This window comes from Endozoicomonas sp. PH6C (assembly GCF_059322965.1).
In genome coordinates this window covers 2,198,701-2,256,371 of the sequence record NZ_CP185342.1, presented here as the reverse complement: position 1 = coordinate 2,256,371, position 57,671 = coordinate 2,198,701, and the positions used below count along the sequence as shown (strand labels likewise).

Here is a 57,671-nt window from a genome sequence, read left to right as displayed (position 1 = left end):
TGTCATAGATCAATTCCCCCAGAGAATTTGAATGCCCCAGACAATGTAACTGAATACTGCTACAAAACAGATCAGCTGGAAGGGGAAACGAATCAGAACAGACTTGTTCCCAAGTGCACGAGCATTCAGGTAGTCAGTGGCAATGGTCCACATACCCACCCAGGCGTGGGCAGCAATGGAAAGAATGGCGAGCAAGGTAAATACCTTCATCCAGGTCTGCTCGAACAGTCCGTTCCATTGCTGAAAATCCAGACCAGGATTTATAAGAACATAGCCGCCTAAAAACAACGTGTAAGCAGCCAGAATGATGGCAGACAACCTCTGCAGCATCCAGTCGTAGAGTCCACTTCGGGACAAGTTGGTAATATTTGTTACCACAACCACACCCCCGCGAGCACAATCAGTACAGCTGATAAAACAACGGTGACGATCGCACCAGCCTTACCTGACTCCTTACCTTCACCAATACCGATATCCATTAACAAATGCTTGACACCGGCAACAAAGTGGTAGATCAGCCCGGAAAGCAACACCCAGACAATAAATTTGACCAGGCCACCCGACATGAGCGCTTTCAGTTCGGCAAAGGACTGCTCTGAAGACAGCGACAGATCCAGTGCATAGAGCAGGAAACCCACCCCAACAAACAGCAATATTCCCGAAATCCTGTGCAGGATCGAGGTATACGCTGGCAGAGGTAGTTTAATTGTGGTTATGTCTAGATTGACAGGTCTTTTGCTATTCACGTTTTTTGTCCCAACGCCCGAGGCGTGCACAGCTGAATCAGCAACAATATCCAGAGACTACGACCCACTCGGGTTCATACCCTCTTTTTATCAGGCTTGCCTGAACAGGCTACCCTGAATGCAGGTTAAGAAGCCGCGTTAATTCATGTTAACGTTCTTTTCTCACCCCCCTCATGAAGTCCTCCACGACTTCGGCTGAGGAGTATAAACAGTTCGGTTTTCAATTACAATTGATTAACACTCTAGGCAAATTTACTATAGACCTCTGAACTTATTGCGCAGACTTTTTCACAGATACACAGGTTTGACAAACAAATTTCTGGCCCTATAGTGGTCGAACCGTAAAGGGCCCCAACCAAAAAAACTTATTCTGTACGCATAATAATTATGGGTCCGAGAAGACGATAACGACAGAATAAACGGCAAGACAGGAGCCTATGATGGCTGAAAAGAAAGCAACCCTCTCGATTGACGGCAAACAACTGGAACTTCCTGTACATACGGGGTCCCTGGGCCCAGATGTTGTTGATGTTCGCAGCCTGACTGCCAATGGTCTGTTCACATACGACCCTGGTTTTGTATCTACCGCTTCCTGCGAGTCAAAGATCACTTACATAGATGGTGAGAAGGGTGTGCTACTGCACCGTGGCTACCCGATTGAGCAGCTTGCTGAGCACTCTGACTACCTGGAAACCTGCTACCTGCTGATTTATGGCGAACTTCCTAACAGCAAAGAGAAGAAGCATTTTGAAGACACCATCATGCGTCATACCATGATACATGAACAAATGGTGGATCTATTCTCCGGTTTCCGTCGTGACGCTCACCCCATGGCCGTGATGTGCGGTGTAGTAGGTGCTCTCTCTGCCTTCTATCACGATTCACTGGACATCACCAACGAACGTCACCGTGAAATCTGCGCCTATCGCCTGATTTCCAAAATGCCTACGCTGGCAGCCATGACCTACAAATACTCCATCGGCCAGCCATTCGTTTACCCGCGCAATGACCTGGGTTACGGCGGCAATTTCCTGCACATGATGTTTGCTACTCCCTGTGAAGAGTACGAGGTTAATCCTGTACTGGCACGCGCCATGGACCGCATCTTCCTGCTGCATGCTGATCACGAACAGAACGCATCAACTTCGACTGTTCGTCTGGCAGGCTCCAGTGGTGCCAACCCATTCGCCTGTATTGCTGCTGGTATCGCAGCTCTCTGGGGACCGGCTCACGGTGGTGCCAACGAAGCAGTGCTGGTGATGCTGAACCAAATTGGTGATGAGAAACACATCGATGAATTCATTGATCGCGCCAAGGACAAGAATGATCCCTTCCGCCTGATGGGCTTTGGCCATCGAGTCTACAAAAACTTTGACCCACGTGCCAAGGTTATGAAGCAGACCTGTGACGAAGTTCTGAGTGAACTGGGCCTGGAAGACGATCCACTGTTCAAGATCGCCAAGCGCCTGGAAAAGATAGCCCTGGAAGACGAATACTTCGTCGAGAAAAAGTTGTACCCGAACGTAGACTTTTACTCCGGCATTATCCTGAAAGCCCTGGGCATTCCAACAGAGATGTTCACAGTAATCTTCGCAACCGGTCGTACTCCGGGCTGGATCGCTCACTGGCATGAAATGATCAGTGGTGAATACCGCATTGGTCGTCCGCGTCAGCTATACACCGGCGAGACTTCCAGAGACTTTATCCCGGTTTCCGATCGCTAATCACTGCTATACCCGTTACCTGCTGAAAGCCGAAGTCTTATTGGCTTTCAGCCCTCCCTTCTGCCTCAGACTTTTTTGCCCACTTTCATCATCTTCGCGACGTGACCAGCATTTTCTCGAAAGCGGCCAAAAACAACGCCTCGAGCTGATTGCTTACAACACCGACAGAACAACCTTTCAGACTTCCGGGGGTCAAAACATTCTTCACAGCTATCAGCCTCGTCTATTTTTAACCGATATTATTAACGAGTAGCTCAGGGAAGAGCATCCCGGCAAGAACGGCTAATACGATAGAGCGAATACGATAGAAACAATGACTGAACTTTTTCTGACCCCGGAGCCCTGGATAGCTCTGGCAACACTGACCCTTCTGGAGATTATTCTGGGCATCGACAACATCATTTTTATTACGATCGTTGTCGACAAAATGCCTGCACACCAACGCAACAGCGCCCGCAGACTCGGGCTGTTACTGGCCATGTTCACAAGGATCGCCCTGCTGCTCTCCATTACCTGGATCATGAGTCTCACTGCCCCTCTATTCCATCTGTTCAATCATGCCCTATCCGGCCGCGACCTGATTCTTCTCGGAGGCGGGCTCTTCCTGCTGATTAAAGCCACTCACGAGATTCACGATTCTATTGAGCCCGGCGAAGATGAAGGATCTCACCTTAAACCACGAGGGTATGTTATAACCCTGATCCAGATTGCTCTCATCGATATTGTTTTCTCCCTGGATTCAGTCATTACAGCAGTGGGACTGGCAGAACACCTCTGGGTCATGATCACCGCCATTGTTATTTCGGTAGGCATCATGATGTTTGCTGCAGCCCCTATCGGAGAGTTTGTCAGCAATCATCCTACCTTCAAAATGCTGGCGCTCTCCTTTTTGATTCTGGTGGGAGTCTCCCTTATGGGAGAAGGTCTCGACTTTCATATTCCAAAAGGCTACATCTACTTTGCCATGGCCTTTTCTATGGCCGTCGAGATGCTCAACACCCGTTTGCGATCGAGACAGTCTGCGACAAACAAGTAGCATTGGAGTATTCTCAAACAATTGAGCAACACCCTCTTATCACCGGAGCTGTTATGTCCTGTCCGATTCTGTTTGATATGGGTGGCGTGATTGCCGACTCCTGGCAACCCTTCTTCTCTTTCTGGTCAGAAGTTCTGATCAAACTGGACGCAGAAGACCTGGCCACAGAAGAGCAAGTTCTCGCCCTTTTTGAAGGCAATTTTTTTAAAAAGCTAAGCCAGCAAGTCGCCGGAGACAAAGTGCAACACGCTCTTATGAATCATGCACGACTTGCCCACCTGGAGTTCATGAAAAACTGCCGCTCTATTCCTGATGTCAATGAGAGCTTGCAGCACCTTGGCCAACACTTCCCTCTGTACCTGATCACCTCCAATTTTACCCAAGCTGCAGAGCATTTCCTGAATAATCAGAATATCCGGTGTTTCAGGGGAATAATGGGTATGGAACAGAGCTTTATCAAAACGGACAAAATCCGAACAGTGATGAAACAGCACCCGGATCAGCCCTGTTATTTCGTTAGCGACACCTCAGGAGACCTGCATGAAGCTCGAGAAGCTGGCGCTGTTCCCGTTGCAGTCAGCTGGGGGTGGCATAACCGTAAAACTCTTGAAGACGCGAAGCCCGCTTTCATACTTGACAATCCGTCTGAGCTGCTAGACTTCAGCTTTCACATTTAAAGCCCGGACAGACCCCTATGAGGCTCAACTGTTTCAGATATGGCTTCCCTGGCCACTTCTCACGGAATTTATTCGGGATTAAAAGCAGCCAGTCTCCGGGACCCTTGTGCCTGTTGGCCTGCCCCGGAGATTCTTCTACCCAGACACCTCAAAGGGCATCAATGACTAAAACGGGTGATATTAATGAATAGCGTGAAAGCAGAATTCATTAAGCTCAGATCCCATCTACTGACAGGCACCAGCCACATGATTCCCTTCGTGGTAGCTGGCGGAGTGCTCCTATCGGTGTCTGTTATGTTTCATGGCAAGGGAGCCCCGCCCGAATCCGGTTTTCTCAAAGATGTGTGGGAGATGGGAGTCGCTGGTTTTACCCTCTTCATCCCGGTTCTGGGAGGCTACATAGCCTGGTCTATTGCCAACCGCCCCGGCCTGGCACCTGGCATGATCGGAGCATGGCTGGCAGCTCAGTTTGGATGCGGTTTTCTGGGGGCTATGATTGTCGGGCTTATCGCGGGCTATATCGTCAATGCCCTCAAGAGAATCCCCTTCTCATCGAACATGCAACCTGTTGCTACCATCTTTGTCTACCCTCTGGCAGGTACTTTTCTGACCTCCGCTCTGGTGATTTGGGTGATTGGACAACCCATCGCCAATATGATGAGTCACCTTAACGATTGGTTGCATAGTCTTCAGGGATTATCGAAGGTTTCACTGGGGGTCATTCTTGGAGGAATGACCGCTTTTGACATGGGCGGCCCAATCAATAAAGTCGCTACCCTGTTTGCTCAGACTCAGGTAAAGAACCACCCCTACCTTATGGGCGGTGTCGGCGTCGCCATATGCACCCCGCCACTGGGTATGTGGCTAGCCACTCTGCTGTCACCCGGCAAATACACTGCTGAAGAGCGAGAGGCTGGCAAGGCCGCTCTGGCCATGGGTATGATAGGTATATCAGAAGGGGCAATCCCCTTCGCTGTTGCTGACCCGATACGGGTCATACCCGCCATTGTTCTGGGAGGTATTACAGGCAATGTTATAGGTTTCATGGCCGAAGTTATCAACTACGCTCCCTGGGGAGGCTGGATCGTTCTACCGGTTGTCGACGGTCGCTCCTGGTACATTCTGGCCACTATCGCAGGCGCACTGGTAACAGCTCTGGCTGTCAACCTGTTAAAACCTGTAAAACCAGAACTTTAAGAACCTGTCGACGATAATTACCTTTACCCTGAATTAAAAATGCCTGAAGGTTAGATCAACATATGAAGAACTCGCATCCATTGGTTGAAGTCACGCCGCAAAGTCACGACCTTGTTCTCGAGATAGTCTACGCCACCGAGAACAACTTCACCGGTAAGCAGGTTTATAAAAAACCTCTCTGCCTGATGCACGAAGAAGCCGCCAACAAATTGCAAAACGTCATTGAAGTTCTTCAACCCATGGGGCTCAAATTAAAAATATGGGATGCCTTTCGCCCCCTGGAAGCCCAGCAAGAACTCTTTAACTGTGTACCAGACCCTGAATATGTATCGCACCCGAAAACCGGTTTGCGAACCCACTGCAGAGGAATAGCTATCGATCTCACGCTGGTTGATCGGTTTGGGCGGACACTGGAAATGGGTACCGAGTTTGACGACTTTCGTCCTCTGGCTCACCATGGCAATGACCAGATTTCCGAGCTCGCACAGAAAAACCGGTTAATACTGGCAGGTGCCATGAATGTCGCTGGATTCGACTCTTTACAAAACGAATGGTGGCATTATCAATTGCCTGATGCCGACCTGTATCCGATATTAGAAGAAAGTGAAATCGGCTCAGGTATTATTTAGTTCAGCTAAGGGTTCTACTTCACACTGTTCACGCTGAGCTTGTCGAAGTGCGGGTCGCTCTTCGACGAAAACTCAGAATGAATGAAGTGTGTGTCTATGCCAGTGCTGCCGCACTGGTGATCAATTTGCGAATCTCAGGAATACAGGAGCCACAGTTTGTTCCGGCTTTCAGAGACAGGCCCACCTGAGCAGGATCACTGAAGCCTTCCTCTTCAATTGCACGACAAATGGTTTTCTCCCCCACACCAAAACAGGCACACACTACTTTGCCGGTATCTTCTCCCTGAGGTGGCATACCTGCCAGTAAACGCCAGCGCTCCGAAAAAGGAATATCCTCTTTTTCAAAGGCAGCCTGTAGCCATGCACGATCACAGTCTGACAATGACTCGCCGACAACAAGAAGAGCCTGTAGCTGGCCGAGAGCAAACCAGGCGCTACGGGCGCTGCCTGTCTTCGGATCGGTGTAATCAATTCTTTCCCTCTCAGGGCCGATAGATTCCAGCATGGAAGAATCAATGCCCTGACCTGCCAGCTCATATCGGAATCCCTGCTGGAATTTCACCTCTGTCGCATAATCAAATGGCTCAAAATCCTGTTTTTTGCGACTCAGTAACACAGCCTGTTGTTTCAGAGATACAGCCTCAATCCTTGCAGGGGTGTGTTTACAGCCCGGTTGTTTTGACCAGGGGTCTACCGCAGGCTTCACCAGCACACCACAATGCCCGGTCTTGCTGTTCTGACGTGTCCAGTGCATGGGCATAAAAACATTACCCTTACCTACTGTAGATGTCACAACCACTCTGATCAAAATGGAATCAAAGGCTGTGGACAATCGGCACAATGCCTGATCAACCAGCCCATATTTTTGAGCATCTGCAGGATGAACTTCCAGGAAAGGCTCATCAATATGCTGACTCAACCTGGGAGAGAGTGCGGTGCGTGTCATAGTGTGCCAATGATCACGAACCCTGCCGGTATTCAGCAACAGCGGGTAATCAGCATTGGGCTGATGGTAGGAGACCTCAAACTTCGTCGAAACAATAGTTGCACGACCTGTTTCAGTGAAGAAACCACCCTCAGCAAACAATCTTGTATGTGGATGAGACGTCTGCCCTGAAACCAGTGGCCACTGAAATGGCTCAAGCGCTTCGTATTCTGCATCTGAGATAGCTGCCAGAGCACCAATATTAAAATCTCTTCTACGACCCTCAGAATTATTTTCAAAAGCAGAAAGAGCCGCATGCTCGCGGAAAATATCAGCAGCCCTCTGATAATCAAAGGCGTCACCAAAACCCATTTTCTCTGCCACTTTTGAAATAATCCACCAGTCAGGTTTAGAGTCTCCGGAAAGATCAAAAAGGGCCCTTTGTCTGGAAATTCTTCGCTCCGAGTTTGTGACCGTACCATCCTTTTCACTCCAGCCGGCCGCTGGCAGACGAATATGGGCAAACTCAGAGGTGTCTGTTTTCCCAATACAATCAGACACGACAACCGTCGGACACTTTTTCAGCGCACTGATAACCTTATTGGCATCAGGCATACTGACTACAGGATTGGTGCCCATAATCCAGACAAACTTAATGTCGCCCTTATCCATGGCATTAAACAAATCGACAGCTGTTTTACCCGGCACAGTGGCAATATTCGGTGCCTTCCAAAACCGTCTGACCCGATCTACATCGTCTGTGTTTGAAAAATCCATGTGGGCAGCCAGCTGATTGGCCAGACCTCCAACCTCTCGCCCTCCCATTGCGTTAGGCTGACCTGTAAGCGACAAGGGTCCAGATCCCGGCTTACCAATACGACCCGTAATCAGGTGACAGTTGATAATGGCATTGACTTTATCGGTGCCAGCAACCGACTGGTTCACACCCTGAGACCAGGCCGTGACGACTTTATCGGTCTCGGCAAACCACTCACAAAATTGCTTGAGCGCAGGTTTTTCAATCCCGCAAAGTTCAGCGACCTCTGAAAAGCTTCCTATTTTTCTGGCGGCTTTCAGAGCCTCATTAAAACCTTGGGTGTGCTGATCAATGTACGACTGATCCAGCTTATTGTGCTTATCGAGATAACTGAATAACTTATTAAAGAGAGCGGTGTCCGTGCCTGATTTCAGCGGAAGATGCAGGTCTGCAATATCACAGGTGTCAGTGGCACGGGGGTCAATAACAACCACCTTCATGTCCGGACGCTGCTCTTTTGCAGCTCTTATTCTCTGGAATAATACCGGGTGACACCAGGCCGTATTGGCTCCGACCAGAACAATCATATCGGCCAATTCAAGATCTTCGTAGCTGCCGGGAACTGTATCGGAACCCAGTGATCTCTTCTGACCTGCTACCGTAGAAGCCATGCAGAGGCGTGAGTTGGTGTCCATATTGCTGGAACCAATAAAACCCTTCATTAGTTTGTTGGCCACATAGTAATCTTCTGTCAGTAATTGACCAGAGCCGTATAAAGCCACCGCTTCAGGGCCGTACTCTTCTATTGTGGCTTTCAGTCGCTCAGCGACTTCATCCAGAGCAGAATCCCAGCTGACTCTCTGTTCACCTATAAAAGGCGTTAGCAGTCTATTTTCCAGAGAAACCGTTTCCCCAAGAGCGCTGCCTTTTGAACAAAGGCGCCCGAAATTAGCGGGGTGATCTTTGCGGCCTTCTATATCTACAAGATGCAAATCTTTATTGGTGACCGTCGCCTTGATACCACAGCCAACACCGCAATAGGCACACGTCGTATGGATGACTTGTTGCTGGTTATTGCAGATATCGATGCTGCCAGACATAGACATACTTCCTTTATTAATAGTTTCCTAGGAATTCAGATAACGTTTGCCGAAAACAAGTCGGTCGCGAATATCTGAAATATCCTGCCCTGTTTCCATCAATTCCTGATACCAGAGACCATCGGAAGCATCTCCAAAGAGCAAAGCCCCCATCAACTTGTTATCACGGATCACCAGTTTTCGGTAGATGCCAACCCCTGCAGCATCAATGATGATCTCTTCATCACTCTCTTGCGCAACAAACTGTCCACTGGAAAACAGATCAATACCGTCAACTTTCAGGCTGGTAGGAATCGGAACCGGCTCAAACCGCTCTCCCGAGGTACCCAACAGGCGATGCACGGCCACTTGAGCGTGCCCATAAACCGGCGCCACAAGACCAAACAGGTCACTATTCAACTGAACACACTCACCAATTGCCGTTACTGAAGGGTCAGAAGTTTGCATTCTGTCATTCACCAGAATACCTCTGTCACACGCCAGCCCGGTTTCCCTGATCAGTTCTATATTGGGCCGAACCCCTGCTGTGACGACCACCAGTGAAGCCTGCAAGCACTCGCCATCTTTCAGCTGCACGCCAGTCACTTTGCCATTTTCGCCCGTGTAGGAATCGAGCATGGCACTGCAACGAAACTCAATGCCCTTTTCTTCCAGTGCTCCTTGCAAAAGCTTACCGGCCTTTTCATCCAGTTGTCGGGCCATGGGAATGGACATGGTATCCACCACGGTGACTTTCATGCCCCGTCTGGCAAGACCACTGGCACATTCAAGCCCCAGAAGTCCGCCACCAATCACCACAGCCTTTGCCTCAGGACCGGATGAAGCGGTCAGCATCTGCTCAACATCATCGAGATTCCTGAAAGCCATAACGCCTTCCAGATCGGCCCCGGGTACGGGAATACGATTGGGTAGAGATCCCGTCGCCAGGACCAGATGATCGTAATCAAAACATTGACCACCCTCTGTCTCGACTCGCTTCAACTCAAGATTGAGATCACTGACCCGATAGTCACAGCCCGATAACAGATTGATATCCTGATCCTGATACCAGGACTCAGGCTGCAGCTGAATCCCCTGGAGATCGACGCTGCCTGCCAACAGCTTGGATAACTGGATTCGGTTGTAGCCCGGACAGGATTCTTCAGATAGGACGGTGACCTGATATTGATGACCGCTCTGCTCAACCAGCTTTTCCAGAAAACGGACTGAGCCCATGCCATTTCCCACCACCAGCAGCTTCCGCTGCAATGGCGGTTGACGACTAACGTCAGCCGCCTTGAATACCGCTGTCATATCAGGCTGCCTCAATGGAAACCGATACCAGTGAGACCTGAACCCTCTGGTCCACCACTTCTACGGGATAAGCATTCAGCGCCACGCTCTCATCTTCCAGACACTGACCCGTAGTCAAATCAAAGTGCTGCTTGTAAATGGGCGATGCCACTACCAGACGCCCTTCCAGATCACCTACCAGACCACGAGAGATAACATTGGCCTGACTGAATGGATCATAGTTATCCAATGCATAGACTTGGTCGTCTACTTTAAACAACGCAACCTGCACACCATCCACCAGAGCACAAACACCCAGGTTAGGAATAAGATCACTTTCACTGCAAACGGTTGTCCAACCTTTATTGGCTGTACTGGCTGTGAGCACTTGAGTCATGATTAAAGTCTCCTGTTTTTCAGCGCTATAGGCACTTCGTTTACAGCTGTTTAAGGGCAATTTTTTCGTCACGGGTAGCCGGACGAATCTGATCTCGCTCGTTCACAAACACCACATTAGTGTCGCTTTCATCACTGTTAATAAAGTGATTGAAACGTTTGAGTTTCTCAGGATCTGAGAGGGTGGTTTTCCATTCACATTGATAGGTACCCACCAGGTAGGTCATCTCATCTTCAAGCTCCTGACAGATACCCAGGCTGTCCTCAATAATCACTTCGCGCAGGTAATCGAGACCACCCTCCAGATTTTCCATCCAGACAGAAGTACGCTGCAGACGATCTGCAGTGCGAATGTAGAACATCAGGAAACGATCGATGTATTTGACCAGCGTTTCATCATCCAGCTCGGTGGCAAACAGGTCGGCATGACGAGGCTTCATGCCACCATTACCGCAGAGGTAGAGGTTCCAGCCTTTTTCCGTGGCAATAACACCCACATCTTTACTCTGGGCTTCAGCACATTCACGGGTACATCCGGACACAGCCATTTTGATTTTGTGAGGAGAACGTACGCCCCTGTAACGATTTTCAACTGCAATCGCCATACTGACACTGTCCAGCACCCCATAACGACACCAGGTACTGCCGACGCAGGATTTCACGGTACGCAGTGATTTACCGTAGGCATGACCGGTTTCAAAACCGGCATCGACAAGACGTTTCCAGATCTCTGGCAACTGTTCCACACGGGCACCAAAAAGATCGATACGCTGGCCACCGGTGATTTTTGTGTAGAGGTTAAAGTCCCGTCCTACTTCACCAATGGTGATCAGTTTATCGGGCGTAATTTCACCGCCCGGAACCCTTGGCACAATGGAATAAGTGCCGTCTTTCTGCATGTTTCCAAGAAAATAATCGTTGGTATCCTGCAGTTGAGCATGCTGATCTTTCAACACATATTCGTTCCAGCAGGAAGCCAGAACAGAGCCAATGGTAGGCTTACAGATATCGCAGCCACGCCCCTTGCCATGCTTTGCCAGAACTTCGTCGAAAGACTTTAATTCACCGACACGAACCAGGTGATAGAGTTCCTGCCTGGAGTGTGGAAAGTGCTCACAGATATCTTTTTTGACCTCAACACCCAACTCCGTCAGCTCATGATCCAGAACCTGTTTGACCAGAGCCGTACAGCCACCACAGCCGGTTCCGGCACTGGTTTCGGCTTTCAGTGACCCCATATCCATGCAGCCACCGGCTACCGCGTTGACCAGATCACCTTTACTGACGTCATAGCAGGAACAGATTTGAGCCGTTTCTGGCAGAGCAGCCACGCCCAAACCTGTCGCTGCAGAACCATCGGTCTGAGGCAGAATGAGTTCAGCAGGATTTTCCGGGGGACGCATGTCATTCAGCATCATCTGCAACAGGCTGCCGTACTCTTCAGCATCGCCTATCAATACAGCTCCCAGAACCTTTTTCTTATTTCTGGAAACCACCAGTTTTTTATAAACTTCTTTCTCTTCATCAATCAGCTGGTAGCTCAGGGAACCTTCGGTATTGCCATGGGCATCACCAATACTGGCAACATCAACACCCATCAGTTTCAGCTTGGTGCTCATATCGGCACCAGTAAACTGATTACCGTCCTTACCCGTCAACTGATCTACAACCACCTGCCCCATCTGGTAGCCCGGTGCCACCAGACCAAAGATACGGCCACTCCAGAGTGCACACTCACCAATGGCAAATATACGTTCATCAGATGTACGGCAGTCGTTATCTATAACGATACCGCCTCGCTGACCCAACTCCAGTCCGGAAGCTTTCGCCAGCTCATCTCTTGGGCGAATACCGGCTGAAAACAGTACGATATCGGTATTCAGTTGTTCGCCGTCAGCGAACTGCATCTGGTGAACAGCGCCTTCACCATCAACAATCTGTCGGGTATTTTTGGAGGTATGAATCGTGACCCCCAGACCCTCGATCTTGCGTCTGAGCATGGCACCACCGCTATCATCCACCTGAACAGCCATCAGACGGGGAGCAAATTCGACCACGTGGGTTTCAAGCCCAAGATCTTTCAGAGCTTTTGCTGCTTCAAGCCCCAACAGACCGCCACCCACAACGGCACCGATCTTACTGTTACGGGCAGCTTCTTTAATCGCTTCCAGATCTTCGATGGTACGATAGACAAAACAGTTTTTACGGTCATGCCCGGGTACGGGAGGAACAAATGGATAGGAACCTGTCGCCAGTACCAGCTGATCGTACTTTTGAGTCATGCCACTGGCTGTCACTACTTCACAGGACTCACGATTTATTGATGTGATAGCTTCATTTAGAACAAGATTAATGCCTTCCTGCTCATAAAAGCCTTCAGAAACCATAGACAGGTCATCCGCTGAGCGGCCTGTGAAAAATTCACTGAGATGAACCCGGTCATAGGCAGGACGGATCTCTTCTCCAAATACCACCACATCGAAGCGTTTCAGACCGCCAGCATCTACCAGTTTCTCCAGAAAGCGGTGACCTACCATGCCGTTACCGACAACCACCAGGGTTTCTTTTCCGATCATCCCAGACATCCTCTTTAGTATCTAGCATTGGGCCGGTGCAACTGCATCCTTTAGAGCCAGCCTCTTTTCTAATTCTTCTGCCTATGCAACTGCCGTGCCCACTTTCAAAACACGATAAAAACAGGAAATTCTTTCCTGAAACTTTAGCTGCTCGCACAAAAATAATGCACGCAAAAATAATCAAACAGCTGAAGAGCACCATTTTGGTGAGAAGAATAAAAATTCTCAGAAACTTCCCGCACTCAAATAAAGAACTTTCTTGCATAGAAGAGAAAATTCATTAAATACGCATAAAAATGCAAGTCAAATCGGTGCATTTATCATATTGGCCTGATGTTTGCTTTTGCTTGGGGAATTTCTTAAACAAGGAGGATGTATGAGCAACCCCGATTCATTTAACCTGTTTTCTTTTAGCGGGAAGACCAAGATTCTGCACCTTAGCTGGATTGCTTTCTTTATTAGCTTTGTGGTCTGGTTTAACCATGCGCCTCTGGCCCTGGCTATTTCCGAGTCTCTGGGCCTGACTCGTGAAGAACTGAAAACCCTGCTGATTCTGAACGTAGCCCTCACTATTCCGGCTCGAGTCATCATCGGTATGCTCACTGATGTTTACGGTCCCAGAAAAGTCTATTCCGGACTCCTGGCCATCTGCAGTATTCCTTGTTTTATGTATGCCATGGCAGATGACTTTACCCAGGCCGCCATAGCCCGCTTTATGCTGGGTACTATTGGTGCAGGCTTTGTGGTCGGCATTCGTCTGGTATCTGAGTGGTTCCCCGCTCGCCAATTGGGTACCGCAGAAGGTATTTACGGTGGCTGGGGCAACTTTGGCTCTGCTGCTGCTGCCATGTCTCTGCCCACCATTGCACTGCTCTTTGGTGGAGAAGATGGCTGGCGTTACGCCATTGGCCTGACCGGATTAATCTCCTTGCTGTTCAGTGTCGTCTTCTACATAAACGTCACAGATACCCCTAAAGGTGCTACCTACTTCCGCCCCAAGAACATTGGCGCCATGGAAGTCACCAGCAAAGGCGACTTTGCCTTGCTGCTGATCATGAAGATTCCCATGTATGCGGCATTAGCTCTGCTGACCTGGAAGCTTTCACCTAAGGGTGTTGCCATGCTGAGTGCCGGGATTTCAACGGCTATTTATGTCGGTCTGACTGCTATCTACCTGTTTGATGTCTGGAAAGTCTGGCAGGTCAACAAGCACATTTTCTCCGAGCCTGTGCCAGCTATTCACCAGTATCAGTTCAAGCAGGTGGCCGTTCTGAACGTTCTTTACTTCGCTACCTTCGGTTCTGAACTGGCCGTGGTGTCCATGCTACCTCTGTTTTTTGCAGATACCTTTGAACTGGATCCGGTCATGGCGGGTCTGGTCGCTTCCGCTTATGCCTTCATGAACCTGATGTCCCGTCCGGGCGGAGGATTACTCAGTGACAAGTTTGGCCGCAAGATCACTCTGCTGGTTCTCACTGCAGGCCTGGCCGGTGGTTACTACATGATGAGTATCATTGATTCCAGCTGGCCACTGGTTCTTGCTGTTGTTGCTGCCATGGCCTGCTCCTTCTTTGTGCAGGCCGGTGAAGGTGCGGTATTTGCGGCTGTACCCCTGATCAAGCGTCGACTCACAGGTCAAATTGCCGGTATGACAGGAGCCTATGGTAACGTGGGCGCTGTCTTCTACCTGACAGTATTGTCTCTGGTGGACTACTCCACCTTCTTCATGGTTATCGCAGGCACTGCAGTGTTGGGTTTCTTTACCCTCTTCCTGATGGAAGAACCCAAGGGTCAGATGGCCGAAGTGATGCCTGACGGCAGTGTCACCATGATTGATGTGACCTGATCATTCTGTTTCAGTGGTCCACAATGGGCCACTGAAAACAAAACACAGCCACCGGATACTCTTCAGCCTGATCCTCTATTTCACAACCAACACGGCAGCGATACCTGCCAGCACATAGAGCCCCCCTGTAGAACGCTCAAATAACGACATACTTTTTTTTGTACTCAGCATAGGTTTCACAGATTTCGACATTAGCCCATAGAGAAGCTTGCAAACCAAATCCACTACAACCCAAGTCATTACAATGATCAATATTTGTTGCACAAGATCCTGATCTCTATTAATAAACTGAGGCAAGAAAGCCATAAAGAAAATAATATCTTTTGGATTACTGGCTCCCAATAGAAAAGCTTTTTTAAACAGATTACTGAAGCCGGGAAACTGCAAAGAACAATCATTGAGACGTTTACTGGTAGTGTCAGCCATCGACTTCCTGATAGTATCAACCCCCAGATAAACCAGATAAAGAGCTCCCATCAGTTTCAGTATCAGAAACATGTTTTCCGAAGCCGTAAGAATGGCCCCAAGACCAGTGGCCGAAATAATCAGGTAAAGTGATGAAGCCAGCGTACCACCCAAAAATGCCGGATAGGACCTGATAACCCCATAGTTAATAGAATTGGACACCATGTACAGAGATAGAGGACCAGGAATGAGTATGACTACAAAGATTGAAACAACATACAGAAACCAAACTTCAATACTCATTATTCACTCCAAAAGCAGCGACTGTACCCTATAGCACTCCCTATAGCACTACCAGTTGCTATTTTTACCTCTCCTATAAAACACTTCCTTAAGATACATGGCCCACACACATGCCTGCAAAAAACCGCTTTGATTCCGAATCCTCCTGACAGAGCAGGAGGCCATAGCGTCGATCCCTGGACGCCCCCGCCGCTTTGGTTTGAGTAGTTGCGCAATAAACGACATTGTTCGCAAATAAAAAATCAGGAAATTCAATCACTGTCCCTCCTCCCCCCTACCTCTTTCATCAGTTCTTGATAGATCGAATCATTGAACAGAGGATATGAATCAAGCTATTGAGCTATACCGGAGAATTGTTTGCAAATTTCATGAGGAACTTGAAGGAGTTCCGTACTAAACTGCATGTTGCGCTTTTTTCCCATTCTGAGCCTTTTGATCACGTCAGTGAAAGGGCAAGTATCGCCCCCCCTCTGGAGACCGTGTGGGTCAATCCTTCAGGTGTTATCATGCCAAATCACGAAGTACCCAAATTAATTCATGTTAGTATTGTCAGCCCTATTGAAGGTTTGGAGCTTGCTTTTCTAAAAATATGGGCCGAGGTTAACCCGGATTATAAAATCAATGTCTGGGCCCCCGAACGTTTGATATACCAAAAAATTCTATATCCGCTGCTGTTTTCCGAGATAAGCAATAACGCTATCGAAAAAGATGACCCCGGTGATATTGCTCGGCTGAAAGACAGCATCTGGCGAAAAATTGATAGCTTTATGGGAGAAAGCAGTGAAATAGAAGAATTAAATATAATGGAATCTGATCTTCCAGACAGTGTAAAGAAGGAATTTGTCATCCAATGGAATAAAATCAACAATTCTTTAGATAAAATTAAAAATTCAATCAGCAACGCTATTGTTCATAAAAAACTGGAAAACCTAAATCAAGGATATAAAAATTTTATCAGATACAGTTTAGGCCTTACTAACAGTTTAATAATCGAAAGATTTATCGGGCTAAGTCAAAAATTCGTACTAGGAGGGGTATATATTGATAAAGGACTACTTCCGGAAATGGACAGTCACCCCTTTCTAAAAAGAAGCAGTTCCCTTGATCCTATATCGGGGACGGCAGTGACTTCTGAGAAGGAAAAGCAGCTCGAAAGTGCCAAGCTACATGCTGTTTTTAAAAAAATGTTTTCAGATGGAACTATTTCAGATCCCAGCCCTTATTTTGAGAGATACGGTACAACCCTGTCGAAAGAAGAAATCACTCGAATCCAAGGTATCGTAGCAGAAAGCAGTATTAGTGATTTATTCCATAGTCTGCCGAAATATGACTTAAAGGAGTATAGCCGTAATAAATTATTCTTCAGTAAGGAAGTAAATTTTGAATATGATACTCCCACTATAGCTCTTGATGATTCAATCCAGCCGTTGATGGTGGCCTCTCGCCAAGGACACCCAACAATCAAACTACTACTTGATGAAATCTGCTTACTTCATGAGACTGTAGAAAATTTAAAAAAATCACCACTAAGAAAAAAAGAAATCACATTAAAGATAAGGGAGGCTATCCATAAATTCTATATGGAAAGAAAAGTTATCATCTCTGATAATGACATCGATAAAATTGCAACCATATCAACTGATCTTCGGCATGATATCGACAAGTTTAACTGCATCATTACTGCAAAATTAGGTTATGATGCTTTTGAAAGATTAATAAATCTTGAAAAGCCAAAAGATATCAAAATCATTCCAATTAACTACTTCATAGCAAACAATCTCTTCTACAACAGAATTTTTAGAAACCTTGGTTTTAACTCGTCACCAACAAGAGGTCAGCAATCATATGAAAGATTAATAATCGTTCATTATTCAGATAAAAACATGGAAGGCATAAGCGATTCTTTAATACATTGCTTTAAACTTTATAATAAGTACCGCACTGAAAAAAACAGCGTCTTATACAATGCTGTTGATTCAAATCAAATAGAAACAATAACACTTCAAAAAGTGTCAGGAGTAACGCTCAAAAATATTGGCGAAGACACTAAAGTCATCATGACTGGAAGCCTTCATTTCTATAATAGCGACTTGAATGTATATGATACTTTCTATTACAAGCGCTTAATGTTAAAGCTATCAGCGGTTTTGGGAACGTTGATCCCAAAAAATACCAGAGTACAAACCATAAAATTCTTTTTTGATAACTCTGCACAAGGCATTGAAGATTCTGAGGGTGTACTAAATACCAGCCAGAAAAATTATATTGTACCTGAAGTTTTAAGGAACTTGGCCAAACAAGGTATCTATGCAAACTCAGCTGTTGCGATTCGAGGATTCTTGTCAGCAGGTGATCCTCACGGGCCGTCAACCTCGAAAAATGCCCCCTATCCAGATCTCAACCGCATTGTTTTTACCCTGGACCGTAGCGGCGCCGTGACATACCGAGCCAAGTTCGGGTTGGCCTCCTTTGACCTCGAAAATGAGTTTATCGAAAAGACAAGCAAAGAGGATCCGAACGATGACAAACTCACAAAAGAATTTACCGAAGCTCTACTCAAAGGAGAGTTTGCTGATGCCAAACTCAACGATGATTTGGTCAAAGCCGTAATCGAAGACAGGTCTACCTTTGCCGGACTCGAAGATGAGTTGTCTAAAGCCGTAGGCGAAGATGAGCCTGGGGATCGAAGAAAAAATGCTGAAAATTACACATTACACTTTGAGTTCAAAACCGCGATCTTTCATGGATTAAAGGAACACCCACGGACTGAAAAAGCCACCTTCGCCACTTTGGTTGCAGGAGAAACTATTCGTTTGGCAGACACACTTAGCCTTGCACTGAGTTCTCACACATACACTCAGTGGCTTGAGCGCTACGCACTGCGTTTCAGCGCGCCTGATCAGATAGATCAGCTTGAGCAGGCAATGGCCAATTTCCATAGCAACGAAGAAAAGACCAGAGCCTTCGAAACCCTCAAACATCGGATACGGGTCAAGGCATTCGATATCTACACTCTCGATCCTAAATCGATACTGGGTGCCGCCAAACTCAACAAGGAATACAAAAATGATTTCGCCAACATCAAGCTTCTCACAGGTCAGCTACAGATGCCTTGTGACAGACGTCGAAGAGCAGCCGGTGCCGACAGCTGCGATGCTCAACGCAAAAACCTGAAGTATGCCCTCCGGTTACTTTCCGGCTTCAAAACCCAACTCCATCTTGATGGCAAAAAAGATATCGCCTTGCTCAGAACCACCAACGAAGGTGAGCGCTGGCTGCAAAATTTTTTCACCCGGTTTCGTCGCCTCGAAGCCAAGGACGCATTAGCTGACACCCGGGGCATGCACTCGGTCATTGCCCTGAACGAAGATTCGTTTACCCGTGCTCAACAGCAGATAAAAGACGGGACCTTGAGTGGCCAACCCCTGTTGCTGAAAACCACCCCCTCTGGCAGTTATGCGCTGCTCACACCCGATGGCCGGGTTCAGTCGGCCATCGCCGGGGGAGACGGCAACCGCGTCACCGTTCTCGGTCGGCCAGCCAGAATGATTGCCCATGCTTTGACGACACTGGTCGACTTTACCCCGGACCGCTACATCGCCACCCTGACCGTCAGCGATCTTGCCAGCAGCAACCAGTCCCGCGGAATCACAGCCCTGAACGCCCTGAAAACCTTTATGACCCGCTCGCCCACCCATGGCAAACCCCTGGTGGGCAAGCTGATTGTCGAACCCAGAAGTGGCAGCCCCCAGGTTTTCAAACGACTGGTGAAAGATATCCAGCATCTGATGCCGAAGGACCGCCCGGCGATTGAAAGCCTTGTGCTGCGCTCACCCGGCACCGGACAACCGGAGTACCGCCTGCTTCCTGGCGAAAAGACTGTGCTGAGGTCGCCCCGGCCATCGGATTCAAATCCCCCGCTCCGCTATTTGCCGCCCAGCCACCTTTCGGTTCCGGTGCCGCTCCGGACTAAAGACAGCCTCTCAGGTGTGGCCTCTGAACGAGCCGAATTCAGGCAGCGGCTGCTGGAGTTTGACACCGCCCTGGGGGACATTAAAGCCCGGCACTCACTCGCCGACAGCATGGTTCCCCAACTGGATACCCTCCGTCGGGATGGCCGTGGCTGGCGCATGGACTTTATGGAACCCGATACCCTGACCCGTAAGAACATCCGCTTTACCTCCGGTGCCTTTGATCGCTTCCGGAGCTTTCTCCAGGGGACGGGTCGTCAGGGATTCCGGGTCAAAGGAAAAAAATCTTCCACCAACGGACTGGAAAAGCTCAGGTCTTTTATAGGCCTTTACGACCTGATAGCAGGGCTTTCCCCTGTGGGACACCATTACAAAAATCCCCCGTCTCAGAATATGACGGACACCCAACAGCAGATTTATACCGGGCGCCAGACGCTTTTTTATACGGCTGTGGCATTGCAAGGGATTGAGATCATCAATCTCGGGCGACAGGGGATCAAGACAATCATCCCGGCCATCCGGTCGTCATTGCCCCCCGGTCAGAAACCACCAAAGCTACCCGATATTCCCGGGTCGGGCAAGTTGCCCGGCGGTCTGAAAAAAGTCGGCAGGCTGGGTAAAAAAGTCGGTCGTTTTGTGCCCATACTGGGTCTCGCCGTGCCGGGAGCCAGTCTCACCCTGACCCTCATTGAGTACGAGAACGAAGAGGACCCGGAAGTCAAGAAACTCATGGAATCCATGGTGACCTTTGAGTGGGTGGATACCTATGTCTCCGTCATTTCAGAGTTCCTCGGGCCAGTCGGGGCATTTATTGACGGGATCATGCACTACGTCAGGGGTATTTTTCAGGAGAACTATAAAAGGAAGTTAGAAAAGCTGGCCTACAAAAAGTTGCAGGATGCCTCGGGTGAGGCTGCCAAAATCTTTGACCTGATCCACGCCCAGCTGGACCCCAAAAGCTTCCTGGCCAACAAGCAGACCCTCAATGCCTTGATGAGCGGGGATGGCAAAAGTCTCCTGACCCTGAACATCCGGTCTATCAACCTGGTGAACCAGACCCTGACCTACGGTGGCGTCTATTCATTCAAGCCCACCTTAATCGCCGGGAAAAAAGACAACTGGAAACAGAAAAACTGTGAGAAGATACCCTATGTACCTAAGGCTCCTTTACGGCACTGCGCCAGCGACATCAACCGGATCGAATACTCCCCTGACACCTTTAACCTGATCGACGATGCCCTGGCGACATTGTGCCGGACGGAGTCGCGTTTAACCGGGTATCAATGCTCAGACGGGGTATTCCGCAACCTGGGGCAGATGAGCGATAAAAAGGTCATTTTCATGCCTTCTGTACCCCCGTGGGAGGTCAAGCTCCTCTACTCTCCCTTTGACCAGCGCGATCCAGGGAGTGCGCCAGACAACAGTTCCCCCGGTGCGAAACTTCTGGATGCTGTCAGCGACAGCAAGCTGAAACGGTTATACCAGAAAAAAGTGAAAGACACCCGGTATACCGAGTGCGACGGGCTTGGCTCATGTGATGACATCAGCTACGACTATAAATACCTTGGCCAGATGTTCACCCATACCGACAGTTTGAAATACCGTCAGTCAACCAGCAGACTGTATCTCGATAACAAGGATCACGTCGTCCTCTTTCGCGAGGTCTCATCGACATTCTCCCGACTTCTGAAGTATGACGTGTATAGTCCTGAAGGGGCCAACAAAACCTACGCCCTGATATCCAACGGTAAACACACTATCCACCTTCACCCCCAGGGGCAGACGGCCTCTACCTGGGTGTTGAACTACGACGGCAAGCTCCCCTATGCCTGCATTACTGAGCGGGATGACCAGGTACAAAACTGTCGGTCCTGGGTGAGCCTGTCCTATGAAGATAACCGGGACTTCAAGCTGGGTGAGACCCTTTTCCGATTTCCTGAACCAAGACCACACTCCTGGTATGAACAGGCTTCCTCGTATAAAGTAGTGGCCCGGGATCCCAACGCACAGTTTGAGTGGCGGCTGCTGGATCAAAAAGTGATTCAACGCTTGTACGACAATAGCGGACTGAATGACGGGCCATCAAGGGCGTCGAAACTGAACAGAATCATGAGCCGTTACAATGCGGCCAGCCGGTTCCTGCCGCTGGAGCTGAAAGACTGCGACTTCTCACCTCAGATCCGTGCACGCTGTATGGCCGGAGCGCCGGAGCAGTGGCTCACAATCTGGCTGGCGCCCGAAAAACCGAACCCATGGGCGATGAACAGTGCCTTTGACCCGCCACCTATGGGACCCGATCGGCCCTCGCGGGTCGAGCAGAACCCGGCCTGGCTGCAACACAAGCAGGACTGTGACCGACAGGCCAATGAGTATCTCAGTAAACCTTACCGCTGCTTCCCTGACAGGCTGGGATTGGCGGAAGCGAACCGGAATCAATTAGACCGTATCCGACTCTGGTACGACACCCTTAACCGTCAGGTAATCCGGCTCATTGCTGCCAGTGCCGAGCTGCAACCGGTCCAGCTGCAACCGGTCCAGGGAAACCCGGCTACCGGCTACTATTTTTTTGACTCCGCCAACGGCCAGGTGTTATTTCAGAATAAAGAGGCACTGACCCGGGAAATCAGGCACTTCGATGAGTTGAGTGCCCGCTCGTTTGGCCGCCATGTCTCAAAGATAGTACCGAACAAAGATGAGTCACAATTGCTGGTATTTGATGCCCCCTATTATTACCTGTTGACGGCCAGCCCGTCCGGTCAGCTGGCTCACCAGGTGATTGCGGCAGAAACCCTGGATGGCCAGCTCAGTGTACCCCCTACCCCACCTGCAGTGGCATCTGACACAACGACATCCGACCATGGGCTGATTCCCTTGCAGGATGTCGATAGCTACGACAGGCGTCATCTTCTTAGGACCGGTTTTTATGACGACGCCACCCGAACCTATATTACCTTCCTGAGCAGCCTGCTGGATGGCGACATGCCAAACAATAGAAACGACGGAAGCCGTTTACGGACGATCAATGAGCGTGTCCGGAGGGCACTGCGTGAAGAGCACCTGCCGGTCCACAAGGTGGTGGTTCGGGGCCAGACTGTTTACTACATTTTGTTCAGTCGGCACTCCGGCAAACTGTATTACTTCAGCACCGACGTGAATCGCCCCGGTGGCATCCAGCGGCTGAACTCCGGTTTCCATTTGATCCGCCCTGCAGGCGAGAAGCAAGCGCTGGAAAAGGCAAAAGTAAAGGCAAAGATAGCCAGCGTCGGCGTCTTCAGGCATGTGCAGGCGCACTCCGGCAGCCTCCTGGCCGATACCAACGGTGGCTACCGGCTGTGGATACCGGACAAGGCCTGGGATAACACCCGGGTGGTCAGCGAAAACCTGTCGGTGGAGTCAGGACCTTTTAAGAACTGGCAGGTGGAAGCCACCGGGCAGATCGTCGCCAAGTCGAACGATACCCTGAGTGTGCACCAGTTCACCCCCCAGTCTGGCCTGATGGTGGACAGCCTGAACCTGGGCAAGGTAGTCAACCTGATCTTCGCCAAACTGACCATAGAACACCCCGGTACAACCTGGACCACCGCCAGTGCCCGTTTTTTCATCCGTGAGCTCAAGAGTTTGCTGCGAGACCGGCTGAAAGGGGCCCGGGAGGGGTTCTCGGCCAAGGTGGGGCTGGTGCCGCTGAGACCCATCACCGCAATCATCGACCACCCCCTGTTCAGCGCGATCAGGCAACTGGACGTCTGGTACTACCTGGACAGCGACACCCTGCTGGCAGCCAACACCCGTGACCAGTTTGAAGTCATGGTGAACGACGACGGCCAACTGCTCGCCCTGTCGGACACTCGCAAAGAGGAGGCTTTCGAGTTTTTCCGACAGCCTGATCAGGGCGCCAAAGGCCATCCCTTTTGTGGTGAGGCCGCCGCCGCTTCGCTGACCGGGGTGCCCAGTGAGTTCGATGACCAAATCTCCGTTCCCTGCCGTTACATGGCTAAGCGTATCGACTTGAGGGGTAGCCACCACTGGGAACAGGGTGCCCGGGCGTGGCGCATCCAGACACCGACGGCCCAATACCTGGCTAACCGGGAGCATCTGGCCCTGGTGGCGCTGGACCTCAGCCTGATGGGACCCAGAAACACCACCGGCGGCCTGGTCTACTGGACCCGGCAAGATTTTAACCAGGCCATGGGATCTCTGCCAGCGGGCATACGCCAGAAGGCTGACACCGAACTGATCGCCCTCACGCTGCGCCCTGGCTATTCCCCAACCCAGGTAGCCTGGATGGATTACCAGGGCCAGAGTTCCCGTAAACAAAGACTGTTGTTCGGTTTGCCTGGCAAGGAGCACGGCGTTCAGCAAGTGATTGGCAGCGTCCGGAAGTTCTCGCTCCCTCCGTCAACGAGCACGGTCGTTTATAACCGGAACAACCAGACGCTGTACCGGGTCACCCAAAAGGGTTACCAATCACTGGGGACCTTTGGCAGGGTCGCCGTGATGGCCGAGGGTCTGCTGCTGTCAGGAACCCCCAGAGCCGACAAGATCAAACTGGAAGCGTTGCGGCTGGACACTTACTACCAAGAGCATCGGGTGGCCTTTGTCCGGAACGGTACCCGACAGCGGTTCGGGATCATGGTGGAGGGCCAGGGTGGGTCCGACGTGATTAAACTGGATGAGACAGACTTGTCATTTTTTACCCGAATCCTCATCCATCCCGGCCTGGCTGAAGAAAGCATCACCAAGCACGACAGGGCACAAACCCGCATTGAACTGAATGTATCGGCCTTCCTCTTCCTTGTCTGGCGCCGGGGTCAGAACCTGGTGCTGTCCAACCGGTTTACCACCGGCGATGCCGAGATCGAGATTCAGCAGGTCTGGGCCAGACAGCACGACCAGTTCCTGCAACCCACAACGCTGGTGTTCAATGACCTTGAGCTGTCATTATCCGACCTGGCAGCACGGGTGACGGACTCAGGTCAGGGGGTCGTCCTGCCACTCACGGTGAGCAGCCTCGTCAGGAAGGAACGCCTCCGATTCATCAACGCCACAGCCAGCAACCCCCTGTACATCCAGCAGGACCAACCCGTAAAAATCGTCACCTACCAGGCGATGGACGGGATTAAACTGACACTGGAACCCCTGAACGCCACATACGTCAGACGTCAGGTGTTTATTACCGGCACAGGACAGTGGGGCTGGGAGCCGGGCAGTGTTCAGGTGAGCGGGCCGAAACCCGACAGCGGTTACCAGTCATGGCCGTTTCTACCCTCCGTAATCAGCTCGTCCGCCATCGGTAACAGGACAGCGAGACTCTGGGGCAATAGCCGCAGTAATATTCTGTACCTTGGCGCCGACGCCCGACAGTGGTCACTCCGTGGATGGGGCGGTCATGACCTGCTGCTGCTGGGAACCTCAGGCAACATCGCAGCACGGCCAGAAGTGCTGGCAAACCGGGGCGACCAGTGTGACAACCGGAGGCTGGATACGCCCGGCAACACCAGCCTGTGGCAGGCCATCCTGGACTGGACCCGCCCGCTGGTCGGCGGTGTTGGCAATGACGTCTATGACCTGCGGGCGTGCAGGCCAGCCCGCACAATCGACAGCCGTGGCAAGCATTATGTTCTACTGTCGTCCGGGTCTAAGGCGGATTTACGACGTTTGTCGGGTGATAACAGCACCGCACTGTTCTTTACCGACCTGACCCCGGAACAGGTGGCGTTCAGCCAGTGTAACCCGCAGGCGCAGAGCAACCTCACCCACAACAACCACTCCCTGCCATTGGATAGCCAAACCTTCAGGATCATCAATACCCGCAACAACCAGACACTGGCACTGGTGAAACCGGACGTGCTGGCCAGCCTGCACTTTAAAGGTGGACAAGTCAGCCTGAACCCTATGGCTATGATCAACAGAAATGACAGTACGTCAGCCATGGACGACAGTGACGGGAGAGAGAATGAAGCCGTGACCTTTCTGAACAAAATCATTCGCAGAGGGCAACGGCTGGTGAATTACCTGTGCAGCCTGGCCGGAGGTGAGAAAAACAACATTGGGTCGGAGAGTAAGCGGCCAGTAGGAACAAGCCTGAATAATACGGCACTGTACCAGCACTACCAGCGACTGGTTCAGGACCTCAGTGCCCTGACTGGCAATCACAGTGTCGAGAGCCCGTCGTTTATTCCGTCAGCAAATCGGGGAACAATACAAAGCCTGACGACTCCGCTAAATTTGACGACGATGGGTCAGGGCTGAACAACATTAAAAATTCCCTATCATTAAAATTTAATACGACACTTTTATTTTATATAACTGAAAAGAAGGTCACCATCTCAATTACGAACTACACTGCACGGTGCAATCTTTGAACATTTAAAGTCCTCTGAGCACGCCAGTGAAAAGACAAGTATCACCCCCCTCTGAAAACCATGCAGTTCAATCTACCAGGAGTTATCATGCCATCTATAACCAAAAAGGTACATGTTGCTATTGTCGATGCTACTGAAGGTTGGGAGCGTATTTGGCTGTCAATATGGGCCTGGGCGAACCCGAACCATGACATCTATGTATGGGCTCCCAAAGCCTTGATATACAAAAGAATTTTATATTCGTTGCTGTATTCTGAGAGAATGCAACAAACGATTGAAACAGATTACCCCGCTGATATTGCGCGGTTGAGGCGTAGTATCTGGCAAAAAATCGATACTTTTATGGGTGAAAACGATGACATAGAAAAATTGGATATAATGAAAGCCGATTTTTCAGACAGTGTAAAGAGGTCGTTTGCCACCCAATGGAATAAAACCATCAATGAGTTAAATCAAATTCAAAATTCCATTAGCAGGGCTTATGTTAGAGGAGATACTTCTGCTTTTGAACGACAACACAGTGAATATATTAAGTACACCTTAAGCCTTAAAAAACCTGTGATAACCGCAAGAGCTATAGGGTTTTCTCATTTATTCTCTGATGGAGGGGTGTATTTTGATGAAGGACTGCTACCAGCACTGAGGCTTGCGCCCTTTGAACAAATGGGCATTTCGCACGCGCCTGTGTCGGAAGGGGGATTGGACAGTAGTGAGAGAGAGCAGCTAGAAAGAGCCAAGATACATGCTATTGTGCAACATATGTTCAAATGTGGAATCATTCCTGATCCTGACCGTTATTTCAACACAGACGATATAAACCTGCCACAAGAACAATTAAATCGAATTAGAGCTGTCGTAGAAATAACCAATATTAGCGATCTATTTCATAGACTGAGTAATCGTCAAAATATGAAGTGGGCTAGTAATTCTAAAATATTTTTCGGTAGAGTTATACCTCCTAAAGACGAGATTAGAGCTGGACACCTCGATGATTCAGTCAAACCAATGATGGTGGAAGCTTTCCCAAATAACCCACTGATCAAAAAAGTAATCCAGGAAGCCACATTTTTCCATAGTGTTTTAGAAAAATTTAAAAATAATAATGAAATAAGCAAAGAAAGACGCGTAACGGAGATAAACAAGACTTTAAATGAATTCTTTAAATATGAAGATCCTGCCGACAACGAAAAAATCAATGAAATTGCAATCATGTTAGCGGAGCTTTCATATAATAACGGGGATCTTGACCACCGGATTCTCGCCAAACTAGGTTATGACGCTTTTGAAAGAATAGAAAGCACCGATTACGGAGAAGAACCTTTAATCTCCCGAATTAAGAGCTTCTCAGAGCAAAACCCCTTCTATAGCATGAGCTCTGATTCTGACCTGCCAGATCCGGCGCACAGGCGACCATACGGCAAGTTCATAATGATTAATATGCCCCCGACTGAGGACGATGGAAAGTCGGCAATGCAGAGTTATGCAAAATATTATAGGTATCGCACTCCAGCAGGCAAGAACGTCTTGTATGACTTTTTTTATTCTGTTAAAAGGCAAAGACTAGGAATTAGAACAATTTTAGGAACACCATTCAAAAATATCGGCGAAGACACTAAAGTCTTCATTACTGGAAGTCTTGATTTCCCTGATATCGAATCGGATAACTTTTATTCTATTCACTCCCAATCCTTAGTGCAAAGGCTATCAACAATCTTAAGCACAGTGATCCCCGAGAATACCACCGTACAAAACATAGCATTCTCTTTTGATAACTCTGCACAAGGCATTCCAGATTCTGAGGGTGTATTGGATGCTGACCAGAAAGATTATATTGTACCTGAAGTTCTGAGAAAATTGGCCAAAAAAGGTATCCGTGCAAATTCTGCTGTTGCAGTTCGGGGATACTTATCCGCAGGCGTTCCACGGCAAACCACCGGTGATGATCCTAACAGGCCGTCAACCTCAAGAGATGCGCCCGATCCTGAACTCAACCGTATTGTTTTTACCCGGAATGAAGACGACACCGTTACTTACATAGCCAAGTTCGGGTTGGACTCCCTTGACCCTGATAAAGAGTTTCATCCCAGACCCGACATTAAAACTCCCGAATCCATGTTCGCAGATCAGTTGTTCGAATCCGTAGTCGCTGAGAATTCGCAGCGTTCGACCGATCCCAGACTCGCGACGGATTCAGCTGCAGCCCTTGTCGAAATGATGTATGCCGGTGACAGACACCAGGATGGTTCTGCCTCTGCCAGATCCAAAAACAGAGTGCCCACTTCCACAGGCCGCCGTGAGTTTATCGACAATAGAAAAGATGCCAGCAAATACTCATACTACACAGATTTCCAGGCAGCGATCTATTTTGGATTAGTGCAGCAACCGCCGACTGAAAATGCTGCTTTCATCCATCCGGATGAAACAGAAACCAGACGTTTGAGAGAAACACTCCAAATGGCGATGCAATCTTCCTCTTACACTGAGTGGCTTGCGCGCTATGAAAGACGTTTTCACAATGATCACATGAATCAGCTTGAGCGGGAGATAGAACACTTCAAAAGTAATGAAGCAAAGGCCAAGGCCTTCGAAAACATCAAAAACCAAGTACAGAAAGGCTCATACTATATTCGCAATGTCGATATTGAAACGCCGGAAGGTGCCGCCGAAATTAACGCAGAATTCGAAAATGATTTCGACAACGTGCATGTTCTCCCGGTCCCGCCACAAGGGGCTTGTCGCAGGCCTCGAAGATCAGCCGGTGCCGACAGCTGCAATGCTCAACGCAAAAATCTGGAGTATGCCCTCCGGTTACTTTCCGGCTTCAAAACCCAGCTCTATCTTAAAGCCGACAAAGACAAAACGGATATCGCCCTGATCAAACCCGCCAACGAATTTGAGCGCTGGCTGCAAAATTTTTTCACCCGGTATCGTCGCCTCGAAGCCAAGGACGCATTAGCTGACACCCGGGGCATGCACTCGGTCATTGCCCTGAACGAAGATTCGTTTACCCGCGCGCAACAGCAGATAAAAGACGGGACCCTGAGTGGTCAGCCCCTGTTGCTGAAAGCTACCCCCGCTGCCGGTTATGCGCTGCTCACACCCGATGGCCGGGTTCAGTCGGCCATCGCCGGGGGAGACGGCAACCGCGTCACCGTTCTCGGTCGGCCAGCCAGAATGATTGCCCATGCTTTGACGACACTGGTCGACTTTACCCCGGACCGCTACATCGCCACCCTGACCGTCAGCGATCTTGCCAGCAGCAACCAGTCCCGCGGAATCACAGCCCTGAACGCCCTGAAAACCTTTATGACCCGCTCGCCCACCCATGGCAAACCCCTGGTGGGCAAGCTGATTGTCGAACCCAGAAGTGGCAGCCCCCAGGTTTTCAAACGACTGGTGAAAGATATCCAGCATCTGATGCCGAAGGACCGCCCGGCGATTGAAAGCCTTGTGCTGCGCTCACCCGGCACCGGACAACCGGAGTACCGCCTGCTTCCTGGCGAAAAGACTGTGCTGAGGTCGCCCCGGCCATCGGATTCAAATCCCCCGCTCCGCTATTTGCCGCCCAGCCACCTTTCGGTTCCGGTGCCGCTCCGGACTAAAGACAGCCTCTCAGGTGTGGCCTCTGAACGAGCCGAATTCAGGCAGCGGCTGCTGGAGTTTGACACCGCCCTGGGGGACATTAAAGCCCGGCACTCACTCGCCGACAGCATGGTTCCCCAACTGGATACCCTCCGTCGGGATGGCCGTGGCTGGCGCATGGACTTTATGGAACCCGATACCCTGACCCGTAAGAACATCCGCTTTACCTCCGGTGCCTTTGATCGCTTCCGGAGCTTTCTCCAGGGGACGGGTCGTCAGGGATTCCGGGTCAAAGGAAAAAAATCTTCCACCAACGGACTGGAAAAGCTCAGGTCTTTTATAGGCCTTTACGACCTGATAGCAGGGCTTTCCCCTGTGGGACACCATTACAAAAATCCCCCGTCTCAGAATATGACGGACACCCAACAGCAGATTTATACCGGGCGCCAGACGCTTTTTTATACGGCTGTGGCATTGCAAGGGATTGAGATCATCAATCTCGGGCGACAGGGGATCAAGACAATCATCCCGGCCATCCGGTCGTCATTGCCCCCCGGTCAGAAACCACCAAAGCTACCCGATATTCCCGGGTCGGGCAAGTTGCCCGGCGGTCTGAAAAAAGTCGGCAGGCTGGGTAAAAAAGTCGGTCGTTTTGTGCCCATACTGGGTCTCGCCGTGCCGGGAGCCAGTCTCACCCTGACCCTCATTGAGTACGAGAACGAAGAGGACCCGGAAGTCAAGAAACTCATGGAATCCATGGTGACCTTTGAGTGGGTGGATACCTATGTCTCCGTCATTTCAGAGTTCCTCGGGCCAGTCGGGGCATTTATTGACGGGATCATGCACTACGTCAGGGGTATTTTTCAGGAGAACTATAAAAGGAAGTTAGAAAAGCTGGCCTACAAAAAGTTGCAGGATGCCTCGGGTGAGGCTGCCAAAATCTTTGACCTGATCCACGCCCAGCTGGACCCCAAAAGCTTCCTGGCCAACAAGCAGACCCTCAATGCCTTGATGAGCGGGGATGGCAAAAGTCTCCTGACCCTGAACATCCGGTCTATCAACCTGGTGAACCAGACCCTGACCTACGGTGGCGTCTATTCATTCAAGCCCACCTTAATCGCCGGGAAAAAAGACAACTGGAAACAGAAAAACTGTGAGAAGATACCCTATGTACCTAAGGCTCCTTTACGGCACTGCGCCAGCGACATCAACCGGATCGAATACTCCCCTGACACCTTTAACCTGATCGACGATGCCCTGGCGACATTGTGCCGGACGGAGTCGCGTTTAACCGGGTATCAATGCTCAGACGGGGTATTCCGCAACCTGGGGCAGATGAGCGATAAAAAGGTCATTTTCATGCCTTCTGTACCCCCGTGGGAGGTCAAGCTCCTCTACTCTCCCTTTGACCAGCGCGATCCAGGGAGTGCGCCAGACAACAGTTCCCCCGGTGCGAAACTTCTGGATGCTGTCAGCGACAGCAAGCTGAAACGGTTATACCAGAAAAAAGTGAAAGACACCCGGTATACCGAGTGCGACGGGCTTGGCTCATGTGATGACATCAGCTACGACTATAAATACCTTGGCCAGATGTTCACCCATACCGACAGTTTGAAATACCGTCAGTCAACCAGCAGACTGTATCTCGATAACAAGGATCACGTCGTCCTCTTTCGCGAGGTCTCATCGACATTCTCCCGACTTCTGAAGTATGACGTGTATAGTCCTGAAGGGGCCAACAAAACCTACGCCCTGATATCCAACGGTAAACACACTATCCACCTTCACCCCCAGGGGCAGACGGCCTCTACCTGGGTGTTGAACTACGACGGCAAGCTCCCCTATGCCTGCATTACTGAGCGGGATGACCAGGTACAAAACTGTCGGTCCTGGGTGAGCCTGTCCTATGAAGATAACCGGGACTTCAAGCTGGGTGAGACCCTTTTCCGATTTCCTGAACCAAGACCACACTCCTGGTATGAACAGGCTTCCTCGTATAAAGTAGTGGCCCGGGATCCCAACGCACAGTTTGAGTGGCGGCTGCTGGATCAAAAAGTGATTCAACGCTTGTACGACAATAGCGGACTGAATGACGGGCCATCAAGGGCGTCGAAACTGAACAGAATCATGAGCCGTTACAATGCGGCCAGCCGGTTCCTGCCGCTGGAGCTGAAAGACTGCGACTTCTCACCTCAGATCCGTGCACGCTGTATGGCCGGAGCGCCGGAGCAGTGGCTCACAATCTGGCTGGCGCCCGAAAAACCGAACCCATGGGCGATGAACAGTGCCTTTGACCCGCCACCTATGGGACCCGATCGGCCCTCGCGGGTCGAGCAGAACCCGGCCTGGCTGCAACACAAGCAGGACTGTGACCGACAGGCCAATGAGTATCTCAGTAAACCTTACCGCTGCTTCCCTGACAGGCTGGGATTGGCGGAAGCGAACCGGAATCAATTAGACCGTATCCGACTCTGGTACGACACCCTTAACCGTCAGGTAATCCGGCTCATTGCTGCCAGTGCCGAGCTGCAACCGGTCCAGCTGCAACCGGTCCAGGGAAACCCGGCTACCGGCTACTATTTTTTTGACTCCGCCAACGGCCAGGTGTTATTTCAGAATAAAGAGGCACTGACCCGGGAAATCAGGCACTTCGATGAGTTGAGTGCCCGCTCGTTTGGCCGCCATGTCTCAAAGATAGTACCGAACAAAGATGAGTCACAATTGCTGGTATTTGATGCCCCCTATTATTACCTGTTGACGGCCAGCCCGTCCGGTCAGCTGGCTCACCAGGTGATTGCGGCAGAAACCCTGGATGGCCAGCTCAGTGTACCCCCTACCCCACCTGCAGTGGCATCTGACACAACGACATCCGACCATGGGCTGATTCCCTTGCAGGATGTCGATAGCTACGACAGGCGTCATCTTCTTAGGACCGGTTTTTATGACGACGCCACCCGAACCTATATTACCTTCCTGAGCAGCCTGCTGGATGGCGACATGCCAAACAATAGAAACGACGGAAGCCGTTTACGGACGATCAATGAGCGTGTCCGGAGGGCACTGCGTGAAGAGCACCTGCCGGTCCACAAGGTGGTGGTTCGGGGCCAGACTGTTTACTACATTTTGTTCAGTCGGCACTCCGGCAAACTGTATTACTTCAGCACCGACGTGAATCGCCCCGGTGGCATCCAGCGGCTGAACTCCGGTTTCCATTTGATCCGCCCTGCAGGCGAGAAGCAAGCGCTGGAAAAGGCAAAAGTAAAGGCAAAGATAGCCAGCGTCGGCGTCTTCAGGCATGTGCAGGCGCACTCCGGCAGCCTCCTGGCCGATACCAACGGTGGCTACCGGCTGTGGATACCGGACAAGGCCTGGGATAACACCCGGGTGGTCAGCGAAAACCTGTCGGTGGAGTCAGGACCTTTTAAGAACTGGCAGGTGGAAGCCACCGGGCAGATCGTCGCCAAGTCGAACGATACCCTGAGTGTGCACCAGTTCACCCCCCAGTCTGGCCTGATGGTGGACAGCCTGAACCTGGGCAAGGTAGTCAACCTGATCTTCGCCAAACTGACCATAGAACACCCCGGTACAACCTGGACCACCGCCAGTGCCCGTTTTTTCATCCGTGAGCTCAAGAGTTTGCTGCGAGACCGGCTGAAAGGGGCCCGGGAGGGGTTCTCGGCCAAGGTGGGGCTGGTGCCGCTGAGACCCATCACCGCAATCATCGACCACCCCCTGTTCAGCGCGATCAGGCAACTGGACGTCTGGTACTACCTGGACAGCGACACCCTGCTGGCAGCCAACACCCGTGACCAGTTTGAAGTCATGGTGAACGACGACGGCCAACTGCTCGCCCTGTCGGACACTCGCAAAGAGGAGGCTTTCGAGTTTTTCCGACAGCCTGATCAGGGCGCCAAAGGCCATCCCTTTTGTGGTGAGGCCGCCGCCGCTTCGCTGACCGGGGTGCCCAGTGAGTTCGATGACCAAATCTCCGTTCCCTGCCGTTACATGGCTAAGCGTATCGACTTGAGGGGTAGCCACCACTGGGAACAGGGTGCCCGGGCGTGGCGCATCCAGACACCGACGGCCCAATACCTGGCTAACCGGGAGCATCTGGCCCTGGTGGCGCTGGACCTCAGCCTGATGGGACCCAGAAACACCACCGGCGGCCTGGTCTACTGGACCCGGCAAGATTTTAACCAGGCCATGGGATCTCTGCCAGCGGGCATACGCCAGAAGGCTGACACCGAACTGATCGCCCTCACGCTGCGCCCTGGCTATTCCCCAACCCAGGTAGCCTGGATGGATTACCAGGGCCAGAGTTCCCGTAAACAAAGACTGTTGTTCGGTTTGCCTGGCAAGGAGCACGGCGTTCAGCAAGTGATTGGCAGCGTCCGGAAGTTCTCGCTCCCTCCGTCAACGAGCACGGTCGTTTATAACCGGAACAACCAGACGCTGTACCGGGTCACCCAAAAGGGTTACCAATCACTGGGGACCTTTGGCAGGGTCGCCGTGATGGCCGAGGGTCTGCTGCTGTCAGGAACCCCCAGAGCCGACAAGATCAAACTGGAAGCGTTGCGGCTGGACACTTACTACCAAGAGCATCGGGTGGCCTTTGTCCGGAACGGTACCCGACAGCGGTTCGGGATCATGGTGGAGGGCCAGGGTGGGTCCGACGTGATTAAACTGGATGAGACAGACTTGTCATTTTTTACCCGAATCCTCATCCATCCCGGCCTGGCTGAAGAAAGCATCACCAAGCACGACAGGGCACAAACCCGCATTGAACTGAATGTATCGGCCTTCCTCTTCCTTGTCTGGCGCCGGGGTCAGAACCTGGTGCTGTCCAACCGGTTTACCACCGGCGATGCCGAGATCGAGATTCAGCAGGTCTGGGCCAGACAGCACGACCAGTTCCTGCAACCCACAACGCTGGTGTTCAATGACCTTGAGCTGTCATTATCCGACCTGGCAGCACGGGTGACGGACTCAGGTCAGGGGGTCGTCCTGCCACTCACGGTGAGCAGCCTCGTCAGGAAGGAACGCCTCCGATTCATCAACGCCACAGCCAGCAACCCCCTGTACATCCAGCAGGACCAACCCGTAAAAATCGTCACCTACCAGGCGATGGACGGGATTAAACTGACACTGGAACCCCTGAACGCCACATACGTCAGACGTCAGGTGTTTATTACCGGCACAGGACAGTGGGGCTGGGAGCCGGGCAGTGTTCAGGTGAGCGGGCCGAAACCCGACAGCGGTTACCAGTCATGGCCGTTTCTACCCTCCGTAATCAGCTCGTCCGCCATCGGTAACAGGACAGCGAGACTCTGGGGCAATAGCCGCAGTAATATTCTGTACCTTGGCGCCGACGCCCGACAGTGGTCACTCCGTGGATGGGGCGGTCATGACCTGCTGCTGCTGGGAACCTCAGGCAACATCGCAGCACGGCCAGAAGTGCTGGCAAACCGGGGCGACCAGTGTGACAACCGGAGGCTGGATACGCCCGGCAACACCAGCCTGTGGCAGGCCATCCTGGACTGGACCCGCCCGCTGGTCGGCGGTGTTGGCAATGACGTCTATGACCTGCGGGCGTGCAGGCCAGCCCGCACAATCGACAGCCGTGGCAAGCATTATGTTCTACTGTCGTCCGGGTCTAAGGCGGATTTACGACGTTTGTCGGGTGATAACAGCACCGCACTGTTCTTTACCGACCTGACCCCGGAACAGGTGGCGTTCAGCCAGTGTAACCCGCAGGCGCAGAGCAACCTCACCCACAACAACCACTCCCTGCCATTGGATAGCCAAACCTTCAGGATCATCAATACCCGCAACAACCAGACACTGGCACTGGTGAAACCGGACGTGCTGGCCAGCCTGCACTTTAAAGGTGGACAAGTCAGCCTGAACCCTATGGCTATGATCAACAGAAATGACAGTACGTCAGCCATGGACGACAGTGACGGGAGAGAGAATGAAGCCGTGACCTTTCTGAACAAAATCATTCGCAGAGGGCAACGGCTGGTGAATTACCTGTGCAGCCTGGCCGGAGGTGAGAAAAACAACATTGGGTCGGAGAGTAAGCGGCCAGTAGGAACAAGCCTGAATAATACGGAACTTTACCAGCACTACCAGCGACTGGTTCAGGACCTCAGTGCCCTGTCAGGCAATTACAGTAGCGGGAGCCCATCGTTTGCGTCATCGGCAAGCCAGGGAATGAAACAAAATCTGACGACTCCGCAACCTTTAACTAGGATAGACGGGGGCTGAACAACCTGTTAGTTACGGAGAGCTTCCCGTATGCCTGCCAGTCTGACCGATACCAATCCTCTCAATCCTTCTCCCAAAAGACAGTGGCTCGAGACCAGCAATGGCTGGTTCTACTCGGCCAGTGTTAATACTGATACTTTTGCCATCAAGCTGTCGACGGACCGGGCCCGACCGATGTCGGGCTTTGCCACGCCAGCACACATCAGTACTGTCAGGACAGCCATTGACCGAGCTTTCTGGCTAGTCGAGCAGTCCGGTCTTTTTCCTCACTATATACATCGGAATATCAGTATTATCCTGTCTGACCGTGATTTGCCGGGGCAGAATATCTATTATGATGACGATGGCGTGACATTTTTAATCGGGCAATCGATCATCAATCCGTCATCATTGCCCCAGGCTTCAGGCCAACCCTCCAGTCTGGCCGATGCTCCCGGAACTGACCGGCTCGTTGCCAGGTTGCTAAACAATATAGCAATGGTCGTTTATGAAGCCTGTGACCCCAATAACTTCTGGTCAGAATTTCAGGCTCGCCAGCATGGTTCCGCAGAAAATAGTGGTGGTTTAATCCCGTCTCCCATCAGCCAGACTGATGACGTGGTTTCCGCTATAGCCACTCAAACACAGCTCGACTTTATCTCTGAAACCCTGGCTGCCAAATGGTTGAATCAGAAAGTATCACCGGTTTCACTCTATTGGCTGGAGTCTTTGTTTCCTGATCTGTTCAATGCCCCAAAAAATCCTGGGAAGCCGCCAACTCCTCTAAGTGCCCAACTGCAAGCCAGACACTGGCATTCTAAAAACGATCTTGGTCAAACACTTGCCTGGCTCAAAAGCGAGGAGATCCCTCCAACAGGCAATGTTACCAGACCAGTGCCTGACAGTTTTTTTGCTTTCACACCCGTCGCGCCTCTTTTGCGCATCGACGAGACAATAGCCTGTCCTGCTTTTGGCGATGGTTACCGCACCCGGGTTAACGGAACAGAAATAGGCATCAGGGTATACCCCCAGGGCGACGCCGCTCCGCCACTGCGACTGGTCGACATCACCCTTGATGTGGAAGGCTACCATTCACTCGGTTACAAGAATCCGGCACAAACGCTCCAGCGGCTGGTTTTTGACCTCAAGAAATTGGCAGGACTGTTTCTATACGGTGGTTTTAACCGGCAATTGCTGACTTTTCTTCACGGACTGCAGATTGCCAGTGATCCGGGTGGCCCGGATAACAAGGTCCCTCTTATCAAGGCAGAGTCCGACCGATTGTTTATTGACAGTGACGCAACCTTCACAAACGACAGTCAGCCACTGATTCGTCTGGGGGCCGCTGATCTTTCCCGGCACTCTGACGAGGCTCTTGGACACGGACTGTCATCCCTGTTGGTACCTGCATGGCGAAAAACCCTGACCGACAATGCCGTGGCTGTGGCCGGTATTGAACAGCTCTGGGGAATCACTGACAACAGGCTGAAAGCACTGCAACCGCATTATGGGCTTGATGAACGCTACCAGGCCCGGCAATGGCCACAAGAGTCCGGCGATCTCTACCAGCGACTGGTGTCAGGCCAACGCCATGATCTCAGGAAACGAGGTGGCACAGCGGAAGACTTTGTTGATGCCGTCCGGGAACTTTATCAAGGTGACGGGCTGGCGCCAGCACTTGCCAGCGTTATGGGAGACTGGCAGGCGTTAGCTGAGACTAACCACACAGCCGGGGAAATGGCGGATTTGCTCGAGGCCATTGTCACAGTTTATGGCGAACAGCCGCTGCGCAGTGAACAATGGTTTTTCCGCAGGGCACTTGATGCCAGTCTGGACTGGCTGACTGCCAGAGACCCCGACAACCCGTTCCTGGCAAACCTTCAGCAACTAAAAAAAAATGACGAGGCACAACAGGATGAATACGATGGTCTGTTCGAGCCGGAGCAGGCGCCGCTCTTAAACAATTCTACCAGCAACAATGCCACCAGCAGCGTTCGGGGCAGATTCCTTACCCTCAAGGCTCTGGGTGACTGGATTGGGGTTTACCTGACACGGGACTACCTGACCAGCACCAGTAACCAGACCCTCGCCAGTGACCTGCGGCAACTGGTGGATGCCAGCGAGCTGTTCAGACACCGGTTGAACAATACCGAAGGGTTACGGATGCTGTCGGGCAACGTAACAACCCCGATAAGACCTGACACCCTTGGCGATATACACGACCAAGGTTTACTGAAAATACCCCCCGATGAGCGCAACAGGACGATCCCCGGAGAGTATGTCAGTTTAATTATCCCCGGTCGCAATGGTGCATTCCCCGACAGTCAGTCCGGCCCGCTGACCTACCTGCCAATCGAGCATGGTAGGAAAAATGACACGGCTTATGATCTTGTACCGGTTAACCAGACAGTTAATAACGGCACCTTCACGCTGATCCCTTTTGATCCGGATGAAGGGGATTTACCCTATGGTTCCGGGTGGCTTGCAGGCCATCTTTCGTTCTTTTACCAGCTGGGAGAGGCATTGCAGCTGGCGCTCGGGCTGGCGCCAGAAGCAGATACCAATGCGGCCAAAAACCGGATTCGTACTGAACTGGGTTTGCCACGGCAGGACAACCCCGGACAGGACGAACTGTCGTTACCGGTAGTAAACCCCCGTCAGGTGATGATCAAAGAAACCCTGCCCGTACAGGTAAGGTTTAATCAAACGACAGCGACAGACAGTAAAAAATCCATAACTCTGGCAGTGACCGGATACGGGTCTCTGGGGCGTCATCTGCAACTGACAGCAGAGCCTGACGGGAAGGGTACCTATCGTCTGCAACTGGCTGCCATTGGCACAATAACTGCGCTTGACGACTCACCGCCTCTCCCCCTGTGGCGCTATAACGCAGTGACCAGACCAGTGGCAAAGCGCAGAGTTCGCCGTTCCGATACCGATCCTGATTCTGCTGAAGTTCAGGACCTGAAATTAATTGACAAACTGATTCCTGACTCCGATGCGTTCCTGGAAAAATTCGCGCCGTTATTAGAGTATCAGCGCGCCGCAAACGACCACTTGAACGCACGTGTTGAAGACCTGCTAGAAGCTTTTGTCAAGCTTGATGGCTCTCGCCATGAGCAGACTCCATCTACCTTCGCTTTGGTATTAGGGGTCTACGATCAACTCATTGACCTGACCGAGAACCACCCGCTGGAAACCGGTGAAACATTTGCGAAACTGGCTACAGACATCCAGAGCTGGATTGAATCCAGCATGGTGCCAGTCCCTGAAAAGCTGCATTTTGTCAGCATTAGCCCAACGGCCGGGGAGCTAAACCGGGTCTGGTTATGGATTGCAGCCAATTCAAAGTCCGATTTACAAATAACCCTCTGGTACGACCCGGACGCAATGCTCACTACTCTGCTTACCAATGCCCTCAAAAAAGCAGTGATCAGTCAATTAACCAGTCAATCCAGTCCCAGTGATCCGTCTAATTTTGACTCGGATTTAATGGAAGGATTCATGAAGCTGCAAGACCAGGCCTGGAAATTCATAGAGTCAGACATGAAACAGGGTCATGGATTTGATCTGGCGGTGAAGAATTTTCTGGTGCGCCACCTCAACCATAAATCATCGGATATTGATGAGATAAAAAACCAAATGATGAATGCCTACCGGCGATTTAAACAGAAGGTAGAGTCTTCTTATCCCGGTGCGAAGTTTTCCCGCGAGGATATTAAAACGGTCTGGACCGATGCTTACGGAGAAGAGGGAGATAAGGCCAAAGGTTACTATTTAAGAGAGCTGGGGTTACGTGGTAACAAGCATGCAGCCAGTGCACTGGTGAAAAGCAGGGTGCTTGGCACTCTCGGTGGTGTTTATTCTGATACGTTCCTTTCGCCGGTCATTAATAAGGATCTTTTCAAGGGTATTGATTTCTCTGACGTCAGCATTACCGATTGGAGCAGGGTAATGACGGTACAGGTACAGCTTGTCATCCAACAGCTTGGCAAAGCATTCCTTCCTGATGACAAAGACCCTGCGATTGAACAAAGGGTTGCAGACGATCTTGCCTGGTTCGGTAAAAAATACCCCCGGTTAAAGAATGACATCGAGCAGCGTTTGGCGAGTGCTGATCCCTCGCAACTGTTTGAACCTCTGGGAGAAGTTAAAATTATTCCCGGTACGATCGACCTGCCACTAAAAAACATGCAAAGTCGTTTTTTTTCAGTATCACAGGGCGACCCGACCATGAAGGCGGTCGAAAACAGCCTCTTATTAAAATACCAGACGATTGATCAATATAAATTGCCAAGCGTAACAGATTGGAAATCTATCCAGGATACAAAAACGTTTTTCACCAAAGCAGGAATTGATACCCCGAAATTGGCTTATTATCGACTCGGTGGTGTATGGAAATTTTCGGAAGGCTACCAATTACTGAATGGTGATGACGCGTTGTCAGCAAGCAATAGTGCAGTAGATTGGACTGAAAGCCATAGAGCTTTACTTGATTATCTTCTATTGCCTTCCGGGACACGCTATACCATTTCCAGCGAAACAGAAGCTTTCTGGTACCACGAAAACGACATCACAAATTATATTAAGACGGATCCGCAGAGCACAAGCCAATACAGCCAACAACTGATTATCCAGCTGGATCCTGCTGATAATAACCCGATCAGCAGGGCGTGCCGTTACCTGTTTCGCAAATATAAAAATCACCAGCAAACTTATAACTCAATCCGTTGGCTGGTCATTGATAATGGTGATTGGTTAGATGGAGAGACAGGCGCAAAGGTCAACAAGGTCGATATTGGCAGGTTTCTGGACATTGAAAGCCGAATTCATGTGGTAGGTCTAGGTAACTCCGGGAGCGGGAAATTTACCCTGAGCGGTCAAACCGCTTCTGAACTATCAAAAAAAATCAATGAATTGACTGGTGATACCCCGGTTAAAACCATTAATCTGATTGGCTCAGGCATTGACGACAATGGTCTTGTCAGCCAGTACCTGAAAGAAACCCTGAAAGCAACAAAAACCTCAGCAGTGACTGCCCGTGACGGTCTTTTGAGAGTCGATATCTGGGGGCGCCTGTGGGTTGGCCTGCTCTCTGACTCGGGTCTGGCGACCTGGTCACTGGCCGACAGCTCTGACAAGCTGAAAGCCTTTCGCATAAGTAACGGTGAAATCAAAGTCGAACGCTTGTCCGCAAAAGACACATTGGCTGAAGGTGCCATCAGACTCCGTCAGCTGCCCTCTGTTTTGTCAGAGAACAGCGGGTTGCTGGGGCCAAGCAATCCTGATGATCTGGTGCCGACCCTGACCATGTTCAAGCACAGTCTGGAGCCGCATCTGCTGGGTGTTCTCGAGCCGAATGATTTAGCAGCGCTGGAGAGGATAATCACAAAATTTGACCAACGTCGTCAGGACGGAACGGCTCTTGGAAAATACATGCTTGTCTATCGGATGCAGAAAAAACTGCCCAGAATTCTTCCTGGTGGAGCTGTGACCTCCCATCTGGCCGCGACAATAAACCAGTACCTGCTGGATGCTTTGGTCGAGGTACCTGAAAAGCTTAACTTTATCTGGATTGGTCGTCTCAACGAAGGTGTTAAAGCTCATCTCAAGGTCTGGGCCAAGATGGTTTCTTCCTGGCCGCTAACGCTCTGGTACGACCCGCAAGCGTTGCTGGCGCCGGTGCTTGCCCGGGAAATACGTAACGCTGTTGCCGCTGAGAAAATACCCGAAGCATTTCTGGCAGAAGCAAGTAGCAAACATGAATTTTTGGCACGTATTTTTCAGCTACAAGATCTGGCCTACAGCACTATAAAAAATGGCATTGCCCAGGGCAAAACCTTCGACGACATGGCAAAGGTATTTTTAGTCAACCACTTGGGTATGGATCGAGGAGAATTAGCACAAATACAAAGGCAAAGCCTGAAGGAATTCACGGATTTTGCCAATGAACTGACCAGGCTTCGGGGCAACCCCGGATCCGGGGGATTCACACTGGCCGATATCAACCAGCTCTGGCAGGCAGGCAATGAAGCCAGCCTGAAAAAGTGGTACGAGAAAGAGCTTGGGCTGAGGGCGGTTTTAGCAGCAGCATCGGACCTGATAAGAGTAGATCTGCTTATTAAAGATAAGAGTGAGGGAGGTGTCTATTTGGATGTCGACTCGCTACCTCCTTATAATCAAAATTTGTTTAAACACATTAACCCTCCGGAAAATCTTTTAATTGAAGGCCAGCTGAATAATTTAATTAATCATCTGATTATGGAGTATTTAAGTGAGCCAGGGCCGGAACAACTTTTTCCTAAAAGAAATCCTGATCCGGAAATACAGGAGAAATATAATCAATTAAAGGAAAAATACCCTGATTTTACCCAGGCTGTTAGAGAGGTCATAGCCAATCACAAAAAAGAGCCTCTTTTCGTTTTTCCAGAATCCATCAGGGCTATTCCTGGTTCAGCAGAAATAACCTTGGTTTTTTCAAAAATGGTCGAGCCCAGAAATAGTTTAATTATTGCGCCACGGGACAGCCAGGTTCTCAAGACAGTTAAGCAAGAAATGATAAAACGGCATCAGTTGATTGAACGTTTAGATATAGACAATCCATCAAAACTTTATAGTTACGATCTCGCTGAAGTCAAGGCAGCCGTTATCAATGAATTGGGAATCGATCGAGTAACCGCCGGTTTTTTTATTTCATATCGGACTGATGGAATAATGTATGGATCCGGCTCGACCTTGCAGCTATCAGGGCCAAGTGTGTTTCGTGATGTCATGAAGCAATATTTCAATGCTTATCTTTCAGGAGAGGATCTTCTTGATTACGAAAAAAAATCCTATTTCACGCAAATTAATCCATTGGCAAAGATTGATTTAGTGAGTTTGGAAACTGATGAACAGGCCAGTAGCTGGGTCACCACTGTTGATAAAACCGTGCGTTATGCCCTGAACGATGAGCAAGACAGCCATTATGGCAACCAGATTATTCTCCAGCTGGGTAACAGCGACAATGAAGTCAAAGCCAGCTTTTACCTGAGGAAAAAATACCAGCCCTATTTTAGCTGGCATATACGACTGAAGCCTGATGGTACCTTGATTAATCCAGTGACAGGCCGTGACATTGAGCTCAGGATATTGCGAGCCGGTTTTATTAAAGACGACACACGTATTATTGTTGTGGGTCATGGTAGTGAGGGTAACAAGGCTGGCTTGGGCCTGTTTCGCAAAAAGGCCGATTCCAGAGAGTTTCTCCTGGGCGGGAAGACGGTTGGCCAATTGGCCGAGGTGCTCAAGCGCATAACTGGCGGGCAATTTGTCAGCACCGTCAGTTTGGTGGGTTGTGGCGCTGCTGCCAGCGGGGAGCACTACCCTGTGGAAAAGTTCGCCAGGAAACTGTTTGGTAAAATCAGGACAAAACGAATCACTGTCCGTAATGCCCTGGTGGCGGTGGATATGCTCGGGCGCAAATGGACCGGCATTCTCCCTGCCGATGGCAATGTGCTGTGGTCACAATCAGACCCTCGCGTCAAGCTGGTGCTTGAAGAAGACGAACGGGGACAGTTAATGCCCCGCCAGCTCCCGGTTGCAGAAGGGCTGGTGAAAAAACTCCGGAATTTACCCGCTTTGCCCCTCGGCAGGAATTATGCCTATCTGGGCAAGAATGCCCCTCATTTCGATCAGGCCAGACGCTTACTGCTTGATACGATTATCGACAACAATCACCAAAACAATGGCAGGCAGAAACTCTCCGACCTGGTTGACCATTACAACCTTCGGCTGCAACAAGTCACCCGTGATAACTTTTCCCCTTACCGGTTGATGCCGTTGCCGACTGTCGATGCTGAACTGCCTTTTGTGCAGACAGGGGCACCAAGAAAGCTGCACCTCAGCGCCTTTGTTCGTGCAGACTCAATTGGTGACCCGTTTTCGGGTATTGGCTTGCTGGCCTATGGTAATCCTTATGCGCAGGAGAACTTTTTCCAGACCCAGCAGGCGGGATATCAGCTGGCCCGGCAAGTCGCAAGCCCGCCATCTGACGCCATGGCAACACTGTTTACCCGCCTGCTGCATGGGTCTTTACAGGACATTATTGCACCCGGTGGCCACGACATAGATCCGTTCCGGGTTTCTAGTCCTGATCTGCTGGTTTCGGTATTGGGAAAAGATGACCTGCTTGCCCTGAATGCCCAAAAGCTACGAAATGACTTTTCCGAATTGGCCCAGCAGTACGTCAAGACTCTGAGAAGGTTATTGGGTGACTTTCTGGCCGACAAACGGGCGGAACAAAAAGCACCGAGACTGAACGCCTGGAAAAGGCATGAACAAAGAAAGTCGTTTCAAAATACCCTTTCGCGTGAGGTTAAAAAAAGGCTGAAGCACCAACCGGATGGTAAGGTCAGTTTCACGGATCCTGTGCCTCGGCCTGACAGAGAGTCTTTTGCTGGCGACAAACCTGGCAAATACCTGCCTGTTGTCGCCAACCCTGCGGGCGAAACTTATGTTCTGGTGAGCGTGCCAGAGTTTAACGGCGGGATTTTTCCGGACAATCTGCGCAATATCCTGTTTATGCTCCAGTCCTCAGGTCCGCTGGAGAAGCGTAATGCCCAAACGCTGATCAAGACCATTGAGTCAGCCTATTCCCATCACTCAGCCTCCCTGCCAGAACAGCGGCTCGATGAAAAAATGGCCCGACTGCCGCTGGCTGATGTGGTCACACTGGCCAATGAAATCGAACACTTCGACACCGGGCACCGGGCAGTCCAGAGCCTGATGCAAAAACTCTTGTCGCGTCTGGTGGCCAGCGTAGTCACCACGCTGGAAAACGGTGACAAACCCAATCGCCAGCAGAAGCTGCTGATTGCGGAGTTGTCCAGCCGACTTCCCGACGACAACAGCGGCTTCAGGGTTCCGCTTCCGGAAAACCCTGAACACCGGGCTTATCTGGACTTTTCTCTGCCCTACGACGAAGATCGCTATTCTTCCTCACAGACCGTTCTGGGGGCTCGTTCGCCCTTTTTTATCTCTGCCATTGATCATAATGCCTATCGCTCCCAGCTGCGTGAGCTGGCGCAATGGGATGAACCACCAAAAGGACTGGAGGATGTGATTGGCTATTTCAATAAACCGAATAAATTCATCGATAGCCTTCTGCTCTGGCGCAAATGGCAGACAGAGAATGGTTTGGAGACGATCACGCCACCCGTTGATATAAAGCTGGCACCCGACCGTTTGATCTTCGACAGCCGGGTGATTATACGGCAGTGGGAAAAAAATGAGCCCGCTATCATTCAGGTCGGACTGTCGAGTGCACGACCAGAATCGTTTGATTCCCACCTCACCCGGGTGATGACCCAATCCTGCGGACTGGCTCTGCTCCTGCAACTGCATGCAAGGCAGGCACCCCACTCTGTTATCACCAGGGCTATGGAAATATGGGAAACGGATGACCCTCGATCTCCTGCTGGCCGTTACGGTTTTAACAACGGACTGAAACTGCAGCCGCTGCCCGCTGACAGCGATCCGCTTTATCAGCTGCTGGCCGCTCAGAGTAATGACCATGATCTTAAGTTTGCCCGGGGCTCTGTGGATGATTTTCATTGGGCACTGGAGGTATTGTTCAGGGAAGAGCGCCTTGCCCGCTCCGTCAGAACCGTTATTAATCACCTCGAAATAAAGCCGGAGACCACTGTCGATGGGTTTGTGCAGGGTCTGGTTAATATATACAGGGATTACTGGCAACAGACGCAGGATTCGCAGCTGCGTTCTGCGCTGGCGTTGCAGAAAGCGGATTACCAGACGTTGGAAACAGGAATATCCAGCTCCGGTTTGCCCGCTGAAGACAGGGAAAGGTTATTGACAGATTTGGGTTCTATGCAAAACCCTCCAGACACAGGCGGAACGTCTTCATACTTCCATGGTCACAAAATCAAAGCGGGCAGTCCCGGAATTCTCAGAGAAGTGCCGCTGGCTTTCTATGGCGACGAAGGCTCGCGCTCGCAGATCGCGATCTTGTTCTCTGCCCAATATATCGAAGATATTCTGAAAAACGATGCGCCTTCAAACAAGATGCATTCAGCGCAGGATGTTATTATCAGAACGCTTCGAATATTCAAAAGCACTTTTAAATACCAGGCTTTTTCCAAAACGTTGGAGAAAACGCGGAGCCAGACCTTTGAAAACCTCCAGAAACTGGTGGATCAAGGTATTATTGATGGTTCTGTCGGCAAAGGCTTCAACAAGGTCAAAATACCCGACTCTGTCCGACTATTACTGGTCATCACCCCTCCCGCTTCATCGGGTACAACTCAGCCGGAACCGATTCTGGTTAATAATACCGGTTGTGTCCTGAAAATTGATCCGGGCCAGTATGTCACTGAAGGCAAAATGCGGGTTGAACACTATCACACTTTATCAAGCCTGATAGTCCGGTATATTGTTGCAGCAAATCGGTTGGAAGGCATCGACAGCGATTCTGAAACCCTTCAAAAAAACATACTGCGGGACATTGGCGTTGATGACATTACGATATTACAAAAGGATGCAAAACTTCCAGCTGTCCCTGATGACACTCAAGGAGGACGGCTCGGTCTTGAAATAGAGTTTGATTGCATAACCGTAGATGCTGAATCGAGACAATCGCTTGCGTTTACTAAATATATCCCTAAAGAGCTTTTGAACCCTACCTACCCTGCTCTGGTTCTATCTACCGATGACAATGATGGTCGCTCTATCATTGAAATCATTACCGGGCCCAAGCCTCTCTCGGATTATATGGATGAATCCTCAGCTTTATCACGAGCCACCAATACCTTAGCCAAGGTTTTAGCGAATTTACCTAAGAGTGGTTATACCGTAGACGACATCACTCAAGAGTATAATAACAAGCTGCTTGGCAATAATCCCACTGACGATTTAGAAGAATACCGGTTACACACTAATTCAAAGATGAATCCTGAGGTCTCATTGCCTGCCGAGCTAAAAGGAAAGCCATTACCTTACCATGTTCAGGTTAATATCGGGGTCGATCTTAGCGGGATTGGGGATATAACATCCTATATTGCCACTCTTATTGCTCCGAGGAAAAGTGATGTATTAAGGCGAGTTTTTCAGTTGAGCCAATATATGGCTTCAAATGTCTCAAAAAAACTGAGTCTGAATTCTGACTTGCTGAAATCCATGTTTACTGCCCATTTGTACAAGCAGGCATTGGACAGTTCAACCAGGGAATTTGACAGAGATAAACAGGGTATTAAAGGCTCACCGGTCACTCAACTTGAAGGATTATTGAAACTGGGTACCGCCGATTTTTTAATGACTGTTATCTCTGATCTGGATGCTGCTCAACTTAAGTCAGCCATCCGGGATTACGGCTGGCAAGCCTTTGCTTCATTGATGCAGGAAACGGTCAATGAGTTGGCCAGAGTGGGCTCTGAGACTGAAGGCACTGGCAGACAGTGGACAGCGCCCGAAAAACTACTGCAAGCCAGATTAAAATCGCTGTTTATCGACACCCTGGATTATCGTATCGAACATGGGAGGATGCCTTTACCCCTGAGTAATTACTATGACTATATTGAATTACCGCAAGGCAAAGACAAAGAACCGACGTTTATTTTTATCGATGCCCCAGGAACCTTAAGACAACCTGTCACTCGTTACAACAGTGGCCTGGATGGAGTCCGTTACCTCGGCACCCTGGAGGTTCGTGAACCCTGGCCTGCACTCAAAAAGATAGGCTTTTCCCCTCCCGGCCATTCAACGGCTGCGGTAATAAAATTCGTTCAGAACCGGGGTTTACTGGGTGCAGACCCGGACGTTGACGGGATCTTTTTTATTAGAGCCCGATCCCTGCTCACCACTGACATCCTGTCCAGACATCACCGGGACTGGATCGAGCAGTCTATCCTCGACCGGCTGGGTCAACTCAGCCAGGCAAAGCTGGAGCATGTAACCCGCTCCTTCTTCGACTATCACGAAGCAGCACCGGACATCATCGGGCAGGACACACTGAGCCGGTTGCTGCTGACGGCCAACCTCTGGGCAATGACCGGCGGGCGGTCAGAATCATCCTGGGACACCCTGGCGCAGTTGCAAAAAATGGTGTCTGTTGATTTTAACCTTCAGCGGATGCCCAGCTGGGATCATCAGCTGCCTGCCACAGCCACTGACAGCGACGCCCTGCTTGTCGCCCGCTGGCAGCAGCTGGCAAGGTTCAATCTGCCCGCCAGTCTTTACCGACTTCTGTACTTGTTTACCGGAGCCGAAGATTTTATTAAAGCGGTTCTTGAGTCGGGAAAGGCAGTTTCCGGGAACGGAATGTCACTGGGTCGCTTGTGTCGTGAAATAATCATTACCCTTAACTCCGAAAGCTACCTGTATCAGAGTCACCTTGATAGCAATCCACTGACCCTGACGGTGGGAATAAAAGACACCACTTTTGATAACCGTGAGGCTATCGCTACAGGAAAGCTGTTCGCAACCGCCCTGCTAAACCATCCCGACGTGGCGGCTGTCGGTCAGGCTCAAACGGAGTTACGGGCGATCTGGAGATTATCGGCAATCACCACTGGCCGTAATTATGGCCTGACCTCAGAACTGGTACCGGTCGCTTTTCCAAAGCAGAAAGACGCCCTGTACACACAGTTTGTGGATGGCATCAGCCGCATCAATCACAACTGGCAATTTGCTTCCGGGTCGGTCGCGGATTTCGCCCGGGTTCTGTACCGGTTGTCCTCCCAGCATGATCAGGGCAGGCTGAAAGAGGCTTTTGAACGGGTTAGGAACTACCATCGTCAGCACCCCAAAGTATCCCTGGACACTTTTATCTCGGCTCTGGTGGAGACACACAGGAATCTGCCCGATAAACGGGCGGGCCTGGTTCTGCGTCAGGCTATCGGGAAAGCGGGATGCACTTATCTGCAACAGGCCCTTACGGAGAAGAAAGCATCCCTGGTTGCCGGTCTGAAAACAATGATATTGGTCGAGACTATTGACCCGTTTTATGATGACCGTGATTCGTTCGATGGCACTACTGCATTTAAGATTGACCGCCACATATCGGTAAAACTGAGCCCTGCTTACTTTCGTTATGGGGGCACAGAGTATCTTTTATTAGTCGATGGTCTTCAGGACTTCCTGGCAACGCCCCTGGGCGAAGATTACCGGAAGAAAATCAGGAACGATCCCGCAACTTCATCTCAAGATCAGACCCTGACCGTTGATGCCCCGAAAGCCGTGGCCGGAAAGCAGCAAATCGTCGTTTGGTTATCACACACTGGCGAGAAAGTGGTGATTAACACCGATGCCGCTGCCAGCCAAAAAAACCGTTTGTCCAGCTTGATTCCAGTGTTTACTGCCCTGGTTAAATCCGGCTATGAACTGAATGGCGGCCGTCAGCTTGCCCCTTCAGAGGTTGAAGGGATTGAAAGAAGGGTTCGCCAGCAAATGGGGCTGGCGCCCCTGGTGCAGCTTGCCGACACCGGGAATCTGAATCTGAAAGAGGACACTGCATCTGGCCGGATCGTCCTTGAAAAAACCTACACCATTGACAAACCTGCCATACCGGAAAGCCTGCTGGCCAGAAGCCCGACAGTCGTCAATGACTCACCTTTATTCACCCTTCAATGGCTGGCTGCCGACAGTCAACCGGGCCTGCAACTGATAACAGCCCCGCTCTCCCTGGATGAGCTAAGCAGGCACCGGCCTTTGCTGGATGCCGCTTTTCAGGCACTGGGTAAAACAATCTCGACCTTGTCTGGCTCGGTTAAAAACCGGGATTTGGTCTGGACCTTTCACGAACGGCTTGCCAACACGGAGCCAGTAAAAAAAGACAACGCCCTGGGCCGGTTAATCTTTGAAAAAATAACTTACACGGTCCACAGACCCACCGGATCACACACCCTGATGTATCAAAGCCCGATAAAAATCGGTGCTACACCTTTGACCACCCTGAAATGGCTTGGTCCGGGACTCTATCCGGGTTTGCAACTGGTAACGCCCCCCCTTGCACTGAGTCACCAGACCACCAACAGGGATAAGTTGGAAGCCACTTTTTACGCAGTGGACAAAATTATCTCGACGCAGCCTCAACCGCTCAGTGACCAACTCTTTCACTCAAAGTTTGACGGGTATTTCAGGCACCGGCTGCCTCCTTATGTTGATGAGCCGAAGACCATCTGGCAGACAAAAATCACCGGCAGTGCAGACACCGGAATCATCCTGAGGTTTGCCTCCGGGAATTTGGACAAGCCCCTGGCCCCTGTCCTGTTTGCTGTCACTGATGGTCCTGAGAAAGAGCGGCTGCTGGCCAGCCTGCAGGCCGCCACCCGGTTTGTGAGCACTGTTACCCCGGCTTCAGGCAACGAGGTAACCCATGCCCAGTTAAGGTCGCTGTTTACCCTGTTGTTGTTCCGACTGTCGAGCGACGAACTGCCCGGGCAAGCCCTGTTTCCGGGGGTAAGGCTGGCAGACTATATCCACACTTACCTCTCAGACGGTGCCGTGACCACACTCAGTCACCACATCAACCGTGTTGGCCTGCAACAAGTCACTGACGATCTGGTCACTGATCTTGCACAACAGGCAGCCGGTACCCCGGACCCGCAAGCAGGAGACAGGATCAAGGATCTGCTGGGGACGACCCTGGATTACCGACTTGCCAACGGCGCCGGACTCTTGCCCGGCACACTGCCTGACACCTACTCGCTACCCCTGGCGGATGGCGGAAAATACCGGGAACTCTGGACCGGGCTGATGTCAGAGTACGACACAACGCGACGGGTCTTCAAAGACGCCGATGGCCATTATCTGCTGGACGCAGCTCTGCCGCTCGAAAGTAGCAGTATGGAGCAGCTGTATCAGTCCGATAAGCTGACGGGCCCTCTCAAGCTGGCGTTAAAACCAGACTCGCTGGGCCGCGATCAGGAGGTTACCCGTACCTTTCTTGAAATGGCAATGTCCAGGATGGATACCGACTGGCCGTGGTTTTCGAGACGCTTCTCGTCATTACCGAAATCGCGGCGTTTCACCCTGGTGGAAGCACTGGGTCAATATTCTTCCAACTATCCGGAGGCCGATGTCAGGCGGCTGGCCCGTGCCCTTACCAAAATCCAGCTTGGCGTTATTAATGAGCAGATCATTCAAGGTGATAATCCTGAGACACCGGCGATGTTTCGCATCAAGAGTCTGGAATCGCTCTCAGGCGAGAACACGCTGACCACCGAAGATGGCAGCAAGGTCTATTTTCATGCTGGCTCTCTGTTGCCGGTAACCCACAAAAAGGCCCCATCACCCGATCTTCAACAGATGCTGCTGAGGGGGTCACACAGTAGCCAGTTTCCCGGATCGTTTCTGGATAGGCGCCACAGCGGCAGACTGTACCGGCAAGCCCTGCAGGACGGCCAGCTGGCACCCGACCGTTTCCGGGATGATGTCGGGCGGTTTATTGAAATTCTCAGTCACCAGGGGGAAAGCCATCGTCGAGAATTCCACAAGCAGCACCGGCTTGACCTGAGTGCGGGGCGGCCTGTCCACTGGCGGTTAAACCCCCATATTTTACTGCAGGCGTCCAGCTTGCGGGTCACGGATACGGCGGTCATCATTGAGCTTGGAATGAAGAAGAACCCTTCGCTGACCCTCGAGTCCTTCGGCACAGTTGTCGACCGGTTCTATGCCCTGAGTCTGGCCAAGAGTATAGAGGCAGTTGATGCTGCCCTGTTCCAATCTGGCTGGCCAAAGGAGGCCGGACAACTGGCGCAACTGGGCAACTCCATTGGTTTTGACGCTGCCCAACAATGGGTTTCCCTGCCTGCGCTGAACCAGGCCAATACTCTCTATACCCTTCTGGCAGACAACAATCGGGAAGCCATTGAGCGTCAGTTTGACCCTATTGGCTCACCCGCCAGTCAGAAAGACTTTAAACAGGCGATGACGTGGCTGTTCGCCTGGAAGCCTGAATTACTCACATTGAGCTTTGACAGGGTCTCTGACTACCTTCAGACGCACCGGGATGACCCGGATATTGGCACCTTCGCCAGGGCACTGTACGAGTTTGACCGGAAACTGTCGAATGATAACAGGGACCTGTTCAGGGGGATGCTCAGCCATCAGCAGGTCGAACGGCTGAGCGACGTTCTGGCCTATCAGGTCCCTGAGCAGCGGGAACTGATCAGCTTCATAAACACACTTAAAACAGCGGTCAACTCCCAAGCCCCGGTAACCGATGCAGCCGGGTTTGCTCCATCGACCTACCGGCTGGTTCGCTCTGAAAGCGGGTTGAAGGTTGTCGTCATCAAGGACCCGGATGCGTCAGACCAGAAACGCTGCCGACGCGGGGTCGGCGGGTGCGGAACCCGCCTGCTCCTGACGGGAAATCTGGCGGATCATCCCCTTTTGGGCATTGACAGTACAGACATCAGTAACACCGATACCGGCAAACCTTATTACAAAGTTGAGTTCCTGACCTTCCAGGGTAAGCTGCACAGGGTGCTTAGCCGTTCAGATAGCGATATCACAGCCACCCCCCTGAGCGAGGGAACTTCGCTTCATGACAGTATCCACGATAGCAGTGGTTCCCGATTAGAGCGTGTCATTCCGGCCACAGGGGTCACTACCACGCCTGTAGCGGTCAAGCGTTCCAGTGGCGAGGTTTATCAGCTGATTTCGGAAGATGACGGTCACTACCGCGCAATCCGCCTGCAAACCAACGACAGGCTGTTAGCCGCCTACGACAGCAGCGGGAAAACCTTGATCCCGGTGCTGGAAAAGAACGACCATGGCCAGACAGTTTATGGCTTGAAACTGGACAATGCCGCGTCAGATACAAACGGGCTGTTCAAACTCAACCCGGCGGAACCGCTGGAGGAGCAACTGGCCGCTGCCCGCCGGGAAAATCATCGGCTGTCAGCCGTCAGTTCCGAGCTACGGACGCTGACGGGCACGGATGACAGGATAGCCGTGATCCTTACTGCCGACTATCGCCCCGGCCAGCCACTGGCAAACCAGGCCCAACGGCTGCTGTCAGAACTGAGAGTCTTTATTGCCAGCCCGGCAGGGCAGCGTCTGGTCAATGCCCTGGGATTCCCCGACAGCTTTATCCAACCCGCCACTATGACTGAGCTGGACACTAAGCTGTTCCCAGGTATGGCGCCCCTCAACCCTCTGAGGCTGGTGATCAGGCTCGACAAACAGGCTCTCGCTGACCGGGTGATACCCTATCGCCGCGATGGCAACGGGGACCTGAGCGGCAACAGGCTGGTGCTGTTGCAGGTGGACCCGGCGGTGTTGGCCGGGCAACGTCACTCCACCAGTAATTACCTGGGGGCGTTGGCCTCTGTCCTGAAAGATTTGTGTCGGGCAGCACTGGCCAGTACTGACCAGTCGGACTCACCGGCTATCGCCATGACCTGGTTGCAGGGGAAAAAAATCACCGGGGACCGGACGCTGCTGCAACTGGAAAATCAACTTCGCAAGCAGTTCGACCTGCAGACCGTCCAGACCAATGCTGCCGCCCCCGAGCCTGTTCAGGTGGTCACTGCAGCAGGCGGGATAACGACCGTGAAAACCCGCCAGCAGGTCCGCATTGCCTATAAAGCCATTGCCGAGCCCCTGTCCGGCTTTGACCAGTTGGTAGGAGATAGGGAAACCCGTCTACTGTTTCAGCGGGTTCAGTATTTTTGCAACCAACGGGTTGACCAGTTACCCGGCGCTGGTCGTTCGAGGCTGGGGAACCTCCGCTCACTCTTGACCCAGGTGGCCTGGAGCGGGCTGGTCAGCCAGGGTATGGTGACTGCGCAGCTTGCACTTCTGGCTGACCCGGCGGATGTGGTCACGGCTGTGCTCGACAAAGATGAGCTGAAAGCACTGGCCGGGATCGATGATCTTGCCAGGCACCTTGAGGGTGTGCTGAGCGATGCCCTGAAAGACCGACGGGGCAGCACCCTCACGGCGACCAAACGACAGTCGTTGTTGACCTGGTTAAGTCGTGCAGAGACGTTACTGGCAGATGCAAAGGCGGTGCGCGATAAATGGGCCGACCCCGGACAGCTTCCTCTCGGAGAGGATTCCTACGACAATGTGCCGGTCACCGCTGGTAGCCGGAAAAACCTTGTCCTGACCAGCACCGGGCGGCAAAAGGTCACCCGGTTGGGTAACCAGCATCTCATTGCCATTGAAAGCCAGAACAGCCCCCTGGCCGCTCCGGCAGGGGATGAGCTTAACGGTTTGCTGGCACTGTTGAGACAGCAGCCGCCTGCCGGGGCGGCACTGCAGGCCGAGCTTCAGCATGCCCCTGCCTCCGACCCGGACTATTACCGGGACGCGATCGAGCGTACCCTGTCACCGCTGTCCCGGCAGCAGACCGACAACCTGGACGACACCCTTGTTGATTTGCTCAAAAAACCGTCCCTGACCGGCGCTGAGCCGCTGCTGGCGGAGTATTTTTTTCAACGGCGGCTCAGAGGTTTGGAAACCACAGACCAGACCAGGTTGCGGACCAATGCCCTGAGGGCCAATAAATGGCTTGATCGCCTGCAAAAAAATCCGCCATTGCCTCCGGGCCCGGGCAGGAAGGCCCCGACTTTCATCACCGATACCGGGCTGGGCCGTCACCAGGCCCGGGTTCAGACCACAGCCGGCCAAAAGACGTTCACGCTGGGTCGCCGGGATGACCTGGCTTTTTCCGACCAAGGGCCTGGCTATACCCTGATCCGCAGCGAAGAGCACCGCAAGGTCTTTCGCGTCGAGCTTCCCGATCGCTGGCCAGACCGTCTTTTGCAGATCAGGCTGCTTGTCTTCATGGAGCCTTATCGCAGGCTGCAACGGAAGGGCCGTATTGGCAAAGAGCAATTACAGAACGACCTTCAGCTCATTGCCCGGGGGATGGCTGAGTCACGTCTGTCGAACCTTCTTCAGGCGTTGGTGCAAACCATCAGGGACGCGGGCATTGCCGATGATAGCCCGTTTAAAATAAGAATCAGCCTCAAGCCTCTCTTGCCCTTGGTGGACAGTCGTGTCGAGGTGAGTGGGACAGGCAGCGGCATTGTCCTTTTAAGGCTGGGCACGAAGGACAGGAACAAGCCATTTATTTTCCGGGAAACCCTGGCGAGCCTGGTCGGTGCCAGTCTGTTGAAAGCTCTTGAGGGTGGTGGTGGGTCGCTGTCAGCCTTGCGCCAGCAAGTGCGGCGGCAGTTCGGGATCAACACCGGGACAGTGCCTGACGGTGAGTCGCGCCCCCTGGGACTGACCCGTCAGTTCGAACTGACCCCGGTGGCTGACAATCCCTCAGGCACAGGCCTCTATCGGCAACTGGTCGTAGGCTATCATAACCTGCTGTTAGCTGAAGGTGGTACTGAAGCCGATTACCGCCGGGCACTGGCGTATTTGGAGCTGCATAATAGCGCCAGGATTCAGGCAATAAAGGACAGCCTTGCCAAAGGGGAAATTAAAGTCAGTGTCAGTGAGCGCACTCTTTTCAACAAGATCGTCAGTGAAAAACGATCTTCTGCTCCCTTGATCCCAGCTCCCCACTTTGATCATACCATCGCCCCCTATATTCCCCCGCCCCCCGGCTCTGAGCTGATCAACGCGGATTACCGGGCCTTCTGGAGTGTCGGTTCCGGCATGGAATCCCTGCTTGACGCCAGGCTGCTGGGGTTAAGTCGGGTGGCGGCAAAAAACTTTTTCGGGCCAAAAGTCTTTGCCAGCGCTTACCTGAAGTCACTGCTGGTTCATTTTATCTACTGGAAGATGGAGCAGGTTCTGAGTAGCAACGGCCAGCCAGCCAGCCGGATACACCTGGGAGTCACCGATGCAGTAACGGCCATACTGCCTGACAACGACATCAATGAAATCGCAAACCTGGAGAGGAATACGAGGACATCCATAAAGAATTCGGTGAAGAATTCGGGGACATCCAAAAATTCGAGGACATCCACAGTCGCCGCATTGGAAAACAAAAATTCGAGGACATCCACAGTCGCCGCATTGGAAAAAGCCTGCACTTTTGTTGCCCGGGGACTCGGCTGGGAGCGTTTTGACACCGGCCTGCTGGCCAATATGAAGCAAAATGTGGACACCGTATTCAAAGAGGCAGTAGAACTGCGACAGCGCGTCGGCAAGCCGTTCCAGTTGCCGGTTAACCAACAGCAGGACGCCCAGAGCAAAGAACCAACGTCTGTGCAAGCTTTAGTGGGGCAGGATACGACCATTGAAACCACCGCCAGCAGCCCTCGTCATATCGTTATGGCAGACGGTAAAAGGCGTTATCTGAAAATAACCCCGGCGGGCCCGGGCAATCCTTTCCCGCTTATGTCTCCCCAATCACAGGATGGTCTGAAGCAACTGTTACGGCGGCCCCTGAATCCGGGTAAAAGTGCTTCGGGCACCGAGGCTTACCTGTCACAGCTGGCACGCCATTATGAGACTTTTAGTGAACTGAAGGACATTGACATTACCGGCCAGGTCAATGCCATTATTGACAAGATGGACGATGTCACCCGCCAGCAGTTTGCAGAGGGTTTCCTGCAATATACCCGGCAGTCAGCCATCCCGGCCGGTCTGGCCGAAACCATCGCCGGGAAATTGCTTGCGGCAGAGGTCACCGCGCTGGGTTCCCTGCCTGAAAGGCTTGCCACCGGGCTTTATCAGCGGCTCAACGGGCTACTGAGCCTGACCGGGAAAAAGGCATTTTCGCTGACCTCCGGCAATCTGATGATTCGGGTGCTGACCGACCCTTCAATGACCGCCGATGCCTCCTACCTGATGCCTGCCCAACACACACTGGTGCTGGGCAATGGCGACGCTGACAGTCCGCTGACCGCCGCGGCAGCACTGGCTCTCCTGCAAGCCGCCCAAGCACAGAAACCAGAGGATCAGACAAAAACATTCCTGGCCCTGCAACAGAAGCGAGTCAGACTACCCGAGGGCATAGACAGCCTGTCGCCAGAGTCGCTGGTCAGCGAGTTCACGGTTAAGGAAGGCAAGCTGACCCTCTCCGGCTTGCTGGAACGTCTGACCAGCTTTATCGGGATGGCGGACAGGCTGAAGCGGGAAAGTTCCTCCGAAGCCCGCACTCTGGCCAGAGATATTCGCCAGAATGTGGCCGACAGCGTTGCCGCACTCAGAAGTGATATCGATTTTGGCCAGATGGCTGACATGGTTGATATGTCCGACCGTCATTTCCGGGAGGCCCTGCAGAAACTGGACCAGACAGGTTTGCCAGCCGGTCAGGCAACAAGGCTGCCCGATGCAGACTGCGAACTGTGCTACGGCTTCGGGCCGGTCAGAACCCTGATGGCCCTGATGGACCGGGTCAGCAGTCACCTGGATGCCATTGAGGTCAGTGGACGCTTCATTAATATCAGACAGACTGCTGGTGACAAGGGGTTGCTGGCAGACGCCTTCCTGCTGCTGGAACAGGGACGTTTTGCGGCGGTTACCACCGAGGACATTCTCGACAATCCGAGGTTTAGAAAGAATCTTCTTGATCTGTTACGGCAAGCGCTGGCGGAACGACAGGGACTGACGCCGGAGCAAGTCATTGACCGAATGGTCATTTTGCTCAATGACTCGGGCTACAGCGCCGACGACACCCGCTATGTCAAGGAACAGCTGCTTGCAAGCCCGGAATTCATGGCGCGCCTCCAGCCCCGAAAAGGCCATACCGGCGGCGATGGCTCTGAGCCCGGTGACACCACACCTGGAGGCGGGTCGAAAAGATGGCAAGGGAAATTCATGCGCACGCTGGACCGGCTGGACCGGAGTAAGAAATTCACCCGAGCCAGAGTGGGTTTCGGCGCAGGGAATGCCATCGCTGGTTTAGCCATGTCCACGATGACACTGATCAATCTGGAAAAGTACGGGTACGCGATGCCTGATGATGCCAGGGACATGGCCTATGCAGGGACGAGCCTGAACATCATCGGCTCA

The 57,671-nt window shown here is 51.6% G+C and carries 17 protein-coding genes (2 of these 17 only partly in view); 9 read left to right on the top strand and 8 right to left on the bottom strand.

Annotated elements, in window-relative coordinates; all coding sequences use genetic code 11:
- The 3 genes in view from sdhA to sdhC are tightly spaced (at most 3 nt apart) and all read right to left on the bottom strand, a layout consistent with a single transcriptional unit that may run on beyond the window.
- On the bottom strand, window positions 1-6 hold the 5' portion of the coding sequence (sdhA, locus tag ACOMG9_RS08730) for a succinate dehydrogenase flavoprotein subunit (protein WP_422133300.1). Its footprint begins 1,767 nt before the window's first position; 6 of the gene's 1,773 nt are visible here — the first part of the coding sequence; the start codon lies at window positions 4-6; its stop codon lies beyond the left edge, outside the window.
- A gap of 3 nt (window positions 7-9) precedes the next feature.
- Window positions 10-378, bottom strand: a complete 369-nt coding sequence (gene sdhD / locus ACOMG9_RS08725) for a succinate dehydrogenase, hydrophobic membrane anchor protein (protein WP_422133299.1) — start codon at window positions 376-378, stop codon at window positions 10-12.
- On the bottom strand, window positions 372-746 hold the full coding sequence (gene sdhC / locus ACOMG9_RS08720) for a succinate dehydrogenase, cytochrome b556 subunit (protein ID WP_448216640.1): 375 nt from the start codon (window positions 744-746) through the stop codon (window positions 372-374). The genes sdhD and sdhC overlap by 7 nt, the downstream gene beginning before the upstream one ends.
- 440 nt (window positions 747-1,186) lie before the next feature.
- Between sdhC and gltA the strand changes: the two genes are divergently transcribed.
- The 5 genes from gltA to ddpX all read left to right on the top strand — a co-directional run bounded on the left by gltA (window position 1,187) and on the right by ddpX (window position 6,009).
- A complete protein-coding gene (gene gltA, locus ACOMG9_RS08715; RefSeq protein ID WP_422137092.1) occupies window positions 1,187-2,470 on the top strand; it encodes a citrate synthase in 1,284 nt (427 codons plus the stop codon).
- A 313-nt stretch (window positions 2,471-2,783) separates the two neighbouring features.
- Window positions 2,784-3,506 carry a TerC family protein gene (locus ACOMG9_RS08710; protein ID WP_422133297.1) on the top strand — a complete coding sequence of 241 codons (723 nt, stop codon included), beginning with the start codon at window positions 2,784-2,786 and terminating at the stop codon, window positions 3,504-3,506.
- Between the two features lie 53 nt (window positions 3,507-3,559).
- Window positions 3,560-4,183 (top strand): HAD family hydrolase, encoded by a 624-nt coding sequence (locus ACOMG9_RS08705; protein WP_448216639.1) that lies wholly within the window; start codon window positions 3,560-3,562, stop codon window positions 4,181-4,183.
- 183 nt (window positions 4,184-4,366) lie between these two features.
- Window positions 4,367-5,380, top strand: coding sequence for a PTS fructose transporter subunit EIIC (locus ACOMG9_RS08700; protein ID WP_448216638.1), 1,014 nt, complete (start codon window positions 4,367-4,369; stop codon window positions 5,378-5,380).
- A 62-nt stretch (window positions 5,381-5,442) separates the two neighbouring features.
- Entirely contained in the window at window positions 5,443-6,009 is a 567-nt protein-coding gene (gene ddpX, locus ACOMG9_RS08695; RefSeq protein ID WP_422133294.1) for a D-alanyl-D-alanine dipeptidase, read from the top strand.
- A gap of 94 nt (window positions 6,010-6,103) precedes the next feature.
- Here the strand turns inward: ddpX and ACOMG9_RS08690 are convergent, their stop codons facing one another.
- The 4 genes from ACOMG9_RS08690 to nirB are packed head-to-tail and all read right to left on the bottom strand — an operon-like array spanning window position 6,104 to window position 13,035.
- Entirely contained in the window at window positions 6,104-8,791 is a 2,688-nt protein-coding gene (locus ACOMG9_RS08690; RefSeq protein ID WP_494530098.1) for a molybdopterin-dependent oxidoreductase, read from the bottom strand.
- 27 nt (window positions 8,792-8,818) lie between these two features.
- Entirely contained in the window at window positions 8,819-10,084 is a 1,266-nt protein-coding gene (locus ACOMG9_RS08685) for an NAD(P)/FAD-dependent oxidoreductase (protein ID WP_494530097.1), read from the bottom strand.
- Between the two features lies 1 nt (window position 10,085).
- Complete coding sequence (gene nirD, locus ACOMG9_RS08680) at window positions 10,086-10,460, bottom strand: nitrite reductase small subunit NirD (RefSeq protein ID WP_422133291.1); 375 nt, start codon at window positions 10,458-10,460, stop codon at window positions 10,086-10,088.
- Between the two features lie 40 nt (window positions 10,461-10,500).
- Entirely contained in the window at window positions 10,501-13,035 is a 2,535-nt protein-coding gene (nirB, locus tag ACOMG9_RS08675; protein WP_494530096.1) for a nitrite reductase large subunit NirB, read from the bottom strand.
- Window positions 13,036-13,411: 376 nt separating this feature from the next.
- Here nirB and ACOMG9_RS08670 point away from each other — a divergent pair, with 376 nt between their 5' ends.
- Window positions 13,412-14,881, top strand: coding sequence for a NarK family nitrate/nitrite MFS transporter (locus ACOMG9_RS08670; protein WP_422133289.1), 1,470 nt, complete (start codon window positions 13,412-13,414; stop codon window positions 14,879-14,881).
- Window positions 14,882-14,956: 75 nt separating this feature from the next.
- Here the strand turns inward: ACOMG9_RS08670 and ACOMG9_RS08665 are convergent, their stop codons facing one another.
- Window positions 14,957-15,589 (bottom strand): LysE family translocator, encoded by a 633-nt coding sequence (locus tag ACOMG9_RS08665; protein ID WP_448216634.1) that lies wholly within the window; start codon window positions 15,587-15,589, stop codon window positions 14,957-14,959.
- A gap of 2,288 nt (window positions 15,590-17,877) precedes the next feature.
- Here ACOMG9_RS08665 and ACOMG9_RS08660 point away from each other — a divergent pair.
- The 3 genes from ACOMG9_RS08660 to ACOMG9_RS08650 all read left to right on the top strand — a co-directional run.
- Window positions 17,878-25,809: a hypothetical protein gene (locus ACOMG9_RS08660; RefSeq protein WP_494530095.1), complete on the top strand. Its 7,932-nt coding sequence runs from the start codon at window positions 17,878-17,880 to the stop codon at window positions 25,807-25,809.
- A 200-nt stretch (window positions 25,810-26,009) separates the two neighbouring features.
- Window positions 26,010-35,771, top strand: a complete 9,762-nt coding sequence (locus ACOMG9_RS08655) for a hypothetical protein (RefSeq protein WP_494530094.1) — start codon at window positions 26,010-26,012, stop codon at window positions 35,769-35,771.
- A gap of 30 nt (window positions 35,772-35,801) precedes the next feature.
- Window positions 35,802-57,671, top strand: the 5' portion of a protein-coding gene (locus ACOMG9_RS08650; protein WP_494530093.1) for a TcdA/TcdB catalytic glycosyltransferase domain-containing protein. The gene runs 6,681 nt beyond the window's last position; the window shows 21,870 of its 28,551 coding nt (coding positions 1-21,870); the start codon lies at window positions 35,802-35,804; the stop codon falls past the right edge of the window.

Coding starts and splice junctions, on each gene's coding strand:
- gltA (WP_422137092.1), top strand. CDS start 1,187: ATGGCTGAAAAGAAAGCAACCCTCTCGATTGACGGCAAACAACTGGAA.
- ACOMG9_RS08710 (WP_422133297.1), top strand. CDS start 2,784: ATGACTGAACTTTTTCTGACCCCGGAGCCCTGGATAGCTCTGGCAACA.
- ACOMG9_RS08705 (WP_448216639.1), top strand. CDS start 3,560: ATGTCCTGTCCGATTCTGTTTGATATGGGTGGCGTGATTGCCGACTCC.
- ACOMG9_RS08700 (WP_448216638.1), top strand. CDS start 4,367: ATGAATAGCGTGAAAGCAGAATTCATTAAGCTCAGATCCCATCTACTG.
- ddpX (WP_422133294.1), top strand. CDS start 5,443: ATGAAGAACTCGCATCCATTGGTTGAAGTCACGCCGCAAAGTCACGAC.
- ACOMG9_RS08690 (WP_494530098.1), bottom strand. CDS start 8,791: ATGTCTGGCAGCATCGATATCTGCAATAACCAGCAACAAGTCATCCAT.
- ACOMG9_RS08685 (WP_494530097.1), bottom strand. CDS start 10,084: ATGACAGCGGTATTCAAGGCGGCTGACGTTAGTCGTCAACCGCCATTG.
- nirD (WP_422133291.1), bottom strand. CDS start 10,460: ATGACTCAAGTGCTCACAGCCAGTACAGCCAATAAAGGTTGGACAACC.
- nirB (WP_494530096.1), bottom strand. CDS start 13,035: ATGATCGGAAAAGAAACCCTGGTGGTTGTCGGTAACGGCATGGTAGGT.
- ACOMG9_RS08670 (WP_422133289.1), top strand. CDS start 13,412: ATGAGCAACCCCGATTCATTTAACCTGTTTTCTTTTAGCGGGAAGACC.
- ACOMG9_RS08665 (WP_448216634.1), bottom strand. CDS start 15,589: ATGAGTATTGAAGTTTGGTTTCTGTATGTTGTTTCAATCTTTGTAGTC.
- ACOMG9_RS08655 (WP_494530094.1), top strand. CDS start 26,010: ATGCCATCTATAACCAAAAAGGTACATGTTGCTATTGTCGATGCTACT.